Origin of the sequence: Salinicola salarius, assembly GCF_002179555.1 — a bacterium.
GTDB lineage: Bacteria > Pseudomonadota > Gammaproteobacteria > Pseudomonadales > Halomonadaceae > Salinicola > Salinicola salarius_A.
Genome location: NZ_NHOU01000004.1, coordinates 1 through 56,036, shown reverse-complemented (window position 1 = coordinate 56,036; position 56,036 = coordinate 1). Strand labels below are relative to the sequence as shown.

The 56,036-nt window shown below is 62.9% G+C and carries 54 protein-coding genes; 26 read left to right on the top strand and 28 right to left on the bottom strand.

The annotated features are described in order from the left end of the window. Positions 1-107 precede the first annotated feature (107 nt). A complete protein-coding gene (locus tag CCD76_RS04720) occupies positions 108-1,529 on the top strand; it encodes a DEAD/DEAH box helicase (RefSeq protein WP_087718389.1) in 1,422 nt (473 codons plus the stop codon). Positions 1,530-1,618: 89 nt separating this feature from the next. Here CCD76_RS04720 and CCD76_RS04715 read toward each other — a convergent pair whose 3' ends face one another. The 3 genes from CCD76_RS04715 to CCD76_RS04705 are packed head-to-tail and all read right to left on the bottom strand — an operon-like array spanning position 1,619 to position 3,709. Beyond that, positions 1,619-2,254, bottom strand: a complete 636-nt coding sequence (locus CCD76_RS04715) for a TPM domain-containing protein (RefSeq protein WP_087718388.1) — start codon at positions 2,252-2,254, stop codon at positions 1,619-1,621. 19 nt (positions 2,255-2,273) lie between these two features. Next, a complete protein-coding gene (locus CCD76_RS04710) occupies positions 2,274-3,086 on the bottom strand; it encodes a TPM domain-containing protein (RefSeq protein WP_087718387.1) in 813 nt (270 codons plus the stop codon). Beyond that, on the bottom strand, positions 3,086-3,709 hold the full coding sequence (locus tag CCD76_RS04705; protein WP_087718386.1) for a LemA family protein: 624 nt from the start codon (positions 3,707-3,709) through the stop codon (positions 3,086-3,088). The genes CCD76_RS04710 and CCD76_RS04705 overlap by 1 nt, the downstream gene beginning before the upstream one ends. Positions 3,710-3,994: 285 nt before the next feature. Here CCD76_RS04705 and CCD76_RS04700 point away from each other — a divergent pair, with 285 nt between their 5' ends. Next, a complete protein-coding gene (locus CCD76_RS04700; protein ID WP_256961109.1) occupies positions 3,995-4,816 on the top strand; it encodes a transporter substrate-binding domain-containing protein in 822 nt (273 codons plus the stop codon). Positions 4,817-4,901: 85 nt separating this feature from the next. On the opposite strand, the gene CCD76_RS04695 is transcribed toward CCD76_RS04700, so the two are convergent. The 3 genes from CCD76_RS04695 to dbpA form a co-directional block, all read right to left on the bottom strand. After that, complete coding sequence (locus CCD76_RS04695; protein WP_087718385.1) at positions 4,902-5,909, bottom strand: zinc-dependent alcohol dehydrogenase family protein; 1,008 nt, start codon at positions 5,907-5,909, stop codon at positions 4,902-4,904. 161 nt (positions 5,910-6,070) lie between these two features. Then, the gene (locus tag CCD76_RS04690) at positions 6,071-6,931 is read right to left on the bottom strand and encodes a PA4780 family RIO1-like protein kinase (RefSeq protein WP_087718384.1); all 861 of its coding nucleotides are present in this window, start codon (positions 6,929-6,931) and stop codon (positions 6,071-6,073) included. 32 nt (positions 6,932-6,963) lie between these two features. Then, on the bottom strand, positions 6,964-8,439 hold the full coding sequence (gene dbpA / locus CCD76_RS04685) for an ATP-dependent RNA helicase DbpA (protein WP_256961108.1): 1,476 nt from the start codon (positions 8,437-8,439) through the stop codon (positions 6,964-6,966). A gap of 229 nt (positions 8,440-8,668) precedes the next feature. On the opposite strand from dbpA, the gene CCD76_RS04680 reads away from it, so the two are divergent. Continuing rightward, positions 8,669-9,397 (top strand): YebC/PmpR family DNA-binding transcriptional regulator, encoded by a 729-nt coding sequence (locus CCD76_RS04680; protein ID WP_087718383.1) that lies wholly within the window; start codon positions 8,669-8,671, stop codon positions 9,395-9,397. A 110-nt stretch (positions 9,398-9,507) separates the two neighbouring features. Here the strand turns inward: CCD76_RS04680 and CCD76_RS04675 are convergent, their stop codons facing one another. Continuing rightward, the gene (locus CCD76_RS04675) at positions 9,508-10,095 is read right to left on the bottom strand and encodes a BPSL1445 family SYLF domain-containing lipoprotein (protein WP_087718382.1); all 588 of its coding nucleotides are present in this window, start codon (positions 10,093-10,095) and stop codon (positions 9,508-9,510) included. 282 nt (positions 10,096-10,377) lie between these two features. Here CCD76_RS04675 and CCD76_RS04670 point away from each other — a divergent pair, with 282 nt between their 5' ends. The 5 genes from CCD76_RS04670 to yejK all read left to right on the top strand — a co-directional run bounded on the left by CCD76_RS04670 (position 10,378) and on the right by yejK (position 14,564). Further along, positions 10,378-10,560, top strand: coding sequence for a DUF3008 family protein (locus CCD76_RS04670; protein ID WP_087718381.1), 183 nt, complete (start codon positions 10,378-10,380; stop codon positions 10,558-10,560). A 120-nt stretch (positions 10,561-10,680) separates the two neighbouring features. Next, positions 10,681-11,352: a phosphoribosyltransferase gene (locus CCD76_RS04665; protein WP_087718380.1), complete on the top strand. Its 672-nt coding sequence runs from the start codon at positions 10,681-10,683 to the stop codon at positions 11,350-11,352. A gap of 307 nt (positions 11,353-11,659) precedes the next feature. After that, positions 11,660-12,661 (top strand): ABC transporter ATP-binding protein, encoded by a 1,002-nt coding sequence (locus tag CCD76_RS04660; protein ID WP_087718379.1) that lies wholly within the window; start codon positions 11,660-11,662, stop codon positions 12,659-12,661. Next, positions 12,658-13,419 (top strand): ABC transporter permease, encoded by a 762-nt coding sequence (locus tag CCD76_RS04655; RefSeq protein WP_087718378.1) that lies wholly within the window; start codon positions 12,658-12,660, stop codon positions 13,417-13,419. The genes CCD76_RS04660 and CCD76_RS04655 overlap by 4 nt, the downstream gene beginning before the upstream one ends. A gap of 110 nt (positions 13,420-13,529) precedes the next feature. Continuing rightward, on the top strand, positions 13,530-14,564 hold the full coding sequence (yejK, locus tag CCD76_RS04650; RefSeq protein ID WP_087718377.1) for a nucleoid-associated protein YejK: 1,035 nt from the start codon (positions 13,530-13,532) through the stop codon (positions 14,562-14,564). 104 nt (positions 14,565-14,668) lie between these two features. Here yejK and CCD76_RS04645 read toward each other — a convergent pair whose 3' ends face one another. Continuing rightward, the gene (locus tag CCD76_RS04645) at positions 14,669-16,132 is read right to left on the bottom strand and encodes a catalase (RefSeq protein WP_087718376.1); all 1,464 of its coding nucleotides are present in this window, start codon (positions 16,130-16,132) and stop codon (positions 14,669-14,671) included. 567 nt (positions 16,133-16,699) lie between these two features. Here CCD76_RS04645 and CCD76_RS04640 point away from each other — a divergent pair. Both CCD76_RS04640 and CCD76_RS04635 read left to right on the top strand, forming a co-directional pair. Continuing rightward, entirely contained in the window at positions 16,700-17,752 is a 1,053-nt protein-coding gene (locus CCD76_RS04640; protein WP_087718375.1) for a cytochrome ubiquinol oxidase subunit II, read from the top strand. Then, positions 17,749-19,287, top strand: a complete 1,539-nt coding sequence (locus tag CCD76_RS04635; RefSeq protein ID WP_256961107.1) for a cbb3-type cytochrome c oxidase subunit I — start codon at positions 17,749-17,751, stop codon at positions 19,285-19,287. The genes CCD76_RS04640 and CCD76_RS04635 overlap by 4 nt, the downstream gene beginning before the upstream one ends. Before the next feature lie 8 nt (positions 19,288-19,295). On the opposite strand, the gene CCD76_RS04630 is transcribed toward CCD76_RS04635, so the two are convergent. Genes CCD76_RS04630 through CCD76_RS04620 form a run of 3 tightly spaced genes read right to left on the bottom strand, consistent with a single transcriptional unit; the run spans position 19,296 to position 22,321 of the window. Beyond that, on the bottom strand, positions 19,296-20,615 hold the full coding sequence (locus tag CCD76_RS04630; RefSeq protein ID WP_087718374.1) for an ISL3 family transposase: 1,320 nt from the start codon (positions 20,613-20,615) through the stop codon (positions 19,296-19,298). Positions 20,616-20,644: 29 nt separating this feature from the next. After that, positions 20,645-22,018, bottom strand: coding sequence for an MFS transporter (locus CCD76_RS04625; RefSeq protein WP_087718373.1), 1,374 nt, complete (start codon positions 22,016-22,018; stop codon positions 20,645-20,647). Between the two features lie 27 nt (positions 22,019-22,045). Then, complete coding sequence (locus tag CCD76_RS04620) at positions 22,046-22,321, bottom strand: metal-sensing transcriptional repressor (protein WP_087718372.1); 276 nt, start codon at positions 22,319-22,321, stop codon at positions 22,046-22,048. Between the two features lie 136 nt (positions 22,322-22,457). On the opposite strand from CCD76_RS04620, the gene CCD76_RS04615 reads away from it, so the two are divergent. The 6 genes from CCD76_RS04615 (at position 22,458) to cyoD (ending at position 26,070) form a co-directional block, all read left to right on the top strand. Continuing rightward, the gene (locus CCD76_RS04615) at positions 22,458-22,820 is read left to right on the top strand and encodes a hypothetical protein (RefSeq protein WP_087718371.1); all 363 of its coding nucleotides are present in this window, start codon (positions 22,458-22,460) and stop codon (positions 22,818-22,820) included. Between the two features lie 54 nt (positions 22,821-22,874). Then, entirely contained in the window at positions 22,875-23,609 is a 735-nt protein-coding gene (locus CCD76_RS04610; protein WP_087718370.1) for a HupE/UreJ family protein, read from the top strand. 16 nt (positions 23,610-23,625) lie between these two features. After that, on the top strand, positions 23,626-24,312 hold the full coding sequence (locus CCD76_RS04605) for a hypothetical protein (RefSeq protein ID WP_087718369.1): 687 nt from the start codon (positions 23,626-23,628) through the stop codon (positions 24,310-24,312). Between the two features lie 212 nt (positions 24,313-24,524). Then, on the top strand, positions 24,525-25,067 hold the full coding sequence (locus tag CCD76_RS04600; protein WP_087718368.1) for a hypothetical protein: 543 nt from the start codon (positions 24,525-24,527) through the stop codon (positions 25,065-25,067). After that, positions 25,064-25,726 (top strand): cytochrome c oxidase subunit 3, encoded by a 663-nt coding sequence (locus CCD76_RS04595; RefSeq protein WP_087718367.1) that lies wholly within the window; start codon positions 25,064-25,066, stop codon positions 25,724-25,726. The genes CCD76_RS04600 and CCD76_RS04595 overlap by 4 nt, the downstream gene beginning before the upstream one ends. Further along, on the top strand, positions 25,723-26,070 hold the full coding sequence (gene cyoD / locus CCD76_RS04590) for a cytochrome o ubiquinol oxidase subunit IV (RefSeq protein WP_087718366.1): 348 nt from the start codon (positions 25,723-25,725) through the stop codon (positions 26,068-26,070). Before CCD76_RS04595 ends, cyoD begins: the two co-directional genes overlap by 4 nt. 102 nt (positions 26,071-26,172) lie before the next feature. On the opposite strand, the gene CCD76_RS04585 is transcribed toward cyoD, so the two are convergent. Further along, a complete protein-coding gene (locus CCD76_RS04585) occupies positions 26,173-26,577 on the bottom strand; it encodes a transcriptional regulator (protein WP_256961106.1) in 405 nt (134 codons plus the stop codon). Between the two features lie 241 nt (positions 26,578-26,818). On the opposite strand from CCD76_RS04585, the gene CCD76_RS04580 reads away from it, so the two are divergent. Beyond that, positions 26,819-28,570: a putative bifunctional diguanylate cyclase/phosphodiesterase gene (locus CCD76_RS04580; protein ID WP_087718364.1), complete on the top strand. Its 1,752-nt coding sequence runs from the start codon at positions 26,819-26,821 to the stop codon at positions 28,568-28,570. A gap of 18 nt (positions 28,571-28,588) precedes the next feature. Here CCD76_RS04580 and CCD76_RS04575 read toward each other — a convergent pair whose 3' ends face one another. The 5 genes from CCD76_RS04575 to yghX form a co-directional block, all read right to left on the bottom strand. After that, positions 28,589-29,620 carry a putative RNA methyltransferase gene (locus CCD76_RS04575; RefSeq protein ID WP_087718363.1) on the bottom strand — a complete coding sequence of 344 codons (1,032 nt, stop codon included), beginning with the start codon at positions 29,618-29,620 and terminating at the stop codon, positions 28,589-28,591. Positions 29,621-29,702: 82 nt separating this feature from the next. Beyond that, a complete protein-coding gene (solA, locus tag CCD76_RS04570; protein WP_179208845.1) occupies positions 29,703-30,887 on the bottom strand; it encodes an N-methyl-L-tryptophan oxidase in 1,185 nt (394 codons plus the stop codon). Between the two features lie 22 nt (positions 30,888-30,909). Then, complete coding sequence (locus CCD76_RS04565) at positions 30,910-32,160, bottom strand: dicarboxylate/amino acid:cation symporter (protein ID WP_087718361.1); 1,251 nt, start codon at positions 32,158-32,160, stop codon at positions 30,910-30,912. 143 nt (positions 32,161-32,303) lie between these two features. Beyond that, positions 32,304-33,170 (bottom strand): glutathione-dependent disulfide-bond oxidoreductase, encoded by an 867-nt coding sequence (yghU, locus tag CCD76_RS04560; RefSeq protein ID WP_087718360.1) that lies wholly within the window; start codon positions 33,168-33,170, stop codon positions 32,304-32,306. 193 nt (positions 33,171-33,363) lie between these two features. Then, positions 33,364-34,248, bottom strand: coding sequence for a YghX family hydrolase (yghX, locus tag CCD76_RS04555; RefSeq protein WP_087718359.1), 885 nt, complete (start codon positions 34,246-34,248; stop codon positions 33,364-33,366). A gap of 182 nt (positions 34,249-34,430) precedes the next feature. Between yghX and CCD76_RS04550 the strand changes: the two genes are divergently transcribed. Both CCD76_RS04550 and CCD76_RS04545 read left to right on the top strand, forming a co-directional pair. Continuing rightward, on the top strand, positions 34,431-35,021 hold the full coding sequence (locus tag CCD76_RS04550) for an NADPH-dependent FMN reductase (RefSeq protein WP_087718358.1): 591 nt from the start codon (positions 34,431-34,433) through the stop codon (positions 35,019-35,021). Positions 35,022-35,466: 445 nt separating this feature from the next. Further along, the gene (locus CCD76_RS04545) at positions 35,467-36,693 is read left to right on the top strand and encodes an MFS transporter (RefSeq protein ID WP_087718357.1); all 1,227 of its coding nucleotides are present in this window, start codon (positions 35,467-35,469) and stop codon (positions 36,691-36,693) included. 7 nt (positions 36,694-36,700) lie between these two features. Here the strand turns inward: CCD76_RS04545 and CCD76_RS04540 are convergent, their stop codons facing one another. Continuing rightward, positions 36,701-37,654: a LysR family transcriptional regulator gene (locus CCD76_RS04540; protein WP_087718356.1), complete on the bottom strand. Its 954-nt coding sequence runs from the start codon at positions 37,652-37,654 to the stop codon at positions 36,701-36,703. Positions 37,655-37,765: 111 nt separating this feature from the next. Between CCD76_RS04540 and CCD76_RS04535 the strand changes: the two genes are divergently transcribed. Further along, positions 37,766-38,983 carry an MFS transporter gene (locus CCD76_RS04535; RefSeq protein WP_087718355.1) on the top strand — a complete coding sequence of 406 codons (1,218 nt, stop codon included), beginning with the start codon at positions 37,766-37,768 and terminating at the stop codon, positions 38,981-38,983. A gap of 85 nt (positions 38,984-39,068) precedes the next feature. Here the strand turns inward: CCD76_RS04535 and CCD76_RS04530 are convergent, their stop codons facing one another. Next, positions 39,069-39,809, bottom strand: coding sequence for an SDR family oxidoreductase (locus CCD76_RS04530; protein WP_087718354.1), 741 nt, complete (start codon positions 39,807-39,809; stop codon positions 39,069-39,071). 144 nt (positions 39,810-39,953) lie between these two features. Then, complete coding sequence (locus CCD76_RS04525; RefSeq protein ID WP_087718353.1) at positions 39,954-40,901, bottom strand: LysR family transcriptional regulator; 948 nt, start codon at positions 40,899-40,901, stop codon at positions 39,954-39,956. A gap of 252 nt (positions 40,902-41,153) precedes the next feature. Between CCD76_RS04525 and CCD76_RS04520 the strand changes: the two genes are divergently transcribed. Then, positions 41,154-42,653 (top strand): CoA-acylating methylmalonate-semialdehyde dehydrogenase, encoded by a 1,500-nt coding sequence (locus tag CCD76_RS04520; RefSeq protein ID WP_087718352.1) that lies wholly within the window; start codon positions 41,154-41,156, stop codon positions 42,651-42,653. Between the two features lie 15 nt (positions 42,654-42,668). Further along, on the top strand, positions 42,669-43,991 hold the full coding sequence (locus CCD76_RS04515; RefSeq protein WP_087718351.1) for an aspartate aminotransferase family protein: 1,323 nt from the start codon (positions 42,669-42,671) through the stop codon (positions 43,989-43,991). A gap of 11 nt (positions 43,992-44,002) precedes the next feature. Here the strand turns inward: CCD76_RS04515 and tmpT are convergent, their stop codons facing one another. The 3 genes from tmpT to CCD76_RS04500 form a co-directional block, all read right to left on the bottom strand. Further along, positions 44,003-44,665, bottom strand: coding sequence for a thiopurine S-methyltransferase (gene tmpT / locus CCD76_RS04510; RefSeq protein ID WP_087718350.1), 663 nt, complete (start codon positions 44,663-44,665; stop codon positions 44,003-44,005). A 242-nt stretch (positions 44,666-44,907) separates the two neighbouring features. Beyond that, positions 44,908-45,378, bottom strand: a complete 471-nt coding sequence (locus CCD76_RS04505; RefSeq protein ID WP_087718349.1) for a hypothetical protein — start codon at positions 45,376-45,378, stop codon at positions 44,908-44,910. Between the two features lie 245 nt (positions 45,379-45,623). Further along, positions 45,624-47,327 carry a mechanosensitive ion channel family protein gene (locus CCD76_RS04500; RefSeq protein WP_087718348.1) on the bottom strand — a complete coding sequence of 568 codons (1,704 nt, stop codon included), beginning with the start codon at positions 47,325-47,327 and terminating at the stop codon, positions 45,624-45,626. 463 nt (positions 47,328-47,790) lie between these two features. Between CCD76_RS04500 and CCD76_RS04495 the strand changes: the two genes are divergently transcribed. Continuing rightward, on the top strand, positions 47,791-48,225 hold the full coding sequence (locus CCD76_RS04495) for a DUF2231 domain-containing protein (protein WP_256961105.1): 435 nt from the start codon (positions 47,791-47,793) through the stop codon (positions 48,223-48,225). Then, complete coding sequence (locus CCD76_RS04490) at positions 48,222-49,715, top strand: PQQ-dependent sugar dehydrogenase (protein WP_087718347.1); 1,494 nt, start codon at positions 48,222-48,224, stop codon at positions 49,713-49,715. The genes CCD76_RS04495 and CCD76_RS04490 overlap by 4 nt, the downstream gene beginning before the upstream one ends. A gap of 256 nt (positions 49,716-49,971) precedes the next feature. Here CCD76_RS04490 and CCD76_RS04485 read toward each other — a convergent pair whose 3' ends face one another. Both CCD76_RS04485 and CCD76_RS04480 read right to left on the bottom strand, forming a co-directional pair. Continuing rightward, the gene (locus CCD76_RS04485) at positions 49,972-50,919 is read right to left on the bottom strand and encodes an NADP-dependent oxidoreductase (protein ID WP_087718346.1); all 948 of its coding nucleotides are present in this window, start codon (positions 50,917-50,919) and stop codon (positions 49,972-49,974) included. After that, positions 50,916-51,566: a hypothetical protein gene (locus CCD76_RS04480; RefSeq protein ID WP_239496081.1), complete on the bottom strand. Its 651-nt coding sequence runs from the start codon at positions 51,564-51,566 to the stop codon at positions 50,916-50,918. The genes CCD76_RS04485 and CCD76_RS04480 overlap by 4 nt, the downstream gene beginning before the upstream one ends. An 81-nt stretch (positions 51,567-51,647) precedes the next feature. Here CCD76_RS04480 and CCD76_RS04475 point away from each other — a divergent pair. Further along, positions 51,648-52,777, top strand: a protein-coding gene (locus tag CCD76_RS04475; RefSeq protein WP_087718344.1) for an IS3 family transposase whose coding sequence is annotated in 2 segments (ribosomal slippage) — positions 51,648-51,900 and positions 51,900-52,777 — 1,131 coding nt in all. Because the reading frame shifts where the segments join, the coding sequence is not laid out codon by codon here. Here the strand turns inward: CCD76_RS04475 and CCD76_RS04470 are convergent. Next, on the bottom strand, positions 52,722-53,324 hold the full coding sequence (locus CCD76_RS04470; RefSeq protein WP_179208844.1) for a cache domain-containing protein: 603 nt from the start codon (positions 53,322-53,324) through the stop codon (positions 52,722-52,724). The two genes, CCD76_RS04475 and CCD76_RS04470, sit on opposite strands and share 56 nt — an antisense overlap. A gap of 68 nt (positions 53,325-53,392) precedes the next feature. Then, a complete protein-coding gene (locus CCD76_RS04465) occupies positions 53,393-53,695 on the bottom strand; it encodes a putative quinol monooxygenase (RefSeq protein ID WP_007182542.1) in 303 nt (100 codons plus the stop codon). A gap of 66 nt (positions 53,696-53,761) precedes the next feature. Between CCD76_RS04465 and CCD76_RS04460 the strand changes: the two genes are divergently transcribed. Further along, complete coding sequence (locus CCD76_RS04460) at positions 53,762-54,775, top strand: GlxA family transcriptional regulator (protein WP_179208843.1); 1,014 nt, start codon at positions 53,762-53,764, stop codon at positions 54,773-54,775. A 346-nt stretch (positions 54,776-55,121) separates the two neighbouring features. On the opposite strand, the gene CCD76_RS04455 is transcribed toward CCD76_RS04460, so the two are convergent. Further along, on the bottom strand, positions 55,122-56,000 hold the full coding sequence (locus CCD76_RS04455) for a zinc-dependent alcohol dehydrogenase family protein (RefSeq protein WP_256961121.1): 879 nt from the start codon (positions 55,998-56,000) through the stop codon (positions 55,122-55,124). Positions 56,001-56,036 lie beyond the last annotated feature (36 nt).

Genomic DNA, 56,036 nt, shown 5'->3' with positions numbered 1-56,036 from the left:
GACGACCCTCCTATTTGCCGCCTCCAGGCGCATCAGCCAGCACTGGCATTCCCCGGTAGAGCGTAGCCGCTTCGCTTCGCCATTCGCCGCGACCTAGAGAATACCGAATGAGTTTTGCCTCACTGGGCCTTAGTGCCCCGTTGCTGAAAGCCGTTGCCGAACAGGGCTACGACACCCCTTCCCCGATTCAGTCACAGGCGATTCCCGCCGTCCTCGAGGGAAGAGACGTCATGGCAGCCGCACAGACCGGCACCGGCAAGACGGCAGGTTTTACCCTGCCGATTCTTCACCGCCTGTCTCAAGGTGAGCGCCCCCAGGGCGGCTCACAGATCCCGGTACGTGCCCTGATCCTGACCCCGACCCGTGAACTCGCCGCTCAGGTGGGCGAAAGCGTGGCGACCTACGGCAAGCACCTGCCGCTCAAGAGCGCCGTGGTCTTCGGCGGGGTCAAGATCAACCCGCAGATCGCCACCCTGCGCCAGGGCGTCGACATTCTCGTCGCCACGCCGGGCCGCCTGCTCGATCTCCATCAGCAGAAAGTGGTTCGCTTCGACAAGCTAGAAGTGCTGGTACTGGACGAAGCGGATCGCATGCTCGACATGGGCTTCATCCACGATATCCGCAAGATTCTGGCCGTGCTGCCCAAGCAGCGTCAGAACCTGCTGTTTTCGGCGACCTTCTCCAACGATATCCGCAACCTGGCCAAGGGCCTGGTCAACGATCCGGTCGAGCTGTCGGTCACGCCGCGCAACGCCGCGGCTGCGACGGTGAAGCAGTGGGTCCACCCGGTGGACAAGAGCCGCAAGCCGGCGCTACTGTCGCACCTGATCCAGACGCATCAGTGGCAGCAGGTGCTGGTCTTCACCCGCACCAAGCACGGCGCCAACCGCCTGACCAAGTATCTGGAAGGCCAGGGTATCGAGGCGGCGGCGATTCACGGCAACAAGAGCCAGAACGCGCGCACCAAGGCGCTGGCCGATTTCAAGAGCGGCAACGTCCGCGCGCTGATCGCAACCGACATTGCGGCTCGCGGACTGGACATCGACCAGCTGCCGCAGGTGGTCAATTTCGAGCTGCCCAACGTGGCGGAGGACTACGTCCACCGCATCGGCCGTACCGGCCGCGCCGGCGCCAGCGGCCAGGCCGTCTCGCTGGTGAGCCTGGACGAGAAGAAGGAACTGGCCGGCATCGAGCGTCTGATCAGCCAGCGTCTGAACAGCGAGGCGGTGGAAGGATTCGAACCGACACCCGGCGGCGGCCCCAAGGTCGACGACAACGAGGGCCGTCAGCCACGCGGTGGCCAGCGTCGCGGTAACGGTGGCGGACGCGGCAACAACGCGGGCGGACGCGGCAACGGCGGTGGTCGTGGCTCATCCTCGGGCCAGCGCAGCGGTGCCAGTGGCAATCGCGGCGAAGGCAACCGGGGCGACAGCGGCAACCGCAATGGCGACGCGCCTGCACGTCGGCGGCGGCGTTCCCAGGGTGGACAACGCCGCAGTGGCGGCGGCACGCCCAACGGCAACGTCTGAACCGCGACGCCTGACTCGGCATCAACGACAACGCCACCGTCATTGACGGTGGCGTTATCGTATTCGGGTGCCGTGCCGACGCGGGAAACCTAGTCGAGCACGACCAGCCGATTGGGCAGCTCGTTACGCTCGTGGGTCGCCGGCACATGGGTCTTCAGCAGGTCGCCACAGCTCTCGATGCAGTCGAGAAAGCCCTGCAGCGTCTCGCCGGCTTTGACGCGGGCAGTAAACGCTTCGACGATCGACTGCCAGGTGTCGTCGCTCAACTGGGCCGAGATCCCGCGATCGACGATGATCTCCACGTAGCGCTCGGCTTCCGAGACGAAGATCAGCATGCCGGTACCGGCATCGGTATGGTGCAGATTCTGCTCCAGGAACTGGCGCCTGGCCAGATTGGAAGCGCGCCAGAAGCGCACATGGCGCGGGATCAGGCGCGTGAGTATCGACGGCAACCGAAACACCACCGCCAGCACGATGAAGACCAGCCACTGCACCAGCAGCAGATACCAGGCACTGATGCCGTCCAGCCAACCCAGCCAGTTGGCGATGACGCTCAGCGCGCCCGGCACGATGAGCGCCGTCAGCCCGGCCCACAACAAGGGAATGTAGGTGTAGTCATCGGCCTGGCGTGCCAGGACAGTGACGACTTCGGCATCGGTGTCGCGCTCGATCCGCGTGATCGCGTCGCCGACCTGCCGCTGTTCGCTTTCGTTCAATAAAGACATGCTGTCGTCATCCTGTCGTCTACCAGCCACCGGAGGCACCGCCGCCGCCGAAACCGCCGCCGCCGCCACCGAAGCCCCCACCGCCGAAGCCGCCGGAACCTCCGAAACCGCCGCCCATTCCACTACCCAACGCACCGCCGAGCAGAAAACCGCCCAAACCGCCACGGCGCCGGCGCCGTTTTCCGCCACGGCCGCCACCACCGCCGCCACTACGCACGATCAGCATGACGATCATGAACAAGGCAAAGAACCAGAAGCCCGCGCCACCGATATGGCGCGAGGCTTGACGATCGGGCTGTTGCTGCGGCGCCGCTTCCGCCATGGGATCGCCACCCAGCACCTTGACCATCGCCTCGGCCCCGCGGGTGATACCGCCGGCGAAATCGCCCTCGCGAAACGCGGGCGTGATGATCTGATTGATGATCATCGAAGACTGGGCGTCGGTCAGCCGGCCCTCGAGGCCGTAGCCGACCTCGATGCGCACGGCGCGCTCGTCCACCGCCACGATCAGCAGCGCGCCGTTGTCCTCGCCCTCCTGGCCGATACCCCAGTGCCGCCCGAGCTGGTAGCCATAATCCTCGATGGCTTCACCCTGCAAATTCGGCAGAGTGACCACCACCACTTGCTCGGAGGTCGCCTCTTCGTGGGCCGCCAGCATATCGGTCAGCTGGGATTGGGTAGCGGGGTCGAGCAGTTCGGCATTGTCGACGACCCGCCCGGTGAGCTCGGGGAAATCCGGCGCCGCCTGGGCGACCAGCGCGAAGGCCAGTAGCCACAGACCAAGCATCAGCGACGCAGCGCACTTGTACGATTGTCGAACCGGCCAGCGCATCAGAACTCCACCTTGGGCGCCTGATCGGCATTCTCCGTGGTGGCTTCGAAGTTCTCCCGAATCGGCATGTCGCTGTAGAGCACGCTATGCCAGATCTTGCCGGGGAAGGTGCGGATCTCGGTGTTGTAGGCCTCGACCGCCTGAATGAAATCCCGTCGCGCCACGGCGATCCGGTTCTCGGTCCCTTCCAGTTGGGATTGCAGCGCCAGGAAGTTCTGGTTCGACTTCAGTTCCGGATAGCGCTCGGAGACCGCCATCAGCCGGCTCAGCGCACCGGTCAGCTGCCCCTGGGCCTGCTGGAACTGCTGCATCTTCTGAGGATCGTTCAGCGTATCGGCGTCAACCTGAATCGAGGTCGCCTTCGCTCGCGCTTCGACAACGGCCGTCAGCGTCTCCCGTTCCTGGCTGGCGAAGCCCTTGACGGTTTCCACCAGATTGGGGACCAGATCCGCGCGACGCTGGTACTGGTTCTCGACCTGGGACCAGGCCGATTTCACCTGTTCGTCGAGCGTCGGGATATTGTTGATACCGCAGCCGGAGAGCGAAAGCATCATTACCAGCAGCAGCATCCAGCGCCACGGTTGACGAGTCGCGGCGGACAAGGCGGTCACAGGTGTCTGCATGAAAGGTTCCCGATCAGAATTCAGAATAAGCCGTTTCGACAACTCGAGCGTGTCACGGTGGTGCGAAGACATCGAAACGACGATGACGCCAAGTTACAGGTTGGCCAGCGGCTTGGGAAGGTGAATTCCTTCGTGTTCGGTCGGCGTTGCCGTCGCTGGTCATTCACTATCGCCTGCGTCACCATGTTGATGACGGCGCCATCAACCCCGGGGTGCCGTTGTCGGTAGATCGCCAACAAGCAGAAAAGGGCCGTCGAAAGGCCCATCGACAAAGGATTTTTCCGCGTGACACAACGTTTTAACGCTCGCTTTGCCCGTCCCTTCGCGGTACTGGCCCTCGGCCTGGGTCTCGCTGGCGGTGCGCATGCCGCCACGCCGCAGCACGTTCGCATCGCTGTCGACGTGCCCTACCCGCCGTTCGAGTATCGCAACGCCGATGGCGAGCTGGCGGGCTTCGAGATCGATCTGGGCAACATCCTCTGCGAGCGTGCCAAACTCGACTGCGAGTGGGTCGTTCAGGGCTGGGACGGCATCATCCCCGGGCTACTCTCGCGTAAGTACGACGCCATCATGTCATCGATGCGCATCACGCCGGCGCGCGAACGCCAGGTGCTGTTCACCAGGCCATACGCCATGTCGCCGAAGGTCTGGGTGGCGCGGCGCGGCAGCGATATCTCTCTCGACGATCCGGCCTCGCTGAAGGGGCTTTCGGTGGGCGTGCAGCGAGGCACCACGCAGGACAGCTACATCACGCAGCAGTACGCCGACACCCTGGATATCCAGCGCTACGCCACGGCGGCGGATGTCGCGCTGGACCTGGAGTCGCAGCGCCTGGACCTGGCGTTTCTCAACTATCCGGTCGCGCTGGACTCGCTGGAGATCGGCAACGCCGACAGCCAGTTCGTTCAGGTCGGCCCGCGGATCGACCGTCCGGAGTCGATCTTCGGCAAAGGCAACGCGATTGCGGTTCGCCCCCGCGACAAGGAACTGGCCGAAGTCTTCAATCAGGCGCTGGACAGCGTCTACGCCGACGGCACGTTCGAAGACCTGATGCACCAATACTTCGATTACGACCTGCGTCCCGCCTCTCGCAAGTCAAATACCTGACGCCGCCGAGACGATAAAAAGCGCCGCCAGGGATATCCCGGCGGCGCTCTCGTTCTAGCGCTTCGTATCTCTTCCTTCTAAGCGCTTAAAACTCCAGGCAGATCTTGCCAAAGTGCTTGCCGGACTCCTGATGACGGAAGGCATCGGCAATCCGATCCAGCGAGAACGAGCAGTCGACTACCGGTTTGATCCCGGTCGTCTCGAGAGCCCGGACCATCTCGATCTGATGCCGACGGCTACCCACGATCAAACCTTGGAGCCGAGCCTGCTTCGCCATCAGCTTGGAGGTGGGAATATCCCCGCCGCGACCGGTCAACACGCCGATCAGCGAGATATGCCCGGCAATGGCCACGGCATCGATGGACTGCGGCAGCGTACCCGGGCCGCCGACTTCGATGACATGATCAACGCCGCGCCCGTGAGTCAGTTGCTGGACCTTCTTGCCCCACTCCGGCTCTTCGCGATAGTTGATCGTATGGTCGGCGCCCAGCGCCTTCAGGCGGGCAATCTTGTCCTCGGACGACGAGGTGGAGATGACCGTCGCGCCCATCGCCTTGGCAAGCTGCAGCGCAAAGATCGAGACGCCGCCGGTCCCCAGCGTCAACACGGTATCCCCCGCCTTGAGCCCGCCATCGACGACCAGCGCGCGCCAAGCCGTCAGCCCTGCCGTGGTCAGCGTGGCGGCTTCGGCATGGGTGTAACCCTCGGGGGCGTGGGTGAACCACTGGGCGGGTCGCACCACCTGCTCGCGGGCATAACCGTCGACGCCGTCGCCCGGCACCGTCTTGAAGTCGGCAACGCGTGCCGGCCCGTCGAGCCAGTGCGGGAAAAAGGTGGAGACGACACGATCGCCGGCCGCGAACTCCGTGACGCCCTTGCCCACGGCCTCGACGACACCCGCGCCATCGGCCATGGGGATTCGCCCTTCTTCGGTCGGGGATTTGCCGCTGACGACGATATAGTCATGGAAGTTGAGCGAACTGGCGTGAAGGCGAACCCGGATCTCCCCCAGGCCCGGCTCGCCGGGGCCTTCGACCTCGTGGAGCTTGAGCTGATCCAGGCCACCGGGGGATTTGAGATTGACGACTTGCATGAAACACTCCTTGAACGAAACGACCTCGATGGATCGCTTGATGGTAACGAGAGTGTAGACGCTCTCCTCCGGCAGCGATCAAGCCCTTTCGGCGACGCCGTTGCCCGTTGCCCGTTGCCCGTTGCCGGCTCGGCATTGCAGATCGCGGGTCGCGGGTCGCGTCACCAGCTCTCTTCGTCGTCGTCTCGTTCCCGCGCCTGTCGCTCCGCCGCTTCCTCGCGCGCGTCGTCGATCACCTGCATGACGTCGCTGACATCGACAAGCGTAGTATCCGGCGTGAAGCGTCCGGTCAGACGGACTTCGGGATGGAGCTCGCCGGCCTCGTAGAGCGCCCAGATCTCCTTGCCGTAGTCGGTCTTCAGCAACGCCGGGGCGAAACGGCCGAAATAGCCGCGCAGGTTGTCGACGTCGCGTACCAGCATCCAGGGCGCGTTGTTGTTGCCGGCCGCATCCACCGCCTGGGGCAGATCGATGATCACCGGCCCGTCGGCGCCGACCAGGATGTTGAACTCCGACAGGTCGCCGTGAATCAGGCCGGCGCTGAGCATCCGGACGACCTCGCCGATCAGGCGCTGGTGATAGTCGAGCGCCAGCTCCGGCGTCAGTTCGACGTCATCGAGACGCGGCGCGACGTCGCCATCGGCATCGACGATCATCTCCATCAGCAGCACGCCATCGACGAAGCCGTAGGGCGTCGGCACCCGCACGCCCGCCTCGGCGAGGCGGTAGAGCGCGTCGACTTCCGCATTCAGCCACGCCGACTCCTGCTCGCGCTGGCCATAGCGGGTCTTCTTCGACATCGCCCGCGCCCGACGGCTGTTACGTACCTTGCGGCCTTCCTGGTAGGCCACCGCCTGCTTGAAGCTGCGCTGTTTGGCCTCCTTGAACACCTTGGCGCAGCGCAGCTCCTCCCCGCAGCGAACGACGAAAACCTGGGCCTCCTTGCCACTCATCAGTTGACTGACGACCTCGTCCACCAGGCCATCCTCGACCAACGGCTGCAATCGCTTGGGTACTTTCATGCTTTCGCTATCCTCACAGGTTCCTGCTGGCCTCAGCGTCCAATTCGGCGCACCCGGCAGCTGCGCCCTTTCAATTTACCCGCGCTCAACGTCGCCAGCGCCTGCCTGGCCACCCCGCGCTCGACCGCGACGTAGGCGCTGCGATCGAGCACCTTGATCTTGCCGACCTGATCGCCATCGATGGCATCGTCGCCGTTGGTCAAGGCCCCCAGCACGTCCCCCGGGCGGATCTTCTGCTTCTTGCCGGCATCGATCTGCAGGGTCGCCATACGCGGCTGAAAGGGCTGCTGCCCGGCGCCGGCACGACCGGGCAGCGGTTCGACGGGCAGGCTCTCGCCTAGAAATTCCTCGAGGCGTTCGAGCCGATAGGCTTCCTTCTCGGTCAGCAGCGTGCAGGCAACGCCGCGTGCCCCGGCGCGTCCGGTCCGCCCGATGCGGTGCACGTGAACCTCGAGTTCACGCGCGATCTGATAGTTGAAGACCGCATCCAGGGCATCGATATCCAGCCCGCGCGCGGCCACGTCGGTGGCAACGAGAACCGACAGGCTCTTGTTGGCGAAACGAATCAGGGTCTGGTCGCGGTCGCGCTGCTCGAGATCACCGTGCAAGGCTTCCGCGCTGAACCCCGCCGACATCAGCTCGTCCGCCACGGCCTGCGTCTCGCGCCTGGTATTGCAGAACACCACGCTGGATTCCGGCCGGTAGTGCAGCAGCAACTGGCATAGCGCAGCAAGACGAGCTGGTTCGTCGGCGACCCGGTGGAAGTGCTGGCGAATGCTCTGCTCGTTGTGGGTCGAGGCCACTTCTACCTTCACCGGTTCGCGCAGCATACGCTCGGCGACCGGCCGTACGCTGTCCCCGTAGGTGGCGCTGAACAACAGCGTCTGGCGTGTCGTCGGCGTGGCCGCGACGATGGCCTCCAGCGCGGCCTGGAATCCCATGTCGAGCATGCGGTCCGCCTCGTCCAGTACCAGCACCGCGAGAGACGAGAGATCCAGCGAGCCCTTGCGCAGATGCTCCTCGATACGCCCCGGCGTTCCGACGACGACATGCGCCCCGTGCGACAGCGAGTTCAACTGCGGCCCCAGCGGCGCACCACCGCACAGCGCGAGAATCTTGACGTTGGCCAGCATTCGCGCCAGCCGGCGCAGCTCTTCGGCGACCTGGTCCGCCAACTCGCGGGTGGGGCAAAGCACCAGGGCCTGAACCTGGAAGCGTGACACATCGAGGGCCGACAGCAGCCCCAGTCCGAAGGCGGCGGTCTTGCCGGAGCCGGTCTTGCCCTGGCCGATCACGTCCCGGCCGCGCAGGATCGGCGGCAGACTGGCAGCCTGGATCGGCGTCATCGCCAGATAGCCCAGCGATTCCAGGTTATCCAGAAGCGCCGGCACCAGCGGCAGCGAAGAGAACGCCTCGGGATGTTCGGCCTTGGCGTGGCTGGTTTCGGCCTGGGCGTGGCTGGTTTCGGCCTGGGGGTGGCTGGTTTCGGGATGGTGGATCTCGGACACGGCAAGCGCTCCTGGTCGAGAAGAAGGAATCGATACAATCAACCGGCGGACGTCTCGGGTCTCACCATGTCATGTTCAGGCGCGGCAGAATACCAGAGCGCGCGGTGATTGACGCCGTCTCGTCCCCCGGGGTAGGCGATCCGGGCAAGAAAGGCCAAATAAACCTGCAACATCAGCGCAATGTTGCGTAAAATCTCGCCCGTCGTTGACAACCTGATAGGTAGTGACAATGGGTAGGGCCTTCCAGAACCGCAAGGAATCCATGGCCAAAACGGCCGATGCCAAGACCAAGGTCTACAGCAAGTATGGCCGCGAAATCTATGTCTGCGCCAAGTCCGGTGGTACCGACCCTTCCGGTAACCTGACGCTCCGAGGGCTGATCGACAAGGCCAAGAAGGATCAGGTGCCTTCGCACGTGATTGAAAAAGCCCTCGACAAGGCCAAGGGCGCCGGCGGCGAGGATTTTTCACCGGCGCGCTACGAGGGCTTCGGTCCCGGCAACTGCATGGTGATCGTCGAGTGCCTGACCGACAACCCGAATCGGACCTTCGGCGACGTGCGCGGCTGCTTCACCAAGACCAAGAGCAAGATCGGCACCCAGGGCTCGGTCAGCCATATGTTCGATCACTGCGCGATCTTCGCTTTCGCCGGCGAGGACGAGGAAGCCGTGCTCGAAGCGCTGATGGAAGCCGATGTCGATGTCACCGACATCGAAAGCGAAGAGGGCCGAATCACGGTATTCGCTCCGCATACCGAATACGCCAAGGCGAAGCAGGCGTTGATCGATACCTTCGGTGAGATCGAGTTCGAAGCCGACGAGATCCAGTTCCTGCCGCAGACCCACACGCCGCTGGAAGGCGACGACGTGGCCATGTTCGAGAAGTTCATCGACATGCTGAACGATCTCGACGACGTACAGAACGTCTATCACAACGCCGAGCTGCCCGAGAACGCCTGACGCGATCGCTTCGAGATCGGCTCGGTCATCAACGAGAAACCCACCTCGCGGTGGGTTTCTTGCGTCCGGGCCGGTGAATCCTGGAATCCGGCGTCAAGGGACGAACCGCTTCAAGGGCTGGCCTTGGAAATCTTGGCGCCGCTCAACGACACCCCGCCCTGAATACCCTGGTTGTTCATCACGAACGCGACGGCTTCCTGATTGGCGGTGTCGTTGGTGATCTGGCCGTTGGCGCCGATGTCCGCGACCGCGACGCCGGCACTGGCGCCGATGGACCAGCCGTTGTCGCTACGTACCCGATTGAGCGCTTTTTCCGTCATCAGCATGTAGATGACCGCCTGCGACTGCGCGCCGGCCTGAAAGCCGATGGAACCGCTGGTCGTGGTGTAGTAGCCCGCCTTGGCACCATCGACCAACAGCGATCCGTCACCGTGGCTGGCGCCAACGATGAAACTGGCGCCCAGCACGCCCGGAAAGACCAGCACACCTTCCGCACGGTCGGCCAACGCCCGGGAAGCCGGCACCGATCGATAGAGCCGATCAAGCGTCTGCTGTACGTCCTGATCCAGCTGCTCCCGCTGCGACATTCGACTTTCGCGATCGGCGGAAGTCGTCGTGGTGCAGGCGCCAAGCCCGCCGGCCAGCAACACACCAGCCATGATGCTCAAGGCAATTCGACGCCAGAGGATGTGCGACATGCGTGGTTCTCCTGAATGAGTCATTTCGTTGACGTTGCCGTTTCGTCGTGTGTCTTGTGAATATCGTTTGCTCTATTAGGTATAGCCCAGCCTGGCGATTTCTGCGGCTTCCTGACGTTGCGCTCGAACGGAAGGCCCTGACACCGGTTAATGGCGATTAAGGAACGCCACCATTCGTTGCCCACAAGCTTGGGCAAGGATTATCCGACGCTCTACGCTAGCGAATAGGCGGTTCGACGCCAACGAATGGTCAAAGGTGCCAACACGAAGGAGACAGCTCTCATGCCAGCCAAGTCCGAATCCCAGCAAATGGCCGCCGGTGCCGCACTCGCTGCCAAGCGTGGCGAGAAGAAGGCCAGCGAACTCAAGGGTGCATCGAAGTCGATGTACGATTCGATGGATGAAAAGGAACTCGAGAAGATGGCATCGGCCTCTCGCAAGGACAAACCCAAGCACAAATCCTGAATCTCGAACATTGCGGATAGCGAGCTTCGCGGTTCGCTTACCGAGGTGCCGCGCGGCCCGTGGTCGCACCTAGCTATGGTCGCACCAAGCCAAGGCCCTCATGGATTCAGGAGACGGCCGATGCGTCATTCTTTTACCGTCAGCCCACGCTTCGCCGATCGCCGCGATGCCGGGCGTCAATTGGCCGAGCAGTTGATCGATGCACCAAGAGCGGATCTCGTCCTGGCGCTACCGCGCGGCGGTGTCCCCGTTGCCTTCGAAATCGCCCGAACACTGGATTTGCCATTGAGCCTGATCATGGTACGCAAGATCGGGGCACCGGGCCGTCCGGAATTCGGTATCGGTGCGGTCGTGGATGGCGATCCTCCCCAGCTGTATCTCAATGCCGAACTGGTCGAGATGGCCGGTGCATCGGATGCCTATCTCGCGGACGAGAAAGCGCGTCAGTTGAAGACGATCGAAAGCCGCCGGACCCGCTACCTGGGCGACCGCCCCGCCGTCGATGTCGCCGGACGCGCGGTGATCGTCGTCGACGATGGCATCGCCACAGGAGGCACCGCCCGGGCCGCGCTGGAGGCGATGCAGAAGCAGGGCGCCAGGCATGTCACACTGGCAGTGCCGGTTGCCTCGAGAGAGGCACTGGACCAGCTTCGCGACTGGGCCGATGAGATCGTCTGCCTCTCGGCACCGATCGATTTCAGCGCCGTCGGCAGTCATTACGAGGAATTCGACCAGACCACCGACGAAGAGGTGATCGAGCTGCTGGCACAGACCAAGGCTCCCGAGTCGTGACCTCCGGACAGGCTACAGGCGCCTGAAGCTCGACCGGACACAGCATGAACCACGACGTTTCCCGATCTCGTCCCGCCGTGACCTGTTCACCCGTTTCTTTCCTCCAGTTCCTCCAGTTCCTCCAGTTCCTCCAGTTCCTCCAGTTCCTCCAGTCCTTCCAGTTCGTTCAGCCCACTCATCACATGCGACGCACCCATGCCGCCGCCCGATCCTGCGCGTTTTCTCTCCGTGGCAGATGATGACTCCAGACGAGCCCGCTTTTCGCCTACAATAACGGCCCCTAACGCCGTCACGAAGCAGGGTTTGCATGAGTCACGAGACGCCCACAGCCCCGGAACCCACGCCGCGCACCGAGACGCCCGCCGCGAGCCCGCCGCCGGTGATCGCCATCAGCGGCCTCTCCAAGCGTTACGATTCCGGCTTCTCAGCGCTGAAGCAGATCGACCTGGAGATCCAGCGCGGCGAGATCTTCGCCCTGCTCGGCCCCAATGGCGCCGGCAAGACGACCCTGATCAGCATCATCTGCGGGCTGGTCAACGCTACCGGCGGTAGCGTGACGGTCGACGGCCACGATAGCGTCACCGACTATCGTGCCGCACGGGCCAAGATCGGCCTGGTACCGCAGGAGCTGACCAGCGATGCCTTCGAGACCGTATGGAACACGGTGCGCTTCAGTCGTGGGCTGTTCGGCAAGGCGCCGGACGATGCCCACATCGAGCGCGTGCTCAAGGCGCTGTCGCTGTGGGACAAGCGCAAGAACAAGCTGATCACGCTCTCCGGCGGCATGAAGCGCCGCGTGCTGATTGCCAAGGCGTTGGCCCACGAGCCGGAAATCCTGTTCCTCGACGAGCCCACCGCCGGTGTCGATGTCGAGCTCCGGCGTGACATGTGGGAGGTGGTCAGGGAGCTTCGCAATAGCGGCGTGACCATCATCCTGACCACGCACTACATCGAGGAAGCCGAAGAGATGGCCGACCGCATCGGCGTCATCAATGGCGGCGAGATCGTGCTGGTACGGGAAAAGGCGACCCTGATGCGGCAACTCGGCAGCAAGCAGTTGACTCTGCACCTGCAGACACCGCTGGCCAGCGTTCCGCCGGCGCTGGCCCACTACCCGCTGACGCTGGCGGAGAACGGCAACGTGCTGGTCTATACCTACGACGCCAGCGAGGCCGGTGACAGCGATCACGTCAGCATCAGCGCGCTGATCAACGAGATCGAGGCCGCCGGGATCCGCTTCAAGGATCTGCATACCAAGCAAAGTTCGCTGGAAGATATCTTCGTCAACCTGGTCAGAGAGCGCCAATGAACCTGCAAGCCGTCCGCTCCATCTACTTCTTCGAAATGGCCCGCGCCGGGCGCACGCTGCTGCAGAGCCTGATCTCTCCGGTCATTTCGACATCGCTCTACTTCGTCGTTTTCGGCGCTGCCATCGGTTCGCGCATTCAGGAGGTCGAAGGCGTCAGCTACGGCGCCTTCATCGTGCCCGGCCTGATCATGCTGATGCTGCTCACGCAGAGCGTGTCGAACGCCTCGTTCGGGATCTTCTTCCCCAAGTTCACCGGCACCATCTACGAAGTGCTGTCGGCGCCGATCTCGTACTTCGAGATCGTGCTCGGCTATGTCGGCGCCGCCGCATCGAAATCCGCGATTCTCGGGCTGGTAATTCTCGGCACGGCGAACTTCTTCGTCGATCTGCATATACAGCACCCCTTCATGATGCTGCTGTTTCTCCTGCTGACCGCAATCACCTTCAGCCTGCTCGGCTTCATCATCGGCATCTGGGCGGATAGCTTCGAGAAGCTGCAGCTGGTGCCGCTGCTGATCATTACGCCGTTGACGTTTCTCGGCGGCAGTTTCTACGCCATCGACATGCTGCCGCCGTTCTGGCAGGCGGTGACGCTGGCCAACCCGGTGGTCTACCTGGTCAGCGGTTTCCGCTGGAGCTTCTACGGCATCAGCGATGTCAGCGTGGTTGCCAGCCTGGTCATGATCGGCGTGTTCCTGGCGGTCAGCCTGGGCGTGATCAGCTGGATCTTCCGCACCGGCTACCGCCTCCGTCCCTAGTTCATGGTTCATAGACCCATGGCCGATAGCCCGAAACACGCGGCAACAAGCCATCGTTTACCCTGGCGGGCTGCCCGGCGGCCCGCCCCCACCGCTTCACGAGTCACGTCATGCCGATACTGCAAGCCTGCGCCCATCGCATCGATAAACAGAGCGACGAACAACCCACCACGCTGACCTGCGGCGAGGCGATGACCGACATGGCGATCGCGGACTCGCTGCTCGCGAACTTCAATTCGAGCTTTCACGGCAAACCCAAGGCGTGGGGGCACTTTGGCGAAGCCGGCGTGGAGGGAGACGCCGAAGACAGCGAGGCGGCGCCTGTCTCCTCGTCACGTTTCGCCTTCGAGCTCGAGCGCTATCGCAGCGGGGAAATCAACTTCACCGACTTTACCCGCCAGACCACCGAAAGCCTGATGCCGTTGCTCGATGCGCATCTTTCGATCGGCGGCCACTGGTGGTTCGTGCACTCCCGTCAGGGCGAGGCGGAATATCTGACGCTGGCCATGCTCCACCAGCGTGACGGCTACGGGTTCGATGACGATCTCAACCTCATTGCCGTCCAGCAACTCAATCTCGGCCAGTTGATGCTGGCAGCCAGGATCGACCTGACCCAGTGGCAGCGCGGGCAGTCGCGCCAGTACATCACCTACGTGCAGGATCGGGGCAACAAGAAGCTGGTCGAAGCGTTCCGGGAGTGGCTGGGTTGTCAGGAAGGCGTCAATGCCGGCGCGGAGACCCGCACCCTGCTCAAGGCGTTCAGCGATTATGTCGAAAGCGAGGATCTGCCCGAAGAGGCCAGCCGGGAGAAGACCGAAACGCTGATCGAATACGCCAACAGCCAGGCCAAGCGCGGCGAGCCGATCACGCTCGACGAGCTCTCCGAGCTGGTCGACGAGCAGCAACCCAAGGCGTTCTACGACTATATCCGCAATCAGGACTACGGGCTGGCCGCCGAGATCCCGCCGGACAAGCGTACCCTGCAGCAGTTCAAGCGCTTTGCCGGCCGCGCCAGCGGCGTCTCGATCAGCTTCGACTCGCACCTGCTCGGCAACAGCATCGAATACGATGACGAGCGCGACCGCCTGATCATCAAGCAGGTCCCCGGGCAGTTGAAGGATCAGATCAAGCAGCGCAAGGGCTAAATCCAGTCAGCACGACTGTCGCCGTTCCAACGAAAAAGGCCCACCCCTTGCCGGAGTGGGCCATCTTTCTTATCGAAACCTACTGCAATATCTGCAGCGCTAGGTCACTTCCCGCGATTGGCCTTGACGCCTTCCTCGATACGACGGCCGATGGTCTCGTCGATGTTGCGCCAGTACTCGAACACGCGAGAGAGCACCGGTTCTTCGACACCGTTGGAAACGTGGCCGACGACGTTGCTGACCAGCCGGTCTCGGGCCGCGTCGTCCATCACCTTGTTGATCAGGTCGTTGGCCTGGCTGTAGTCGTCGTCCGCCGGGCGCAGCGTATAGGCCGTGCGGACGAATTCGCCATCCGCCGACCAGACCGCATCTTCCGGATAACGCGCGGGATCGGCCTTGGGCCCGCCCTTGCTGTTGGGAGCATAGACCGGATCGCTGGCATTTCGCATGCGCATCGCGCCGCCCTTGCCGTAGCTGTTGACCGGCGACTTGGGCGTGTTGACCGGGATGTGCTTGTAGTTCACCCCGAGACGCGCACGGTGTGCATCGGCATAGGAGATGGAGCGCGCCAGCAGCATCTTGTCCGGCGAGAGGCCAGTACCGGGAACCATGTTGTTGGGTTCGAAGGCGGCCTGTTCGATCTGGGTATGGAAATCTTCCGGGTTGCGATCCAGCGTCATCTTGCCGACTTCCATCAGCGGATAGTCGCTGTGCGGCCAGACCTTGGTCAGGTCGAACGGGTTGAGGCGATAGGTCTTGGCATCCTCGAACGGCATGATCTGAACCTGTAGCGTCCAGGTCGGATAGTCGCCCCGCTTGATCGCGTTGAACAGGTCACGACGATGGTAGTCGGCATCGCTGCCCGCCATCTGGTCCGCCTGCTCCTGGGTCATGCATTTGATGCCCTGGTCGGTCTTGAAGTGATACTTGACCCAGAAACGCTCGCCCTCGGCGTTGACCCACATGTAGGTATGGCTGGAGTAGCCATTCATGTGGCGCCAGCTGGCTGGCACGCCACGGTCACCCATCAGCCAGGTCACCTGGTGGGCCGTTTCCGGCGCCATGGTCCAGAAGTCCCACTGCATGTCGTGATCGCGCAGACCGTTGTCGGCACGGCGCTTCTGGGAGTGGATGAAGTGCTGGAACTTCATCGGATCGCGAACGAAGAAGACGGGGGTATTGTTACCCACCATGTCGAAGTTGCCTTCTTCGGTATAGAACTTGAGCGCGAAGCCTCGCGGATCGCGCCAGGTATCCGGGCTACCGGATTCACCCGCAACGGTGGAGAAGCGCGCGACCATCTCGGTCTTCTTGCCCGGCTGCAGAAACTTCGCCTTGGTATACCGGCTGATGTCATGCGTCACTTCGAAATGGCCGAAAGCGCCACCGCCCTTGGCGTGCGGCTGACGATCCGGAATCATTTCACGGTTGAATGCCGCCATCTGCTCCATCAGATAGTGATCGTGAAGCACGATCGGGCCATCAGGGCCGACGGAAAGCGCATTCTCTTCGCTCGCTACCGGAATACCGGCTTCTGTCGTCGTCGGTTTGCGAATGTCGCTAGTCACGGTGATCTCTCCCTAATTCTACGATGCGAGGCGCTGTCGCCCCGGCATACCAAACCACGCGGCGATCCTCGGCGTGGTTGTCGCGATAAGTCTCTCGCCCTGCTGAGCCAATAGCTCATACGCCAGGTTCGCGACGCGATCGCCTCAATACCGTCCGTCCCGACCACCCTGCCCCACTTTCACTGCCCGGCGTGGATGACATGGCGGCCCGATACGAACGCAATCCAATTTATAGAGGGAACGCAGGCAGTGTCCAACCGGGGAAAACCGACTTCAGGGTCACGGAGCCGCAAGGGCCGGGGGGCGGTGAGTACTCGGTTACCGGAAAAAAGAGGCGCAACCGGCCTCAGCAGGGGCTGCGCGATAGTCATTTGCTCTGGGTGACACAGAGTCTTGATAGTCAGTATCAATGTTTGTCATGGACAAATTTCATGACTTGCGGCCATTGTTGGCTTATCGAACAACATCGATCAATGGCGTCAGTGATGATCGTTTCTATACTGATGGATTACGCTATCGGTCAGTGGCCGATGCGTTTCGAAACATGGACGTTTCTTCGAGGTCATCGTGTCCCACTCGCTTCAAGCCATTCGTACGGCGTTGCGCTGCCGTGCGCTCCTTGCTGCATCGTTAGCCGCGCTTCTCGGGGGATGCAGCCAGGGCTCGATCTCGTTTCTCGACCCGCAAGGTCCGATCGCCCAGGCTCAGCGCGATCATTTCTGGTTCGTAGTGTTGATGACGCTGATCGTGGTGGCGCCGGTGATCCTGCAGACACCATTCATCGTCTGGCGCTATCGCTATGGCGGCAAGGGCACCTATCGGCCGCACTGGGACCGGTCTCGTTGGCTCGATATCGCCATGTGGGGCATCCCCGTTGCCGTGGTCATCGTACTTGCCGTCGTACTCTGGCGGGAAACCCACCAGCTCGATCCCTACCGCCCGCTCGAGTCCGACAGGCAGCCACTGCAGGTTCAGGTCGTGGGCTTCGACTGGAAGTGGCTTTTCATCTACCCCGAGCAAGGCATTGCCAGCATGGGCCAGCTGGTATTGCCGGAAGATCGTCCCGTCGCGTTCCAGCTGACCTCGGCCACCGTGCTGCAGACCTTCTTCATTCCAGCGCTCGGCAGCCAGATCGACGTCATGAATCGCATGGTCACGAAGCTTCATCTTCAAGCCGACAACACGGGACGCTTCCAGGGCAAGAACATGCAGTACAACGGCAGTGGCTTTCATCGTCAGCGCTTCATGACCCAAGTCGTCGATGATGCGCAATTCGATGACTTCGTAGCTCATGCTCGACGCGATGGCTATCGACTCGATCGACAACGCTTCACCCAGCTGAACGAAAAAAGCGATGCCACCGATTTCGCTGCCATGCTGGGAATCAAGAACTATCAGCATAGCGATCTCATGGCATTTTCCCCCATTCCGTCGCAACTCTTCGATGCCATCGCCCACCACGCACCGATCGACTGGACGTCACTGACGCCATCGCCACCCCAGAATCGCAAAGCCATGGACGAACGGATGTCACCCTCGAACCCTATCCCCGTGCCCCCTGATGCCGAGGAAAACACTCACGATGAAGCTGAAGACAACGGCGGGGAGAAGGCAACGTGAGCGATATCTGGAACGTTGTCTTCGGTCGCCTGGGCTGGGATGCCCTGCCCTTCTGGGAGGCCGTTCGCGATCCGACGACCTTCAATATCATCAACGGCATCATTGCCGGCGGCGCCGCTGGAATGGTCGTGCTGGGCGCGCTCGGCGTCGTGATCCTGGTGACCTGGCTGGGCAAGTGGAAATATCTGTGGTCGGAGTGGCTGACCAGCCCGGATCACAAGAAAATCGGGATCATGTTCATCATCATCGCCATGGTCATGCTCTCCCGCGCGATAATCGAAGCGGTATTCATGCGCGCGCAGCAGGCAGTCGGGCTGGACGGGGGCTTTCTGTCGCCCGAACATTTCGGCGAGTTTTTCACCACCCACGGCACGATCATGATCTTCTTCATGGCGATGCCATTCCTTACCGGCATCATCAATTACGTCATGCCGCTGCAGATCGGTGCCCGCGATCTGTCGTTTCCGGTCATGAATCAGATCAGCCTTGGCCTTACCGCAGCGGGCGCAGCGATCGTGATGATTTCACTGGTGTTGGCGCCATTTTCCACCGGCGGCTGGAGTGGCTATCCTCCCTACACGGAACTGTCCTACAGCCCTGATGCCGGCGTCGATTACTGGATTTGGGCGGTGACGCTATCCACGCTCTCCTCGACGTTGACCGGCATCAATTTCGCGGTGACGATCTATAAAAAGCGCGCGCCCGGCATGAAGCTATTCCGTATGCCGCTGTTTACCTGGACCGCGCTGAGCACCGCCATCCTGATGATCTTCGGCATGCCGCCACTGACCGTCGCCACCGCCCTGCTGGCACTGGATCGCTATCTCGACTTTCACATGTTCACCAGCGATCTGGGTGGCAACATGATGAACTACATCAACCTTTTCTGGGCCTTCGGTCATCCCGAAGTCTATATTCTGATTCTGACGCCTTTCGGTATCTATTCTGAGGTGTTTTCGACTTTTTCAGGGAAACGACTCTACGGCTACACCCTGCTCGTGATCGCGACCATATGCATCGCCTTTCTCTCGTTTACCGTCTGGCTCCATCACTTCTTCACCATGGGTCAGAGCGCCGCGATCAATGCCGTCTTCGGCATCGCGACGATGCTGATCGGCATCCCGACCGGGGTAAAGGTGTACGACTGGATGCTGACCATGTATCGCGGACGAGTCAGACTATCGGCTCCCATGATCTACGCCGTCGGCTTCATCATGCTGTTCGTGATCGGCGGCCTGACCGGGATCATCCTCGCCACGCCGAGCGTCGATTATCAAGTGCACAACTCGCTGTTCCTGGTCGCCCACTTTCACAACATGCTGATCCCGGGCTTGCTGTTCGGCATGCTCTCGGCGACCAATTTCTGGTTCCCCAAGGCGTTCGGCTTCCGCCTGGAAGAGCGCTGGGGGCGGCGCGCCGCCTACGCCTGGATCGTAGGTTTCATGCTGGCATTCTTTCCTCTATATGCGCTCGGCCTGCTGGGCATGCCACGACGCTCGCTGACGTTTTTCGGGGTATCCGGATTAACTGGTTGAAGTGACCATCAAGTCCCTCCGAACCCTCCACCCCTCCAGAAGGTTGATAGATCGACACCGAAGTTCTTCTCGGGCTCGGGGAGTCCCCTGTCGTAGGTCATGGTGGCCTTGCCCTGGAATGGGGACTCCTTGGTCTGTGGCGACTTCTTCTTGTGTTTGGTGGTGTAGAGCATGCGGGCCCGCATCACCTCGAACGAGTAGCCCCGACCATCGCGGTTCTTGTCTTTAGCCAGCCGGTTGATCGACTCCGTGAAGGCGTTGGTGATCGGGATGTCGGTCTCGAAGTAGGTCAGCATCTCCTCACCCCATCTGCTGACGGCGCTGACAAGATCCTTCCAGACCTCCTTCTGCCCTTGGGGAATGTCGTCAATCCAGGCAGCCAGCGCCTTCTCGGCGTCACACCGGTTGGTGCAGTCCCAGATGCGGTAGAACCGCTCCTTGTGTTCGTAGGCTGCCAGGAGCTGAGGGAAGGCCCCCGTCCATGTCTCCATGATGAGACGTTCGCGGTCTGAGACGTCGTGAGCCCGCTTCAGGAGGATCTTTCGATCCCCCTTGAGGGTCCGTCGCTGGTTGGCCGTCAGCTCCTTTCTGAGGCCCTTGCGAATCTTCTCCAGGGCCTCATTGGCCATCCGCACGACATGGAACTTATCGACCACGATACGGGCCTGTGGCAGCACCGCCTGGACAGCACGGTGGTAGGGCTTCCACATGTCCATGCTGACAATCTCGACCTCGTTGCGGTCGGTCATGCTCATGAGGCGCTTTGTCACCGCCGCCTGCTGGCGACCCGGCAGCAGGTCCAACAGAGTGCGCTCCTCCAGATTGGTAAGGATGCAGCGGTAGCGACGGTTCAGGTACAGCTCATCAATCCCCAACCAGCGGGGCGTTTCGAAGCGGTGCCAGGCCGCAAGAAACTCGGCCTTCTTCTTGAAGATCTCGCGGACGGTCTTCTCGTCAAGGCCCATGGTATTGGCCACATAGGCGTAGGGATGGTTGAAGGCTTCCTTCTCAACGTAACTGTAAAGCCTCTGCGTCATGCGATGATCGTCCACCATCTCGGGAAGCTCTGGGCGGAATGTCTTCCCGCATGCTCGGCACGAATAGCGACGGCGGACCACCCAGAGGGTGACTCGCTTGCCGTGAATGGGCATATCTCGGTAAGCCATATCGCGCTTGCCGAACCTGACGAATTCTCCCACTACGCCGCACTCCTCGCAGGCCACAGGGACCGGAGCTTCGACCTGAAAGTGGAGATCATGCTCTTCCCTCTTTGTGCCCAGGATGCGGTATTCCGGTAAGTGAAGGATGTTGTCAGGCAGAATGGTCATGCAAACGTTCCTTGTGGCTCTTTGTCATGTCACGACGGCCATCTCGTGTGATGGCCGTCGATCACGAACTCGTGCCGATGCCGACCACCGGGATGGTAGTGAGGATGGCGATGGGGCTCCGGCCCCTCCCAGCCCTCATGCTCATGCTGGTGATGCTCGTCGTGGTAGTGCAGATGGGTATGCGCCACGGGGTCGTGGCTATGCTCGAGGATCAGCGGGTCCCGTGCCGGCCAGATACGGGTCGCGAGCGCCGTCGACAGCAACGCAATCGTCCCCAGCAGGGCGAAGGTCTCGATCAGTCCCACCTCGGCCCCGACCCAGCCGGCCAGCGGATAGGCCACCAGCCAACAGCAATGCGACAGCGAGAACTGCGCGGCGAACAGCGCCGGACGGTCCTCGGCGTGGCATGACTGCTTGAGCAGGCGCCCGGTGGGCGTCATGACCAGCGAAGCGCCGGCGCCCAGCAGGAACCACAGCCCCATCAGGCCGGCGAAGCCGGGCGCGAGCAGGCCGAGAAATAGGCTCACCGTCATCAGCGCGGCGCCCGCGAGCATGATCGGGCGTTCCCGCACGCGCTCCAGCACCTTAGGCAGCAGCAGGGCCACCAGCATCGAACCGCCCCCCACCGCCGCGAAGGCCATGGCCACCGCCTGCTCGCCCAGGTCCAGGGTGGAGCGGACATAGACCACGGTATTGACGATCTGCATGGCCCCGGCAGCCGACACCACCATATTCAAGGCCAGCAGCCCGCGCAGCCGGGGCGTTTTCAGGTAAATCCTCATGCCATGGGAGACCTTACGCCACACGCTCGGCGCCTCGTCCTTCGCCGCCTGGGGCGACGGCAACACCACTGAGACGACCAGACCGGCTGAGACCAAGAAGGCTAGGCCGTTGAGCAGGAACAGCACATCGAAGCTCATCACCATCAGCAGCGCCGCGGCCGCCATGGGGCTGAGCAGGTTCTCGAGGTCATAGGCGAGCCGCGACAGCGACAGCGCCCGGGTGTACTGCCCCTCGTCCTCGAGGAGATCCGGGATCGTCGCCTGGAAGACCGGGGTAAAGCCCGCCGAGGCGGCGTTGAGCAGGAAGATCAGCACATAGATCTGCCAGACCTCGGTGACAAAGGGCAACGCGCAGACCACAGATGCTCGCAGCAGGTCCAGGCCGACCAGCAGCACGCGGCGCGGCAGACGCGAGGCATAGGCCCCGGCCACCGGCGCGATTCCTACATAGGCTACCATCTTGATCGCCAGTGCCGTGCCCAGAACGACACCCGCCTGTCCCGCCGCCAGGTCATGGGCCAGCAGCGCCAGGGCGACCGTCGTCAGCCCGGTGCCGGCGAGGGCGGTGACCTGGGCCAGGAACAGGTGGCGGTAGCGACGGTGACTCAGCACCTCGAGCATGCGGCTCTCCTTACGACGTGGATACAGTTACAGGTAGCGAACAATCGCTTTGAAGTCGTCGACGTGGGCGCTCTGCGCCGGGTCCTGGGGGGCGATCGCTTCGTCCAGACAGTGGTCGATATGATCCTGAATGAGGGTCCGCTTGGCCTGCTGGATCGCCTTCTCCACGGCGTGAAGCTGCTGGGCCAACTCCAGGCAAGGGCGCCCGTCCTCGATCATCCGGGTCACGCTCTCCAAGTGCCCGCCCGCACGCTTCAGGCGCTTGATAATGTCGGGATGCGACTGGTGGGTGTGCGATGTCATGGTCCGTTCCTTGTTGGTATTCCTATCCCCCTGGGGGGGATGTTAAGCTCCCGGGCGCTGTCGTGCCAATGCCCCATGGGGAAACGGCCCGATAGCGCCTAACTCCCGGTTTTCCGCTCTGGTGCTGATCTGCCCTATGCTCAATCGCCTGTACCATCGCCTCGGTCACCTGATCCTGCTGCTGCTGATCGCGCAGGGGCTGGTCATGTCCGGCATCGGCGAGATACGCGCGCATGGGCCGGTCGACTCGGCAGCGGTCGAGCACTCGTTTCAGGGAGAACTCCAGGCAGTGCATGGCCATGCGCATGTGTCGACCGACCACCAGCCGCTGCCGCATGACAGCGGTAGCCACTTCCACGAGACGGCGGGTCGGGTCACGGACGGGATCGTCGTGGCGCCCCTGATCCCCAGCACCATCCGGAGGCAGCAGCGGGATGGCCGCCCGCTTCGCCGTGCCTTTCGGCTCGAGCGTCCTCCACGGCCGGTCATCGCGGCATGACCGGGGTCGCCCGCCGGGCGATCGTGATTCAATACCTAAACCGTGGAGAGTTTCATGTTTCCCTCATCGATAAGGGGCGTGTGCGGCGTGCCTGACAAGGCCCGACACTACGCCCTGACCCTGTTCGCCCTGCTGGTATTGCTCCTAGGAGCCAGCGGTGATGCCCTGGCCCATGCCGTCGCGGAAGGCGACAAGGGCTATATCCAGGAGATCTACGGCATCCACCTGGTATCGTTCATCTACCTCGGCGCCAAGCACATGGTGACGGGGTACGACCACATCCTGTTCCTGCTAGGGGTGATCTTCTTCCTCTACCGGATGCAGCACATCGCCATTTACGTCAGCCTCTTCGCCCTGGGGCACTCCACGACGATGCTGCTCGGGGTGTACTTCAACATCGGCATCAACAGCTACCTGATCGATGCCATCATCGGGCTGTCTGTCGTCTACAAGGCGCTGGACAATCTCGGCGCCTACCAGCGCTGGTTCGGCTTCCAGCCCAACACCAAGGCGGCGACGCTGGTCTTCGGCTTCTTCCACGGCTTCGGCCTCTCGACCAAGATCATCGAGTACGAGATCTCGCCGAACGGCCTGGTCCCCAACCTGCTGGCGTTCAACATCGGCGTGGAGATCGGCCAGCTGCTGGCCCTGGGGGCCATCCTCATCGTGATGGGATTCTGGCGGCGCACCGCCGGCTTCCTGCGCCATGCCTACACCGCCAATGTCGCCATGATGTGTGCCGGCTTCGTGCTGATCGGCTATCAGCTCACCGGCCTGTTCACCGCCTGATTTCAAGGAGTCCGAGATGTACAACACCGATATGCCTAACCGCGCCGAACTGCCCTCTACCGGGAAACTGATCCGCTCGACCCTGCTGGCCGCCGTGGCCGCCACCGTGCTGCTGGTCACCGTGGTCCTGCCGGCGGAATACGCCATCGATCCCACCGGCGCGGGACGCCTCTTAGGGCTGACCGACATGGGGGAGATCAAGCAACAGCTGGCCGAGGAGGCCGAACTCGACCGGGCGAATGCCGCGGCAGCGCCCCAGCCAGAGGTGCCGGCCGCGACCACGCCGGAGCCCGAGGCCCAGGAGATCGTTGCCGAGACCAGCGCTGAGCCGACTGACACTGCGCCCGCCGCCGCTGAGGCAGAGGCCCCGGCACCCGAGCCGGCCCCCCGCTGGCGTGATGAGGTGAGCTTTACCCTGACGCCGGGCGAAGGGACGGAATACAAGCTGACCATGGAGGAAGGCGCCGTGGCACGTTTTGCCTGGGAGTCGGAGGGCGGCCCGGTCAACTTCGACACCCATGGTGATGGCAACGGCAATTCAATCAGCTACGAGCAGGGGCGCGGCGTGCCTCAGGATGAGGGTGACTTGGAGGCGGCCTTCACCGGAAATCACGGCTGGTTCTTTCGCAACCGCAACGACAATGATGTGACCGTCGTGCTGCGCCTCGACGGTGACTACGGCGAGCTGAAGCGTATGCTTTGATCGCCAAAGCAATCTCAGTCCCCTGGCCCTCACGGAGGGCCAGGGTCTCTATACCAGCCCGGCCCTTCACCATCCCTATCAACCAAGAAATCCGTTGAGGACTAGAGCAAGTACCTTTTTGCGATAGCCAAATATCAACCAGATATTCCGGATACCCGTTTTTCGAACCGGCCTATCTGCCCTGGACCATCGCCGCCGGCTGCGGCGCCCTCGTGATCCTGTTCGCCATGCTGTGCCTGCTGATCCAGCTCTGGGTGAGCGTACGCGACCGCCATCACAACGACGTGTTCGTCGGCGATCCGTGGGATGGACGTAGCCTCGAATGGGCAACCAGTTCACCACCGCCGGAATACAACTTCCCGGTCATCCCCGAGGTGTTCAGCCGTGACGCCTTCATGGCCGAGAAAGAGCAGGGCAAGGCTTACCAGGTACCGGACGAATTCCCCGACATCGAAATGCCCGCCAACAGCGCCATGGGCGTGATCATCGCGGTGACCGGTACGGCGATGGCGTTTGGTCTGACCTGGTACATGTGGTGGCTGGTGATTCTCTCGGCGATGGTCACACTGGTCGCCATCATTGCACGCGGCTACGTGCGCAAGACCACGCGCACCATACCTGGCGACGAAGTCCGCCGCACGCACCTGGCCTGGATCGAATGCGTGCGCCGAACGACGCCGGTCGACCGTTCGAAAGAGCAGACGAGGGAAAACCGGGGGCTGCCCGTGCCACCCGTGGAAGGAGCCGTTCAATGACGACGACCACGAAGATACACCCCGGCCACACCGATCAGGCGAGACCCCGTGCGCACCATCCCGGCCTCAATCTCGGGCCAGCCCATCAAGAGAGCGAGGATACCCGCGAAGAGATGGTGTTCGGATTCTGGGTGTTCATGATGAGCGACCTGATCGTCTTCGGCCTGCTCTTCGCAACCTACGTCACCATGCTCGGCGGTACTGCCGGAGGCCCCGGCCCCAGTGACTTGTTCGAACTCAAGAGCGCCTTCATCGAAACGATGCTGTTATTGATCAGCAGCTTCACGTTCGGCATGGCATCGTTGGCGCTGAAATATCGCAGCGACCGGAAGGTCCTCGTCGCCTGGCTACTGGTGACGCTACTGCTGGGGCTCGGGTTTCTCGCCCATGAACTCTACGACTTCCACAAGATGTTCACCGAAGGCGGCGTGCCCAGCCGAAGCGGCTTTCTCTCGGCGTTCTTTTCGCTGGTGCCCTTGCATGGCCTTCACGTCATCGGGGCCTGTATCTGGTTGATTGCCCTGCTCGGCCAGATTGCCGTGCATAGGCTCGACCCACCCACCAAGACCGGCCTGATGCGGCTGGCCATTCTCTGGCACTTTCTGGACGTGGTCTGGATCGGCATCTTTTCGCTGGTGTATCTGGGAGGCATCGTATGAGCTATCGCCAACTTTCCGAGCAGGAAGCGCGTGAGAAATCCGGCGAGTTGCGCAGCTATCTCTGGGGGTTCGGGCTGGCACTGATCCTGACGCTGATTCCGTTCGGCCTGGCGGCCTATACGCAGATGGCAGCGGGAACGCTCTATCTCGTCATTGCCGGCTGCGCCGTGATCCAGATCGTGGTGCACTTCCGCTTCTTCCTGCACATTACGCTGGCCAGGAACAAGCGTGAGGATCTGCAGTTGATCCTGTTTACCGTCCTGATCCTGGCCATCATGGTTGGCGGTACGCTGTGGATTCTCTTCAATCTCTACTATCGGATGATGCCCGACATGTTGCCCTGATCCGATGGATCGATCGTGGTCAGGTCGCCCGCGGCGACGATCGATCCCGGCCCGGCTTCCCGTAGCGCCTCGGGCACGAAAGGCGCCAGCCATTGATGGGTATCAGCTCGACTCCTGTGAATCGCCGGGCTGCAGATCGTTTGCCCTGGCGAACGCCAGAATCACTTGTCGCAAGACCTGACGCTGCTCCTCGGGCAGATCACGGTAGATCCGCAGCACCTCGTCTTCCTCCCCATTGACGGGTACGACCCAGGTCGCCTGCATGGGGGCGCAAACCTGCGAAGCCTGTTCACCGTAACGCAAGACCTGGGGCTCGATGCTCAACCATCTCGCCAACACTTGCAGTTTGTCCTGCGAGGGTATCGAATCGCCCCGCAACCACCGACGTACCGCCTGGAAGGTGATTGGAGACCCCCAGTAGCGCAAGTTGAACTCACGCTCCAGTACCGAAGGGCGAGGTTCATACCCAGCGGCGGTAAGCGCCGTCTTGAGGCGCAACGCGAACATGCTTTTTTCATCCATGTATTGAATTTGAACTATTTGTTCAATTTACGTTGAACCATAGTTCAAATTTGTATTGAATTATTAATTCAACCCCCTATCGAATTTTGGAGTCGATAGTAGCCGTTGGGCCGCAGTCTCACTAGAAAACGCTCGTTGAATGCCACAGGGATGGGCGAGGTAGAAGGCTTTGATGAGGTGCCACGCCGTGAACCTGGATTGCTACGAAACATGGCGCCAAGACGTCATGGACCAAACAAGACAAATCGATACATTAACCGAGCAGCGTCTCGACCGGGTACGCTGGATCGCCAGGCAGCACTACAAGGTGACGGATGCCTGGTTCACCCTGGTGGGTAGCGATCGGCAATGGTGCAGGAACAGCGGAGGGTCGGTATCGACCGACATTCCGGATGCCCTGTCTTTCACCCATCACACCCTGCGTCACAACGAACTCTTCGTCATCGAGGATGCATTGCGTCATCCCGAGTTCGCCAACCACCCCCAGGTCGTCGGATCGCCCCATTGGCGTTTCTTTGCCGGCGTGCCCATACGCGACATCGAAGGCGGCAGCATCGGTACGCTGTGTCTCGTGCACACCTCGCCGATTCCGAGCGGGACGCTGAATTTCGAGATGCTCCATGTGCTTGCCCACCAGATCGAGGATGAGATTGGCCGTCATCTGCTGATCCAACGTCCGCCCGGGCTAAAGCTCGACCAGCTCGACGCCCTGACCGGTCTGCCTGATCGGGGTCTGCTCCAGAGGCTGATGAGAGAAGAGCTGGCGCTTGCCAGACAATCCCAGGGCAATCTTTCGGTCTGTCTGATCAACCTGGATGGATTCAACAGCATCAACGAGTCGCATGATACCGCTGCCGGGGACGCCGTGCTCAAGGTCATTGCCGATCGTCTGCGCGATGCCGTACGTCGCAAGGATGTGGTGACGTATCTGGGAGGAGACGAATTCGCCATCATTCTGCGCGACGTGCTGCAGCCGGCGATCTGCCGACGCATCCTCGATCAGATCCGCACTCCCATCCAGACAGAAGAACACGTCCACAGCCTTACCGCCAGCATGGGCATCACCTGCTATCCCGACGACGAAGCGGATGCGGACGCGCTCCTGCATCACGCCTACCAGGCCATGTACTCGGCCAAGGAAGCGGGCAAGAACGGGTACTGCTATTTCGATCCCAAACTCCATCACTCTCGTCGCGAGCGCCTGGCGATCGCCCGTGATGTCCGCCTGGCGCTGTCACAGCAACAGCTGGAACTCTTCTATCAACCGGCGATCGACTACCACCTCGACACGGTAACGGGATTCGAAGGATTGCTACGCTGGCGCCTGCCCTCGGGCAAGATTCTGCCGCCGGGCCGCTTTCTCCCGCAGATAGAGCACACCTGGCTCGACATCGAGATAGGCAAGTATGTCATCGACAAGGCAGTGACGGCTATCGAAGAGATCATGCGGCGTGGCCTGCCCTACTCGGTCAGCGTCAACGTCAATCCATCCAGCTTTCTCGACAGCGGCTTTGTCGATCACTTGCACCGCGCCCTTGCACACCACGACCGAAGCCTGGTGGAACGGCTCACGCTGGAGATACTGGAAAGCGCCTCGCCGCAGGAAGACATGGAAGCCATTGCCGACAATATTCAGGCTTGCCTCCAGCTCGGTCTGCAGCTGTCGCTGGACGATTTCGGTACGGGTCAGTCGTCGCTGAGTTATCTACGCACTTTCCCCACCCAGAAGATCAAGATCGACCGCTCCTTCGTGATGGGGATGCTCGACAACCCCGAGGACGAGGCCATTGTCGCGGCGATTATCGGCCTGTCGAAGAGCTTCAATCGACAGTCCATCGCGGAAGGGGTAGAGAACGATTCGATCGAGGCGCATCTCAAGGACCTCGGCTGCGACATCGGGCAAGGCTTCCATTACAGCCCCGCCCTACCTTTCGAAGAAGCCCTTCAGTGGGCGGAAAATTACCAACATCAACAGTGATCCTCTTCCGACAGTCAGTCAGGTCTGCGCCGAGCCGATTCCCGTCGGCGTGGTCTCCTGGCCCCCAGCCCTCCGCGCGAACCGTGTCAAGCGCACATCAATGGTCACGGTGAGCGCTTCCAGCGCCTCCGCCCTGGCCCGGCCTTCGGCACTGGCGCGGTAGAGATGCGGCGTCATCGCCAGCAGGTCGGCAATGGCCTGCGACTCCTCCAGCGCCAATGAATAACGGATCGTCTCCACGTCTTGCCGGATCAGTCCATCGGGCACCGCTGCCGATCGCTCGCGCTCCGGTTTCAGGCTGGGATAGATGATCTCGCGCAACTCGCGAAGATGGTCCGGTCCGGCGTCGGCCTGGATCAATACCCCGCCCGGCCTGAGCACACGAACGAATTCCGGATAGACGGGAAAGCCGAACAGACACAGCACGCAGGCCAGCGACCCCTCCTGTACCGGCAGATTGGCGTTGCTGCCCACCACCCAACTGGCACGCTCTTCCCGTCCATGGGTCGAAACTTGTCGACCGGCTGCGCTTTCCCGCGTCGCGGTGCCCTGGTCCTGCCTCGTAGCAGATAGCACCGCCCGCTCTTGCTTGGCGGCGCCCTTGTCCTGCTTGGCAGCAGATAATACCGCCCGCTCTTGCTTGGCGGCGCTCAGCACCGCCCACTTGGAGATATCCAGGCCCAACAGCGACAAGGCGGCATCGGGGGCGCTCGCCGCCGCCAGCTGACGCAGGTAATAACCTTCGCCGCAGCCGGCATCCAGGCAGCGGAACGCGTCGCCGGTGGGTTGTTCCGCCAGGGCAAGACGCGATACCGCCTCGGCGATGGGCTGGTAATGGCCCGCATTCAGGAAGCGCTGGCGTGCCGCCACCATCGCCTTGCTGTCTCCCGGATCGCGGGAACGCTTGTGCTGGACGGGCAGCAGGTGGGTATAGCCCTGCCGCGCGATATCGAAACTGTGACCGGCCGCGCAGCGCCACGTCTGGCCTTGGCGATGCATCGGGTCCCCGTCCAGCGGACAGGCCAGCGCGGAAAAAGGAATGAAGGACATGGTGCCACCACTTGCTCGTGAAGCCCGCCAGTGTACGCGAAATCCATCGTCGCTCGAGGCCTCGGCGCTCCGGAACGAACGACTACGACAGCGAACCCTGGTTGTCGCGCCCCGATAGTCTGCTCATCCCGAACCCTGCCAGTTCCGGCGCAGCGCGACCGCTCGTCAGCCATCGGCCCAGCGACTCCCCCATGGCGCTGGCAAACTTGAAACCGTGGCCGGAGAAACCGCCGGCAACGATCAGGCCGGGGAGCGGTTCATCGATCAGAAAGTGCTCGTCCGGGGTGCGGATATACTGGCAGACAGCGCCATGGCGCAGCGCACCAACGCCCGGCAGATAGCGGTCGATCACCTGCTGGAGCTCGGCGATATCCTCCGGATGTTCGCCAAACGGCGCCATCGTTTCGCCCGGCGCGAGGATCTGGCCGCTATCGTGTCGGCCGATCTTGAACCCGGCGCCATCGATGTCCGGGAAGCCGTAATAGATGCCTAGCTCGTCGTCGGTGAGGCTGAAGCCGGGGAAGCGCTCCGACACATAGCGGTCGTCGGCCTCGAACCAGGCGAACGTCTTGCGCACGCGAGTCAGCGGCAGCTCGATGCCGAGTTCGGCCAATAGCGGCGCCACGTGCTGCCCCGCGGAAACCAACAACCGGTCGGCGCTGAATCGCCGACCGTCATCGCAGGTCGCCGCATAACCGCCCTGCTCCAGAGGCTCCAGGCGCACGACACGAGCGCCTGACGTCAGCGTCACGTTGGCACTCCGTTCGACTCGCTGCCGCCAGCACTCGATGATCCGCTCGACCCGCAGCACTCCGGCGCGGGATTCGAAGCCGCCGCGCATCGAGGCATCGAGCCGCCATCCCGGCCAGCGCTCGGATGCCGCCGAGCCGTCCAAGCCCTCCAGCGGCAGATCATACTGCCGCGCACTCGCCTCGACCTGCTGGATGAACGGCGCCGAAGCCGGGCCGAGATTGAGCACTCCGGTGGGCAGAAACAACGATTCGCCCGTCTCTCGCTCGAGCTCGCGCCAGCGTTCCAGCGCGCGCAGGGCCAGCGAGACATAGCCGCTGCCCTCGCCATAGGCCAGCCGAATCAACCGGGTTTCGCCGTGATGCGCGCCCTGATCGTGGGGCGGGCGGTGGGCGTCGAGCACCCGCACCGCGGGCTGGCCGTTGGCACCGGAAGAGGCCACCAGATAATCCGCCGCCACCAGTCCCATGCTGCCGCCGCCGATGATCAGAAGATCCGTGTGTGTCTCAGAATGCATTCGAAAATTCCTGGGATCGATATCAGGCCGTCGAGGCTTCAGTGGGTTGCGCATCCGCCTGCTTGTCCTCGCTCCGGGCAATGATGGCGGTGCCGGTCAGATCGCCGGTCACGTTGAGCGCGGTACAGCCCATGCCGACCAGCGCATCGATCGAGGTCAACAGTGCCACGGTCTCGATCGGCAACCCGACCTGAGCGAAGACCGTCGCGATCATCACGATACCCGCGCCGGGCACCCCCGCCGTACCGATAGAGGTCAGCGTGCCGATCAGCACGATCTCGACCATGGTCATGAAGTCCAGCGGGATGCCGACCACGTTGGCGGCAAAGACAGCCGAGATCGCGATTCGGATCGCCGCGCCGTCCATGTTGATCGTCGCGCCGAGCGGCAGGCTGAAGCCGTAAAGACTCTGCGGAATGCCCAGCCGCTGTGCCGCATTCAGGGTCAGCGGCAGGGTACCGGTGCTGCTCTGGGTCGCGAAGGCCGTGGCCATCGGCGTGCGCGCCTCACGGAAGAACGCCCCCAGACGCACGCCGAACGCCTTCATCAATACGCAATAGAGCACCAGATGCATGGCCAGCGCGAGATAAAGCACGATCACCATGGTGCCCAACGACAGGATGGTATCCTTGCCCTGCCTGGCCACCGTACCGGCCACGATGGCGAACACCCCGATGGGCACGTACTGGAGCACGCCTGCCATCACCTTCATGGTCACCGCATTCAAGCCTTCGATGACGCCGTAGAGCTTCTCGCCCAGCTCGCCCTGCCCCTCGCTGTGACGCATCTTCAGCAGCGCGATGCCGAACACGAAAGCGGTAAAGATGATCCCCAGCAGATTGGGCTCGGCGAGCGCGCCGACGATATTGTCCGGCACGATGCTCAACAGCACGCTGACCAGCCCCGGGTTTTCCGGCACGTCGATACTGGCGCCGTCGTCCAGCGTCATGCCGCTGCCCGGCGAGAACAGCGACGCCACCGCCAGCCCGACCACGATCGCCATGGCCGAGGTCGCCACGTAATAACCAAACACCTTGCCACCGATGCGCCCCATACGGCCGAAATCGGCCTGATTGATGCCCACGATCAAGGTAAACAGCACGATCGGCACGATCAGGAACTGCAGCAATCGCAGCAGCAGATCGCCGAACGGCGCCAGCCAGCTCGCGACCGTCTCACCGCCGATCAACCCGACCACCACGCCCAGCACCAGCGCGATGGTCACGCGCAGGATCAGGGAAGCGTCGAGGTAGCCTCGAAATAGCGTTTTCATGGAGATGCCCTATCGAAAACAGTAGGCGGAATGGCTCTGTCGGATCTTCTCTTCATGACCAAAGATAAAGCTCATGACCAAAGCTAAAGCCTAACGCAAAAAGCCCGGCACGTAGCCGGGCTCTGGGCGGCAGATGCGCGATATCAGCCGCCGATCTTGTCCTGCGTTCGTGTTTCGAAGTCGCTGGCGTCGTGGCGTTCGTGAAGCTGGGTTTCCGGCTCGCCGAAGGTGCGGTTGACCATGCGGCCACGCTGCACGGCCGGGCGGGCGTCGATCTCCCTGGCCCAGCGCTGGACGTTCTCGTAGCTTTCCACGTCCAGGAACTCCGCGGCCTCGTACAGCCGGCCCAGCGCCAGCTGGCCGTACCAGGACCAGGTGGCGATATCGGCGATAGTGTACTCGTCACCCGCCAGATAGCGCGATTCAGCCAGCCGGCGGTCGAGCACGTCGAGCTGACGCTTGGCTTCCATGGTGAAGCGATCGATGGCGTATTCGATCTTCTCCGGCGCATACGCATAGAAGTGGCCGAAGCCGCCACCCAGATACGGTGCGCTGCCCATCTGCCAGAACAGCCAGTTCATGGTCTCGACCCGCTTGGCCGGATCGGTCGGCAGGAAGGCCCCGAACTTCTCGGCCAGGTGCAGCAGGATCGAGCCGGACTCGAACACGCGAACCGGCTTGTCGCCGCTGTAATCCATCAGCGCCGGAATCTTGGAATTCGGGTTGACCTCGACGAAGCCGCTGCCGAACTGATCGCCGTCGCCGATATTGATCAGCCAGGCGTCGTACTCGGCATCCTTGCCCAGCGCCAGCAGCTCCTCGAACATGACCCCGGCCTTGACCCCGTTGGGCGTGGCCAGCGAGTAGAGCTGGAACGGATGCTTGCCGACCGGCAGCGCCTTGTCGTGGGTCGGCCCGGCGACCGGACGGTTGATGCTGGCGAACTTGCCGCCGCTTTCTTTGTTGGGCGTCCAGACTTTCGGCGGCACGTACTCGTTTTGCTGACTCATGAAATGTCCTCTCGATGAAGACTCGACCCCGCATGACCAAAAAGCGCATGGCGAGTCGTAAGGGTTACCAAGGAAGGTAGCCTGTTAAGGATTATCTTGCGACCCCTCGGGCGAAAACCAACCCCGCCGCTGCCTCTATCGGGTTCCCGTTGACGTCATGCCCGGCGCGAGACGAGCGCCAGCAACGGTCGTCTCAGGCCAGATAGCGGCGGAACCACTCGATCGTTCGGGACCAGGCGAGCTCGGCGGCCTGTTCGTCGTAGCGCGGCGTCGAGTCGTTATGAAAGCCGTGATTGACGCCGGGATAGATGTAAGCCTCGTAGACCTTGTCGTTGGCTTTCAGCGCTGCCTCGTAGGCGGACCAACCCTCGTTGATGCGCGTGTCGAGCTCGGCGTAGTGGATCAGCAGCGGCGCCTGGATTCGGGCCACGTCTTCGGGGGCGGGCTGACGACCGTAGAACGGCACGGCCGCGCCCAGCTCCGGATATGCCACGGCGGCGGCATTGGCAACGCCGCCGCCATAGCAGAAGCCGGTGATGCCGACCTTGCCGGTGGTGGCATCGTGCGCCATCAGAAACTCGATCGCCGCGAAGAAGTCGTTCATCAGCTTCTCGGGGTCGACCTGCTGCTGCAGTTCGCGCCCCTGGTCGTCGTTGCCGGGATAGCCACCGACGGAACTCAAGCCATCGGGCGCCAGCGCGACGAATCCCGCCTTGGCGACGCGGCGGGCAACATCCTCGATGTACGGGTTGAGACCACGGTTCTCGTGCGCGACCACCACGCCGGGAACGGGGCCATCCACGCCCGTGGGGCGCACCAGATACCCACGCACCTCGCCGTGGCCGTTGGGGGAGGGATAGATGACGTATTCGGGCAGAATGTCGGGGTCGGTGAACGGCACCTGCTCCGCCAGCGCATAATTCGGGCTCAACGCGGCGAGCATGGAGAGCGCCGCGGCGCCACCGACGATCTGGGCGGCACGGTCGAGGAAATCACGCCGCGTGATGCGGCCATGCGCGTAGTAGTCGTAGAGCTCGAGCAGTTGCGGCGGGAAGTCTTTCGCGGTGAGACGGCTCATCGGTTCGATCTCCGGTCGTTCCCCGGCACCGAATGGCGGGGCTCGACCTAATCTGGCACAGATTCGTGACGGCTCACAGTTTCCCGGCAGTCCCCGCCCGCCGTGCTCGTGGCAGCTTTCCCGTCGTGGCGCTAACCTGACCGAGACGACAATCCCGACTCGCTGCTTTCACGGAGCTTCCCATGACCGATCGCATCCTGGTGTTCTACGGTTCCTACCGATCCGACCGTGCCGGTATCCGCCTGGCCGACTATGCGGTGCGTACGCTCGCTGTCCGTGGTGTCGACGCCGAACTGATCGATGCCAGGGCGATCGATCTTCCCATGCTGGACCGCATGTACAAGGAGTATCCCGAGGGCGAGGCGCCGGAGGCGATGGAAGCCCTGGCCGGCAAGATTCTCGACGCCGACGGTTTCGTCTTCGTCACCGGCGAATACAACTGGGGCATGCAGCCGGGACTCAAGAACCTGACCGATCACTTCCTGGAAGAGTGGTTCTGGCGGCCGGCCGGGATCGTCAGCTACTCGGCCGGCCGCCTCGGTGGCGCCCATGCCAACATGGCCTGGCGCGGCACGCTGGCCGAGATGGGCATGGTGGTGATCTCCAGCACGGTCGCCGTCGGGCAGATCGGCAAGACGCTGGATGAAAGCGGCACGCCCCTCGGCGATGCCGGCGCTTCCTTCGAGCGTGCTTTCGACCGGTTTGCCGACGACCTGGCCTGGTGGACCGAGGCGGGCAAACGTCAGCGCACGCATCGCGCACCGCCCTTCTAGAGCCCGTCATTCTAGCGTCCGCTCTGCTGGATCTAGAGCCCCCTGCCCCACCGACGCGCTACACTAGGTGCTGTCTGAAAAGTCGACGAACGAAGGCCAGGCAAGGCAAAAATCGGCGAAAGCGGACCGGGCTGGCGCTCCAGCCGATTTTTAACGCCGCATGGGCGAGCGCAGTACTTTTCAGACAGTGCCTAGAGGGCTGCACTCGCCCGTGGCAACGGGCGACGCCGACCAGGGATCCCGGCCGGCTTCGGCTTCATGGACAAGGAACCTTCGAACTTCGCATGACGACGACTTTTCCCACAACACCTGTCTCCACAACGACGGTTTCTACAGCAATTGTTTCCGCAACGGTCATCTCCAAAACGACCGTCTCCTCAATGACCGTCTCCACAACGACCTTGCCCACGATAGTCGTGCCCTGCCGCGGGCCGGCCCGCGCGCCATGAGCGATACCCGCCTCTTCCGCTCGCTGCGGCTCTACAACTATCGGGTCTGGGCTATCGGCGCGCTGGTCTCCAATATCGGCACCTGGATGCAGCGCGTCGCCCAGGACTGGCTGGTGTTGACCATTCTCACCGACCACAACGCCAGCGCCGTGGGCATCACCATGGCGCTGCAGTTCGGCCCGCAACTGTTGCTGTTGCCGTTTACCGGCTACGCGGCGGATCGCTTCGACCGCCGCCGGCTGATCATGCTGACCCAGGCGCTGCTGGGCCTGCTGGCGCTGGGGCTCGGCCTGGTCACGGTGACCGGCGTGGTGACGCTGTGGCAGGTCTATGCGTTCGCGCTCGGTCTCGGCTGCGTGACCGCCTTCGACGGCCCTGCCCGCCAGGTATTCGTCAACGATCTGGTCGGCGAGCGCTATCTCGCCAACGCGGTCGCCCTCAACTCGACCTCGTTCAACAGCGCACGGATGATCGGCCCGGCGGTGGCCGGCGTGCTGATCGCCGCGATCGGCACCGGCTGGGTCTTCCTCGTCAACGCGGCCTCCTTCGCGGCGGTGCTCGGTTCGCTGTTCCTGCTGCGGACCGATCAGCTCTACACGTCGCTCAAGTCGGGCCGGCGCGCCGGCGGCCTGCTGGAAGGCTTTCGTTACGTGTGGAGACGCCCCGACCTGAAAGCGATGATGGTCATGCTGTTTCTGATTGGCACCTTCGGTTTCAACTTCCCGATCTATATCTCCACCATGTCGGTCACCATCTTCCACGGCGGCGCCGACCAGTACGGCCTTCTGACCTCGGCACTGGCGATCGGCTCGGTCGGCGGCGCGCTCCTGGCTGCCCGTCGCGAACGACCCACCCTGCCGCTGCTGGCGATGTCGACGCTCGCCTTCGGCGTCTTCTGCATGCTGGCCGGCGTCGCGCCCCATGTCATCGTGTTCGCCGCGATGCTGACGATGACCGGGTTCTCGGCGCTGACCTTCAACACGGCGTCCAACGCGCTGATGCAGTTGACCACCGATCCCGCCATGCGCGGCCGCGTGATGGCGCTGCGGATGGCGGTGATCATGGGGGGCACGCCGCTCGGCGCCCCGATCGTCGGCTGGCTGGCCGACCATGCGGGGCCGCGCTGGGCGATGATGGTGGCCGCCGCCTCCGGCCTGATCGCGGCGGCCGTGGCCGCGCGGCTGATACTGCACGAAAGGCGGCGTCAGGCATCCCCTGGCTAGCGGCGCCTCATCGGGAGGCAGGCGTGCTCTCCCGGCGCATCGTCATGCCGGACATGCCGGGGGCCTGCTCGCGCATCAGCTCGATGAAGCGACGCAGACGCGGCGGGTAGTCGTCGGCGTAGGGATACACCAGATAGACCGGCAGCGGCGACGCATACCAGCTCGGCACCAGCTGGATCAGCCGCCCCTCTTCCAGATCGTCGGCAACCCGCCAGGCCGAGACGATGGCGGCGCCGAAGCCGGAAACCGCGAGCCGGCGGATGGCCGCCAGGTTGTCGGTGCTCACCCGCGGGGCAATGGCGAAGTGCTGCTCGCGACCGTCGACGGCGTGTGTCAGCGAGACGCGATCGCGGTAGAAGGTGCGCAGCGCCAGCCAGGGTAGCGAAGCCACGGCATCGATATCGTCGATCTCGATCCCGGCCACCACTTCCGGCGCGGCCACCACGATACGCGGCACCTCCGCTACGGGCACGGCGACGACCGCCGGGTCCTCTACCTTGCCGACACGAATCACGCAGTCGATGCCTTCGGCAATGAAGTCCGGATAGCGATCGTGCAGCAGCCACTCGACGCTGACCTCCGGGCAGTCTCGAAGGTAGGATTCGAGCAGTTCCAGCAGCTGCTCCTGGCCGAAGGCATGCGGCACCAGCACGCGCAGCCTGCCACGCGGCGTCTCGGTCAATCCCTGGAGATCCTGGGCCATCGAGTCCCAGCGCTCGCAAACGCCCTGGGCATGGCGAAAGCAGCGCTCGCCGTCATCGGTCAGGCTGAGACGATGGGTCGAGCGTTGCACCAGCCGCAGCCCCAGCATGCTCTCCAGCGCCTTGAGCCGCCGGCTGACGGTGGGCTGGCTCACATCCAGGCGCTGGGCGGCGGCGGACAGGCTGCCGGTTTCGACGATACGCATGAAGGTCTGCAACAGTTCGAGGCGATCGGCGGAGCCGAAGCGGGCGTCATCCATGGCGTGTCATTCATCCTGTGCATAGGCGTTGTGCGAAGCACGCTACTACACGCGATGGTCATACACCATCAGAATGCACGGCATCTCAAACCCCGCATTCAGGAACTTGTCATGAACAGTGCCTCCTCAAGCGCGACGGCGCCACCCGCGCTACCCCGCCGGCTGATACTACTGCTGGCGACCAGCGCCGGGCTCAGCGTCGCCTCGCTCTACTATGTGCAGCCGCTGCTCGGCATTCTGGCGGCGGATATCGACATCGATGCCCGCACGGCCGGCCTGATCCCGACGCTGACCCAGCTCGGCTACGCCCTGGGCATTCTGCTGCTGATCCCGCTGGGCGACCGGGTGGATCGCCGCCGCCTGATCGTGATCAAGGCCATTCTGCTGGCCCTGGCACTGCTGGCGACCGCGCTGGCACCGTCGATCACCACCCTGCTGGTCGCGAGCCTCGCCGTCGGCCTGACCGCGACCATCGCGCAGGACATCGTGCCCGCCGCCGCCGTGCTGGCCGCCGATCGCGAGCGCGGCAAGGTCGTCGGCACCGTCATGACCGGCCTGCTGCTGGGCATTCTGCTGTCGCGTGTCGTCAGCGGCCTGGTCGCCGAAGCGTTCGGCTGGCGCGCCATGTTCTTCATTGCCATGGGGCTGATCGTGCTCATCAGCGTAGCGTTGTGGCGCGGACTGCCCCGGTTCGAACCGACCTCCCGGCTCAGCTATCGCGCCCTGCTGGCGACGCTGTACCACCTGTGGCGCGATCAGCCGGAACTGCGCCGCGCCGCCACGGCGCAGGCGCTGCTCTCGGTCGCTTTCAGTGCGTTCTGGTCGACACTCTCGATTCATCTGCTCGAGAGCTACCAGCTCGGTAGCGCGGTCTCCGGCGCGTTCGGACTGGCTGGCGCCGCCGGTGCGCTCGCTGCGCCGCTTGCCGGGCGCATGGCCGATCGACGCGGCCCGCATCAGGTCACGCGGATCGGCAGCGCGATCGTGGTGCTCTCCTTCCTGGCGATGGCGGCCGAATCCTGGCTTTCCCCACCGATGGCACTGGGGCTAATCGTGATCGGCGCGCTGGGGTTCGATTTCGGCATACAGGCCACGCTCGTCTCCCACCAGACCTTGATCTACGGGCTCGATCCCGCCGCCCGCAGCCGTCTCAACGCGGTGATGTTCACGCTGATCTTCATCGGCATGGCGGCGGGTTCCGCACTGGGAAGTCTGCTGCTCGGTGCGTGGGGCTGGCCGGGCGTGATCGCGCTGGCAACGGTATCGGCGCTGGGCGCGTTCCTGATCCGCCTGCTCGACCGGACGCCGACGCTGGCTGCGCAGCGCTGACGCTCACAACGCGGCAGCAGGCCACTGGGCGCCATCGGCTTCGTACCGGCGGCGGCTCGGCATCTCCTTCTCCGGGGATCAGGCGTCACACCATGCCGCCGTTGGCGCGCAGGATCTGGCCATTGATCCAGCGGCCCTGCGGCCCGGCCAGAAACGAGACGACGCCGGCGATTTCTTCCGGTTGACCCAGGCGTTCGAACGGCGCCAGGTTGGCGATCGACTGGATCTGCTCCTCGCTCTTGCCCTCGAAGAAAAGCTCGGTGCCCACCGGCCCCGGCGCCACGGCGTTGACGGCGATATCGCGGCCGCGAAGCTCGTTGGCCAGCACTTTCACCAGCCCTTCGACACCCGCCTTGCTGGCGATATAGGCGCCATACCCCGGGAAAGACTTGCCCAGCACCGAGGAGGACAATGCGATGATGCGACCGCCTTCGCCCAGGGTCTCGGCGGCTTTCGCCATCACCAGCCAGCTGCCGCGCAGGTTGATCTCGAGCGTCCGATCGAGAATCGCGACGTTGTCGCTGGTCATCTTCGCCATCTGCATCATGCCGGCGTTGTTGACCACGACATCGAGCCGGCCAAACGTCGCCAGCGTCTGCTCGAACAGGCGCACCACGGCGTCGCCATCGGCGATATCGGCCTGGACCGCCAGGGCGCGGCCGCCCTTGGCTTCGATATCCGCCACGACCTCCTCGGCCAGTGCCGTGTTGCCGGCGTAGTTGACCACCACGGCAAAGCCGTCGGCGGCCAGTTGCAGGGCGATGGCGCGGCCGATGCCGCGAGAGGCGCCGGTAACCAGCGCGACTTTCTGTTCAGTACTCGTCATGGGTTGACTCCTTGTCTAATTCGATGGATCGGCAGGTGCGAAGCGAGTGCCCGGCGAGCAATGCCTTGTCGTCGCCTCCACCAGGCCAGCGAGAGGCAGTATTGGCATTTCCTTGAGCTGAACGAATCAACTGTAGCGTGAACCTCAGCCGGACGCCGGTCCGGCGCGGCGCCATTCGTCCATCAGGTCATCCAGCTCCTCGAAGAAGCTTTCCAGCACCAGGTTGGGCGGGCGGCCCTTGCGGGTGATCAGGCAGTAGCTCGTCTCGTAGCCGAAAACGTCGGGACAGAGCTGCTTCATCTCGCCCTGCTCTACCCAGCGTTGGGCGAAATGGGTCGGCAGGAAGCCGATGTAGCTGCCCGTCAGCACCAGGAAGGCGACGCCTTCCCGATCGGTGGCCGACGCCATCGGCTTGAGGCTTTCGTACGCCTTCCGGATCTCCGGCGTCTGGGCGTAGGACGGCACGACGGCGTCGTATTCGGCGATTCGATCGGGCGCGGTGGGTCGATCCCGGAACAGGGGATGCCGGCTGCTGCAGTAGAGTGCTGACTGCTCTTCGTAGAGCGGCACGTAATCGAGGCCGGAGATCGCTTTGAGCCTGGGCACGGCGCCGGTGTGCAGGCTGCCTTCGAGAACCGCCATCTCGATATCGCCGGGAGGCGCCATGCGGATGTTGATGTGCACCTTGTCGCCCCTCGCCTTGAGGGCTCTCAACGCCTCCGTGATGTGCATGTTGGGCATGGTGACGAGGTTGTCGGTGATGCCGATGTTGAGCTCGCCGGTCAATTGGGAGTGCAGCCCGTTGACGCGGGTGCGGAAGTCCTCCACCGCCGCCAGCAACTGCATGGTGGCGTCGAAGACCGCCTGCCCCTCGCTGGTCAGCCGAAAGCCGCTGCGGCCTCGCTGGCAGAGCCGCATGGAGAGCCGCGCCTCCAGGTCGCTCATCGCCATGCTGATGGCGGCCCGGCTGATGTTGAGATCGACCTCCGCCGAGGAGAAGCCGCCGCATTCGACCACCTTGCGGAAAATGCGCAGCAGCCGCAGATCGACGTCTCCCAGCTGCCCCATCAGCGTTATCTTGCGTTGATTCATCAAGGCCCTCGCCCTCGTCACTGCCCGCTGCTTACCACTCAGCCCACGCCGCCGGAAACGGCCGATAAAGTTAAGCATTCGCTTTAGTGAAATTAAGCATACCGGGATTGTTTGACGCTATCCCCCTGGCTCACTCTTGGGCAAAGGCCGGCCGGGTCATCGCTCGGCGTCGCGCCGTTTCCGAGATTTCCATCGTCGATTGACGAACAAGAGTTTCCATCGTCGATTGACGAACAAGAGGATCGATTTCCCATGTCCGAGCAACTGACTCACTTCGTCGACGGCAAGCGTGCCGCACTGGACTCGACGCGCACCAGTCCGATTTTCAACCCGTCCACCGGCCAGCAGTCCGGCGAGGTTCTGCTGGCATCGAAAGCCGATGCCGAGCGGGTCATCGCCTCGTCGCAGGCCGCGTTCGAGCAGTGGTCGGCGTTCTCCCCGCTCAAGCGCGCCCGGGTGCTGTTCAAGTACAAGTCGCTGCTGGAAACCCATGCCGACGAACTGGCCCGGCTGATTGCGCAGGAGCACGGCAAGGTGCTCTCGGACGCCAGGGGCGAGCTGACCCGCGGCCTCGAGGTGGTCGAATTCGCGTGCGGCATGCCGCATCTGCAGAAAGGCGAGCACTCGCTCAATGTCGGCCCCGGCATCGATTCGTATTCGATGATGCAGCCGCTGGGCGTGTGCGTCGGCATCACGCCGTTCAACTTCCCCGCCATGGTGCCGCTGTGGATGTTTCCGATCGCCATCGCGGCGGGTAACACCTTCGTGCTCAAGCCCTCGGAAAAGGACCCGTCTTCCACCCTGCGCATCGCGGAGCTGTTCAGCGAAGCCGGCCTGCCCGACGGCGTGCTCAACGTCGTCAACGGCGACAAGGAAGCCGTCGATACGCTGCTGACCGACCCGCGGGTCCAGGCCGTCAGTTTCGTGGGTTCCACGCCCATCGCCGAGTACGTCTACGCCACCGCCTCGGCCCACGGCAAGCGGGTACAGGCGCTCGGCGGGGCCAAGAACCACATGGTGATCATGCCGGATGCGGATCTCGATCAGGCTGCGGACGCCCTGATGGGCGCAGCCTACGGCAGCGCCGGCGAACGCTGCATGGCGATCTCGGTCGCCATGCCGGTGGGCGAAAAGACGGCGGAGGCGCTGCGCGAGAAGATTCTCTCCCGACTGGACGAGCTGCGGGTGGGCGAAAGCATCACCGATGGCCCGGATCACGACATGGGGCCGCTGGTCTCCCGCCAGCATCTGGAGAAGGTCAGCGGCTACATCGAACAGGGCGTCAAGGAAGGCGCCGAACTGGTGCGGGACGGCCGTCGTCTCGATCACGGCACGGACGGCTTCTTCATCGGCGGCACCCTGTTCGACCACGTCAAGCCCGGCATGCGCATCTACGACGAGGAGATCTTCGGCCCGGTGCTCGTCATCGCCCGCGCCGAGAGCTTCGATGCCGCGGTGAAGATGGTCAACGATCACGAGTTCGGCAACGGCACCGCCATCTTCACCCGGGACGGCGACAGCGCCCGCCAGTATTGCGAGCGGATTCAGGTCGGCATGGTCGGCGTCAACGTGCCGATCCCGGTGCCCATGGCGTTCCACAGTTTCGGCGGCTGGAAGCGCTCGCTGTTCGGCGCGCTGCATGTCCACGGCGCGGACGGCGTGCGCTTCTATACCCGCATGAAGACCGTCACCGCCCGCTGGCCATCCGGGCTGCGCGAGGCCACCAATCAGTACGCCATGCCCACTCTCTGATACGGCGATCCGATCATGACCAACCGCGACACTTCACGAACCGGAACGGTGAACAACGACCACGTCAGGGCGCTGGACCGCGCCGGCGTCTTCCACTCCTGGTCCGCCCAGGGTGCGCTCCAGCCGATGGTGTTCAAGGGTGGCGAGGGGTGCCGCCTGTGGGACTACGACGGCCGCGACTATCTCGACTTCTCGAGCCAGCTGGTCAATACCAACATCGGCCACCAGCATCCCCGCGTGATCGAGGCGATCAAGGCCCAGGCCGACGAGCTCGCCACCATCGCCCCTGCTCATGCCAACCTGGCCCGGGGCCGCGCCGCCCGGAAGATTCTCGACCTGGCTCCGGCCGGATTCAGCAAGGTGTTCTTCACCAACGCCGGCGCCGATGCCAACGAGAACGCCATCCGCATGGCACGCGCCGTGACCGGCCGGGAGAAGATCCTCTCCGCCTACCGCTCCTACCACGGCGGCACGGGGTCGGCGATCGCCGCGACCGGCGATTTTCGCCGCGTTCCCAACGAGTTCTCTCGCGGCCACGTCCGGTTCTTCAACCCCTTTCTCTACCGCAGCGAGTTCTGGGCCGGTAACGAAGAGGAGGAATGCCAGCGTGCGCTGCACCATCTCCGGCGCGTCATCGAGTGCGAAGGACCGGCGAGCATCGCCGGCCTGCTGCTGGAAACTATCCCCGGCACTGCGGGCGTTCTGGTGCCGCCGCGAGGATATCTCAAGGGCGTCCGCGCGCTGGCCGACGAGTTCGGCATCGTGCTGATTCTGGACGAAGTGATGGCAGGCTTCGGCCGCACCGGCAAATGGCTGGCGCTGGAGCATTTCGGCGTGGTGCCGGATCTGATCACCTTCGCCAAGGGCGTCAACTCGGGATACGTCCCGGCTGGCGGCGTGATCATCAACGAGCGTATCGCCAGCCACTTCGACGAGGAGATGTTCTACGGCGGGCTGACCTACTCCGGGCATCCGCTGGCGATGGCCGCGATCTGCGCCACGCTCGAGGTGATGGAACAGGAAGACGTGGTGGGCAACGCGGCCAGTATCGGCGAATCCGTGCTGACGCCGGGGCTGGAGCGGCTTCGGGACAAGCACGACATCATCGGTGAAGTGCGTGGCCTGGGCGTCTTTCACGCCATCGAACTCGTCGAGAGCAGGCAGAGCCGCGCCCCACTGCCGGCCGCCGAAGTCGCCCGGCTCAAGCAGGCGATGATCGACCGGGGGCTGCTGCCGTTCGTGGTCGCCAACCGCATTCATGTGGTGCCGCCGTGCATCATCAGCCCGAGCGAAGCCCGGCAGGGGCTCGAGATCATCGACGAGGCGCTGGCGGGATGAACACCGGCAGTCTAGCCGGCCGGTTCTGGCAACAGTTTCCACGCCACCTCGACGAACCGGGTCACGCCGGCGTCGCGGAAGTTGAGCGACGACTGAAGCACGTCCTTTCTCGATAGCGTTTCGAGCGTGTAGCGAGTGGCGTAGTGCTGCTCGATTTCGGCGGGCAGCACGGGAAACGGCGGGCCGTCCTTCTCGGCGGGGTCGTATTCGAAGGTGATCAACAGCTGCGGCGCGGCGCCGGCCAGCGCCAGAATCTGCTCGGCATAGCCGGGGCGCATGGCGGACGGCAACGCCACCAGCGCGGCTCGATCGTAGATCATGTCGACCGGGCCCAGTTCGGCGGCGGTCAATGCGAAGATATCGCCCTGAAAGACGGTCAGCCCCGCATGCTGCCAACGCTGGCCACCGCGCCACTCATCGATCGACGGTTCGACGCCGAGCGACTCGAACAGCTGCGCCACCGCGATCTCGCTCAACTCCGCCCCGACGACGCGATGGCCTTGCTCGAGCAGCCAGCCGATATCCAGCGTCTTGCCGCACAGCGGCAGAAAGATGCGTGCGTTGGCCGCCAGCCCGAACCCCGCCAGGTTGCGCTTGAGAATGGGGTGTACAAAGGCGAGATGAAAGCCGAGCTGGTCGTTCTCCCATCGCGCCTGCCAGAATTCGTGTTTCATGCCGTCATCCTCATCGCTCTAAACTATCGCCGCTCGAATCTATCTTCACTCGATCTATCTTCACTCGAATGCATCGCCGCTCGAATTCATCGCCTGGGCTCGTTTCGTTTGCCCCAGTGTTCTTGCACCGTCTGCTCTTGCTCTCTTGTGCCGCTTGCGTCCTCGTGCCGTTCGTCCTCGTGCTTCGTTGCCCTGGCGGCGCCGCAGATTCGACGTCACCAGCGCCGCATCCGCTCGAAGGCTTACTTCTTCTCTTCTTCGTCGGAACCGAACTTCGCCAGCGCGATCTGCATCCCCTGCACCAGGCAGTAGGTCACCCCTGCCAGAAAGGGCGCCATAACCCAGGGCAGCCATCCTCCCAGCATGCTGGCCGCGAACACGACGCCGAGACCGGCGCCCACCGAGAGGAAATCGGTGGCCGTCCCGACCAGCACCACGTAGGAGCGCTCGGAGTCGTCCGGCCCCTCCGCCTTGAGCAGGGTAACCAGCACGTTCAACAGCGATATGCCGGCAACCGCCGACAGGGCGAAGCCGACCAGTTCGAGCGAAGACGGCTTGCCGGCCGCCCCCGAGACGATGCCGTAGCTCACGGTGATCAGGATCGAGAAGCCAAAGGCCTGCGCATTGTCGCGCACCGAAATGCCCAGCCCATGTAGATAGATCTGCAGCCCCGATATCTCCTTATTGCCGCCGCGCTTTCCAGAGTTGCTCATGGCCGATACTCATGTGAGAGAGGCTTTATGTGAGAGAAACTGTAGGTAAGAGACGCTGTGAGGGAGCCGGGTCACCGGGGAAACCGATGACCGGCCTCTTATCTTAAGCCTCCCATCTTAAGCCTCCCATCTCGAGGCGTCGAAACGAGGCCAATCCCTGTCGACGAAAGACGTCGTGATCGAACGAAACCGTCAACGAACGAAACCCTCAACGAGCTGAACCGACAGCGAACGAACCCCGCCGTTTACTGGGACATTTCGCCGTCGTCTCCTGTCGCGTGGCCCCGGGCAATATCCCGGTGACTGATCACCACCACCTCCCTCGGCCACCATTCCGGGTGGTTGTCGCGAATGAACGTCAGCAGTTTTTCTCTGACACTCACTTCGGCGGCCCACCCCGAGAGCGGGTCGACCGTCATCAGGTAGCAGGTCACGGTCTGCGCCGGGCCGGTCTGGTCGGTCACGGCACAGAGCAGTTTGTGATGCTCGATGACGTTATCCTCCGCCTTGGCAAACTCGAGGAACTTCTCCCGCAACAGCGGGACATCCGCGCTCAGGTGTAGCGTGAGCACCACGCTCCGATACTCCTTGGTACTCTTGGAGGAAAGATTTTCGAAGGCTTTCGACGCGAAATAGGTGACCGGGACGATAAGGCGCCGCTCGTTCCAGAGTCGCAGCCGAATATGGGTATAGAAGATGCCTTCGACGTAGCACCACTGCCCTTCGAACATCACCAGATCGCCGACCCGTATCGGCTTCGCCAGCGACAGCTGGAACGACGACAGGATGTTGCCCAGCACGGCCTGCCCCGCCACGCCCACCAGCACCGCCAGCACGCTCGCCGATGCCAGAATCGACAGCCCCAGCGTCTCGAACAGCTGGATCTGTCCCAGCACGTAGATCGTGACCGCCGTCACCATGATCAGGATGATGATCCGACGCACCGCGTAGAGCGTGGTCAGCAGCTTGCGGTCGTCCTTGGGCTTGGAGTCGTCGATCTGCCCGGCGAGACGCCGCGTCATCTTCAGCATCATGGTATCGACCAGGCGCAGCGCGACGGCGCCGGTCCCCCAGGCCAGGATGGCGATCAGAACGACTCGCAGCGTCGTGGTCGCGACCGCCGAGAAGGAGACGACGTAATCGAGCAGCGCCTGGGTCAACAGCGACATGACGATGAGCGCCACCGGGCCGCGAATCTGGGTGGCGAAGATGCTCGGCGAGCCGGAAGGCAGCCAGCGGGTCATGACCTCGATCAGCCGATAGACCCCCTTGCCGATCAACCCCACCACCAGCAGCACCAGCGGAATGGCGATCCACTCCCAGACCCGCAACAGGCCGAAGGGCATCTTTAGGCTATCGGGAATGTGGCGCTCGAAAGCCGCCGGACCGTACTCCTCGTAGAGTGCCGGAATCGCGGCCACGCTCTCCGGCATGATCAGCCAGATCGGCTCCGCTTCCCCGACCCGATATCGCCCGAGGCGAATATCGTAGGCATCTCCGTCGGCCTCGAGGGAGGCCAGCTCGATGTCCCGGCGCGGCTCACCGGCGTAGGGCGACTTCCCGGTAGGGTCTTCGACGACGGCGTCCTGCCGGCCGGAGAGACGGGAAATGCGGATCGATTCGCCGCGCTGGAAAATCTCCGAAAGCTGACGGGCCAGCTCGGCACCCCGCTCGCGCTGTTCCGCCGGGGTCAGATCGGCGAGATTGAGGATATGCGCCGCCGCCTCGAAGTCGCCCCGGTCGGTCATGTCCCGAAACGTTCGCATCGACTCCCGCGGCGTCCTGAGAGCGACGGATTCCGGCGCCTCGCCAAGCCCGGTGTTCAACGAATCCAGGGGATACCAATCCTGCTCGCCACTTTCTTCCTGCGCCTGCGCCAGACACAGGCTGGAAACCAGCCCAATCGTTGCGGCCAGCAGCCACCGCCGCCATGCGTCCATTCTTTTCATCCGTGCTTCACCGGTCCAGTGGATCGTCCTTGTATACCATCCGGGGGATCATGCCGCCTCTGCCGGAGTGCGTCTTTCATCCGAATCAAGCGTCTATCATTCGAATCAAGACAACTCGTGCGAATCAAGACAGCAGACGGATATCGGAGTCGGCTATCCGGCCGAGGTTCCCTTACCCTCCCGCCGTCATGACACGGCAAGCGCCGTTTGTGGCCACTGGATGGGGGGACGACTTCGCCCTCTCATCATAGTCCGGCGGAGCGACGGCGGCCGCTGAAAGCCAGCGGCGTCATCGTTTGGGTGAAGACGCGCCACGTCGTCTAGACTCCAGCCACGGGGACAGCATGTCCACATCGGGATGACGCTCTCGTTACCGGAAGACTTTCCCGTTGCCAAGGAGATTCGCCCGATCGAGGACGATGCTGGAGCGAACCTCACGACTCAACCGCAAAAGGAGCTTGCCGTGTCTGCCACCGCCACTGCCGAACGACCGATCCGGAGCGGGCCGAACCCGCTTCATGGAATGTTGCTTGCCGGCGCCTTTCCGCTCTTCCTGGGTGCCGCGTTGAGCGATTACGCCTACTCCACGACCTTCAACATCCAGTGGACCCATTTTTCCTCCTGGCTGATTGCCGGCGGCCTCGTGTTCAGCGGCTTCGCCCTGATCTGCGCGCTCATCGGCATATTCCGCCCTGCAGGTAGCCGCGGATTGTCCATCTTCTACTTCTTGCTGCTGCTCGTGACCTGGATCCTGGGTTTCATCAACGCGTTGATTCACGCCAGGGACGCCTGGGCCGCGATGCCCATGGGCTTTACGCTTTCGATCGTCGTTGCCGTACTCGCCTTCGCCGCGATCTGGATCGGATTCACCAGCCGCAAGACCGGAGGTCAGTCATGACATTGACTCGCATGCGCTACGCCGCGCCACTCTCGCTGCTCCTGCTCGCCGGTGGTGCCACCGCCGCCGAAGAGAACCCGCAGTACGGCCCCAATCCCGATCTGCCGGAGCCGCAGCGCGGCCTGCTGCCCAACATGGCCGTGCCCGAGCAGGCACCGTGGGGCGACCTGAAGCCCACGGTCCCCGACGGCTACACGATCACCGCCATCGCCACCGACCTGAAAGTGCCGCGCCAGACGCTGGTGCTGCCCAACGGCGACATCCTGGTGGCGGAAGGCAAGGGTGGCGGCAACGCCCCGAAGTCGCGGCCGAAGGATTTCATCGCCGGCATCATCAAGTCGAAAGGCACCACCTCGGTCCAGGGCGGCAATCGGCTCACCCTGCTGCGCGATGGCGACGGTGACGGCACGTTCGAAGAGCAGACGGTGTTCGCCGAGAACCTCAACGCCCCCTATGGCCTCGCCCTGGTGGACGACGAGCTCTACGTCGCCAACCAGGATTCGCTCGTCCGCTTCGACTATCAGGAAGGCCAGACCGAAGCCAGCGGCCCGCCGGAACTGGTCACGCCGCTGCCCGCGGAGATCAATCACCACTGGACCAAAGCACTCACTGCCAGCGCGGATGGCGACTATCTCTACGTCGGGATTGGCTCCAACAGCAACATCACCGAGCGCGGCATGGCGGCGGAAGTGGATCGTGCGGAGATTTGGGAGGTCGATGCCGAGACCGGCGCACATCGCGCCTACGCCACCGGCGTGCGCAACCCCACCGCGCTGACCATCCAGCCGGAGACGGACCAGCTCTGGGCCGTGGTGAACGAACGCGACGAACTGGGGCCGAACCTGGTGCCCGACTACCTCACCTCGATTCAGGAAGGCGGCTTCTATGGCTGGCCGTACAGCTACTGGGGCCAGCACGTCGACCCGCGGGTGAAGCCGGAGAACCCCGAGCGAGTGGAATCGGCGATCTCCCCCGACTACAGCCTCGGCTCGCACCGCGCGCCGCTCGGCGTCGACTTCTCCAACGAGGCCGTGGGCGGCGAGTTCACCAATGGCGTCTTCGTCGGCGAGCACGGCAGTTGGAACCGTTCGGACCTCGCCGGCTACAAGGTCGTCTTCGTTCCGTTCGAGAACGGCCAGCCCACCGGCGATCCGGTCGACTTCGTGTCCGGCTTCCTGACCGACGACGGCAAGACTCGCGGCCGCCCTGTCGGCGTCACCGTCGCCCCGGATGGCTCGGTGATCGTCGCCGACGACATGACCAATGCGGTCTGGCGGGTGACGCGGGATGACGCAGATTCGTCGCAGGCCATGAGCGACGATCCATCCCCGACCTCAACGGGCGATGCTGCTTCGCCTGAAGGCGAATCCGCGATGTCTGGCGATGAATCCGCCACAGCCGAGGACGGCGCTGCCACATCGGACGACGCCGCCGCCACTTCCGGCGACGAGCCAACCGCAACCGAGGGCGAGACCAACACCTCTCCCTGAACATGGTCGGCACGGCATAGCGTCATGCAACGATGGCGCCACGCAATGCCCCGATGGATTTCTCCATCGGGGCATTTTTTTCATCACTCGCGGACGCTAGTTCAAAAGAATAGCCCGATGTTGGCCCGTTGCCTCGAACGCAGCGTAAAACCAGGGTGTCTATCCCAAAGGCCCTAGCCAGAGCGCCTGTCCAGAGGGGCTATTCCAGAGGGGCTATCCAAAAAGGTCTATTCAGAGATTCTATCCGCCGCAGCGTTCATTCGACAGTGAGTACGATCTTGCCCTGGACATGGCCCTGGGCGGCACGTTCGTGGGCCTTGCGAGCGTCGGCAAGCGAGTAGGTGCTGTCCACGACGACGCGGATCGACCCGTCGTCGAGCAAACGCCCCGCTTCCTTCAACTGGGCTCCGCTCGAGCGGACCTGGGTTGCCGAGACCGTGACGCCCAGCGTCATGGCTTCCTCGGCGCCGTCGAAACCCAGCGGGTAGATCGGGAACAAGGCGCCGCCGCGCTTCAGCGTGCGCAGGAAACGACCGGTGGTCGGGCCGCCAAGGGTGTCGATGACGAGATCGATGTCGTGAGCGACATCTTCGGGTGGCGTGCTGGCGTAATCGATGAATTCGTCAGCCCCGAGTTCACGCAACAATGACTCATGCCTGCCAGAGGCCACGGCGATGACGTGCGCGCCCTTCAACTTCGCGATCTGCACCGCAAAGTGCCCTACCCCGCCTGCAGCCCCGTTGATGAGCACCGTCTTGCCTTCGAGCGGCACCGGCTGATGCCGGTTCGCTTGAAGCGGATTGGATTCATCGTGACCCAGTTCGACCATGAACTGCCACGCGGTGAGCAGCGACATCGGCGCACCGGCGGCCTGCACGTGATCGATGCCGGCCGGCTTGAGCGCGACTTCCGACACCGGCACGCTGACGTATTCGGCATAGGCCCTGCTTCCCCCGAACATGCCGTCGGGAAAGCGAACCATTGAATACACCTCATCACCAACGGAGAGGTTCTTGATATCGTCGGCGACCGCCGCGACGACGCCCGAAACATCCGTTCCCAGAATGAGCGGGAAATCCACCTGCGGCTGCCATTCGGGCGGCAGCGACTTGTAGCCCTCGCGCAGATACCAGTCGGGCGGATTGAGGCCGACCGCGTGAACGCGAACGAGTACTTCGCCCGCCTGTAAGCCGCCGATAATCATTGATGGAATCGCACCAGAATATCTTTCACCGACTCCACTCTGGAATCCGTCATGATCGAACTTCTGAGCGATAAGATATGGGCGTTCACATGAGCCCGGTAGGACGCGTGATCGCCGATGACGGCATGAGGAATCCAGAAGGCTTCGATGATATCGAAGCGCTCATCGAAGATGACTGCAACCAGCACATCGAAGTCATTCGATGCATAGTTTCGGATCGCGCTTAGCTGCCATGTCTTGTCACCTGGCGTGACGCGTCGCCCTTTTATTTGAACTCGCAGCTCATCATCAATCCCAGCTTTTCTGACTCCATCGTATCCCGCTTTCGAATTCGTCTGGAGTTCGAGCCGGAAGGCACGGGCCACCAGCCATTCCGTATAATCGCCCAAGGGATTGTTATTCGTCCTGACGATATTTCTCGTCCTGAGCTCATCCGTTGCCGATGCCAGCAACTGTAGAAGCTCTTTAACCGTCAGGTTCATTAACTCCATTGCACGACCTTTATCAACCAGCACAAACGGCGGGATTAAACGTTGGCATTCGAATTCTTTACAGCCGGTGACTTTATCACCGGCCTGGAGATTAAGGCGCTGCTGATTTGGCTCATCTCTTCGAGCCAAAGGCCGGCCCAGTCTTCCGGATGACATGCACGTGAAGCCCCCCAGTGACCTGCCACGGGATTTTTCCTCCATCGTCAACTAGAGTCCGACCTAACCAGAGGACGGACCATGAAACGCGCGAGATTCACCGAAGAACAGATCATCGGCATCCTGGCCGAGCACGAGGCAGGGGCGAAGTGTGCTGACCTGTGCCGCAAGCACGGCATGTCGGAGGGCACCTTCTACAACTGGAAAGCTAGGTTCGGTGGCATGACCGTGTCGGAAGCCAAACGGCTGAAAACGCTCGAGGACGAGAATGCCAGGCTGAAGAAGCTACTCGCCGAGCAGATGCTCGACCTATCGGCGATGAAGGAACTGGTCTCAAAAAAGTGGTGACGCCCGCCGAGAAGCGTGACGCCGTCTCGCATCTGAAGCGATTGCTCGGGTTCTCCGAGCGCCGGGCCTGTCGGTTGGTCGGAGCGGATCGCAGGATGGTCCGCTACGTTCCTCGCCGCGTCTCGGATACGGCACTGCGTGATCGGTTGCGGGAGCTGGCCAACGAGCGTCGTCGGTTCGGCTATCGGCGCCTCTTCGTCCTGCTGCGTCGCGAGGGCGAACTCTCCGGCATCAATCGTATCTATCGGCTCTACCGTGAGGAAGGATTGACGGTGCGCAAGCGAAAAGCTCGGCGCAAGGCGATCGGTACCCGAGCGCCCATTCTGGTCGAAGCGCGCGCCAATGCGAGATGGTCACTGGACTTCGTTCATGATCAGCTGGTGTGCGGACAACGCTTCCGGGTTCTCAACATCGTCGATGACGTCACACGGGAATGCCTTGCCGCGATCCCCGACACCTCGATATCGGGGCGACGCGTGGCGCGGGAATTGACGGCATTGATCGAGCGGAGAGGCAAGCCCGACATGATCGTCTCGGACAACGGCACGGAGCTGACATCGAATGCGATCCTGCGCTGGTGCGCCGAGCACCGGATCGCGTGGCACTACATCGCACCGGGCAAGCCCATGCAGAATGGCTTCGTGGAAAGCTTCAATGGTCGGATGCGCGATGAGCTTCTCAACGAAACCCTGTTCCATAACCTGGCTCAGGCAAGAGTCGTTATCTCAGCCTGGGCTGATGACTACAACACCGAGCGACCGCACTCGGCGCTGAGCTATAAAACGCCAGCCGCCTATGCGCGGGCACTCAAAGGCGTGCCCATTGGCACGAAGACTGATCGGACTCCAATAGCCGTTGGATGAAAGTTCGGTGGCAGGTCAACCAGGAGAGCCCGGAATCGGGAGGCATCGGCACCGGCGCAACGCTGCTCAAATACCCCTCGTCCACTGACCATGTCGCTTCATTGGCGGTATTCCGGGGCAAGGTCTGCTGCTGCCCGGCAAGTCGTTCGGGATACAGGATCAGCCCGTCTTGATCTACGATCAGCACCTGCATGTCGGGACTCGTGCTGGCCCGCCACACGGCAGATTCGACTATCGCAGTCACCCAGCTCCAGTGGGCATGCGCGCCCAGCACACCGATGACCTCGCCCTCGTCATTGGTGATCGGCGCGGCAAAATCAATGAAGCGCAGGGGCTCGCCGTTGGCATTGGGCGGCAGCAATTTGGCCAGCAGCAGAGCTTCATGAGGATCCCCCGTGTAGGGGCCGCGCAATCCGGCCTGAAACCAGGGGCGGGCTTCGACCGACTGACCAAGCAATGAGCCATTGACGGCCTGGCGCACCCGGCCGTCAGTATCGGCAACGCCCATCCAGGCATATTCGGCGCGGGACCGACTGCGCAGCTCCATCGACCGCAATATGCCGGAATCGTCCAGATCGCCCCGCACCAAAAGAGGATTGAGTCAAGGCCGGGTTGTCATGCAGGCAGTTTGGCTGCAAGCAGTTCGACCTTCTCGATATTGGGCGGAGAACTGAGCAAGGTCGCGGCGTTGGCCATCAAGGCCGCGGCGATCTGGCCGTTCAGATGTGCCTGGCGACCTGCCTCATCGGCAAAGGCATCGAACACACCGAACGTCGAAGGGCCAAACTTCAATGCGAACCAGGCAGTGGTGCCGGACTCTGCGTTGGCGAGTGGCAGTGCGCTGGCCAGGAAGTCGGCAAGCGCAGCCTCCTGGCCGGGTTTGGCTTCGAGGCGAACAAACAGGGCGAGCTTGGTCATGCTGTAATCCTTGGGGTAAATGGAAAAGTGGGTGAAGGGATCGACGAGACAGCAGCCTAAGTCTTCATGATAGACATCTCTATAGGCAATAATGACAACATTGATATCATTGTTGCCATGAAAATCCACATCCTTGTTTGTGATGGCGTGTTTGATCTGGGGCTTGCGGCCCTGACTGACACCCTTGGCTTGGCCAACGCAATGGCGGGCTCGCTGCCACAGGCTCCCGCGCCCATCGAGATCACGCTGGTGGCCGTGCGGCGTCGCATCCGGACTGCGCAAGGCTTGACGGTCCCCGTGGTCACTGCGCGTGGTGTGCCAGAACCAGACGTCGTGCTCGTGCCCGCGTTTGGTGACAAGATGCCTGACACGCTCTCGGCTCGGCTCACACGCCCCGACGTGCCCGATGCGGTCGCCGCGCTACAGCTGTGGTCCACCGCTGGCGCGCACCTTGGTGCCGCCTGCTCCGGTAGTTTCTTACTTGCAGAGAGTGGCCTGCTTGATGGGCATCGTGCGACGACGTCATGGTGGCTGGGGCCGATGTTTCGGCAGCGCTATCCGAACGTCACGTTGGACGAGTCACGCATGATCGTGAACTCGACACGCTTCACTACCGCGGGTGCCGCTTTGGCCCACGTTGACTTGGCCTTGCACATCATCCGGGGGCGCAGTCCGGCGCTGGCGGCCCTGGTGGCACGCTATCTGCTGGTCGAGGCACGCAGTTCGCAAGCCGAGTTCGTGATTCCCGACCACCTTGCGCATGCCGACCCAATGGTGGAGCGCTTCGAGAGCTGGGCCAGACGTCGGCTCGCGCAGGGGTTCTCGCTGGCGGAGGCGGCCAGCGCCGCGGGCACAAGCGAGCGCACCTTGGCGCGGCGGCTGCAAAGCGTTTTGGGCAAGACACCACTGTCGTATTTCCAGGACCTGCGCGTGGAGCATGCCGTCCATCTCTTGCGCACCGGAAACGCCAGCGTCGACCAGGTCGCCACACAGGTCGGGTATTCGGATGGGGCGACCCTGCGGGCCCTGCTGCGCCGCAAGCTGGGCCGGGGTGTCAGGGAGTTGCGACGCGGCGGATGACCAGAGGCGTTTGGTATATGTACGGCTGGAGACCGCCGCGAAACTGACGCCGGCCAAAAGGCGCATTTGGACAAACTGACAAAACTACTGCCCGCCACGGCGCGCAAGCTCCAGTTTGACCCTGGACAAAGTTTTGCTGGCAATGCCGTAGTTGAGCAAATCAATGATTGAGCAACGCTGTGCCCTGACGATGCGGCGGCTCACCGTCCCCGCGCTAGCTGACAGAGCAATTCTGCCGACAGCATGGGGGAGCAGCTACTTTTTCAACAGAGTCGGCCAATAGCGGTCATCAGGGCTGGCTTGAGTCGGGGCCGAAGGATTACGCTCTCAGCCCCATAATTGCTGGTCAGACAGTTACCACGATCTTGCCGATCTGCTGATTGGCTTCAAGGAAACGATGGGCATCCTGGATGTCGCTAAGTGCGAATGTCTTTGCGATGATCGGGCGCAACGCGCCGGACTTCAACCCTTGCAGAATAAAAGCCTTCGCTCTCTCCAGGGCTTCAGGGTCGGCCACAATCTCTGCGTAGAGATAACCCTTCAAAGTCAGGCTTTTGCCCAGCACGGTAAACAGTGGAAATGGTGTCGGTTCAGAGCTGAGTGCGCCGTACACCAGCAAAATTCCGCCCCGCGCCATGCTCTGCGTGAGAGGTTCGAAGGACGGCCCGCCTACAGGATCAAATACAACGCGAGCGCCTTGACCGGCAGTTATCGTCATAACACGCTCGACGATATCCTCTTCATCGCTGACGATGACATGCGCAGCGCCTGCATCAAGCAGGGCTTGCTTCTTCGCGTGAGTTCGAGTGATCGCAATCGATGTGGCGCCGACCATTCGAGCTATTTGGAAGGCGGCCAAGCCAACACTGCTTGACGCGGCGGTAACGATGACAAAATCGCCCTGCCGTAGCTTCGCCTGTTCAATCAATGCTCCCCAGGCGGTGACGTACTGCATCCAAGACGCCGCAGCCTCTTCAAAGGACAAGTTCTCAGGGCTCTTTACCACCAGGTGGGCTGGTACATTGGCCAACTCGCCGTAGGTGCCCCAGCGAGCAATATCCAAAGGTGGGATCAGAGCGACCGAGTCACCAATAGTGATCTCGGTTACGTCGCTCCCAACTGCCGTTACGATGCCTGCGGCCTCGTAGCCTAAGCGGCTGGGGAACTCCGCTTCTTGTAGGTATGCGTGATTGCGGAACATCACTTCGGCTCGGTTCAAGCCAATAGCTTTAACCCCGGCTTATTCATGAGGCCGGCCCGA

What these genes read in the sequence shown, in the direction of transcription:
- CCD76_RS04720 (WP_087718389.1), top strand. Translation starts at nt 108, where the DNA reads ATGAGTTTTGCCTCACTGGGCCTTAGTGCCCCGTTGCTGAAAGCCGTT.
- CCD76_RS04715 (WP_087718388.1), bottom strand. Translation starts at nt 2,254, where the DNA reads ATGTCTTTATTGAACGAAAGCGAACAGCGGCAGGTCGGCGACGCGATC.
- CCD76_RS04710 (WP_087718387.1), bottom strand. Translation starts at nt 3,086, where the DNA reads ATGCGCTGGCCGGTTCGACAATCGTACAAGTGCGCTGCGTCGCTGATG.
- CCD76_RS04705 (WP_087718386.1), bottom strand. Translation starts at nt 3,709, where the DNA reads ATGCAGACACCTGTGACCGCCTTGTCCGCCGCGACTCGTCAACCGTGG.
- CCD76_RS04695 (WP_087718385.1), bottom strand. Translation starts at nt 5,909, where the DNA reads ATGCAAGTCGTCAATCTCAAATCCCCCGGTGGCCTGGATCAGCTCAAG.
- CCD76_RS04690 (WP_087718384.1), bottom strand. Translation starts at nt 6,931, where the DNA reads ATGAAAGTACCCAAGCGATTGCAGCCGTTGGTCGAGGATGGCCTGGTG.
- CCD76_RS04680 (WP_087718383.1), top strand. Translation starts at nt 8,669, where the DNA reads ATGGGTAGGGCCTTCCAGAACCGCAAGGAATCCATGGCCAAAACGGCC.
- CCD76_RS04675 (WP_087718382.1), bottom strand. Translation starts at nt 10,095, where the DNA reads ATGTCGCACATCCTCTGGCGTCGAATTGCCTTGAGCATCATGGCTGGT.
- CCD76_RS04670 (WP_087718381.1), top strand. Translation starts at nt 10,378, where the DNA reads ATGCCAGCCAAGTCCGAATCCCAGCAAATGGCCGCCGGTGCCGCACTC.
- CCD76_RS04665 (WP_087718380.1), top strand. Translation starts at nt 10,681, where the DNA reads ATGCGTCATTCTTTTACCGTCAGCCCACGCTTCGCCGATCGCCGCGAT.
- CCD76_RS04660 (WP_087718379.1), top strand. Translation starts at nt 11,660, where the DNA reads ATGAGTCACGAGACGCCCACAGCCCCGGAACCCACGCCGCGCACCGAG.
- CCD76_RS04655 (WP_087718378.1), top strand. Translation starts at nt 12,658, where the DNA reads ATGAACCTGCAAGCCGTCCGCTCCATCTACTTCTTCGAAATGGCCCGC.
- yejK (WP_087718377.1), top strand. Translation starts at nt 13,530, where the DNA reads ATGCCGATACTGCAAGCCTGCGCCCATCGCATCGATAAACAGAGCGAC.
- CCD76_RS04630 (WP_087718374.1), bottom strand. Translation starts at nt 20,615, where the DNA reads ATGACCATTCTGCCTGACAACATCCTTCACTTACCGGAATACCGCATC.
- CCD76_RS04625 (WP_087718373.1), bottom strand. Translation starts at nt 22,018, where the DNA reads ATGCTCGAGGTGCTGAGTCACCGTCGCTACCGCCACCTGTTCCTGGCC.
- CCD76_RS04620 (WP_087718372.1), bottom strand. Translation starts at nt 22,321, where the DNA reads ATGACATCGCACACCCACCAGTCGCATCCCGACATTATCAAGCGCCTG.
- CCD76_RS04615 (WP_087718371.1), top strand. Translation starts at nt 22,458, where the DNA reads ATGCTCAATCGCCTGTACCATCGCCTCGGTCACCTGATCCTGCTGCTG.
- CCD76_RS04610 (WP_087718370.1), top strand. Translation starts at nt 22,875, where the DNA reads ATGTTTCCCTCATCGATAAGGGGCGTGTGCGGCGTGCCTGACAAGGCC.
- CCD76_RS04605 (WP_087718369.1), top strand. Translation starts at nt 23,626, where the DNA reads ATGTACAACACCGATATGCCTAACCGCGCCGAACTGCCCTCTACCGGG.
- CCD76_RS04595 (WP_087718367.1), top strand. Translation starts at nt 25,064, where the DNA reads ATGACGACGACCACGAAGATACACCCCGGCCACACCGATCAGGCGAGA.
- cyoD (WP_087718366.1), top strand. Translation starts at nt 25,723, where the DNA reads ATGAGCTATCGCCAACTTTCCGAGCAGGAAGCGCGTGAGAAATCCGGC.
- CCD76_RS04585 (WP_256961106.1), bottom strand. Translation starts at nt 26,577, where the DNA reads ATGTTCGCGTTGCGCCTCAAGACGGCGCTTACCGCCGCTGGGTATGAA.
- CCD76_RS04580 (WP_087718364.1), top strand. Translation starts at nt 26,819, where the DNA reads ATGGACCAAACAAGACAAATCGATACATTAACCGAGCAGCGTCTCGAC.
- CCD76_RS04575 (WP_087718363.1), bottom strand. Translation starts at nt 29,620, where the DNA reads ATGTCCTTCATTCCTTTTTCCGCGCTGGCCTGTCCGCTGGACGGGGAC.
- solA (WP_179208845.1), bottom strand. Translation starts at nt 30,887, where the DNA reads ATGCATTCTGAGACACACACGGATCTTCTGATCATCGGCGGCGGCAGC.
- CCD76_RS04565 (WP_087718361.1), bottom strand. Translation starts at nt 32,160, where the DNA reads ATGAAAACGCTATTTCGAGGCTACCTCGACGCTTCCCTGATCCTGCGC.
- yghU (WP_087718360.1), bottom strand. Translation starts at nt 33,170, where the DNA reads ATGAGTCAGCAAAACGAGTACGTGCCGCCGAAAGTCTGGACGCCCAAC.
- yghX (WP_087718359.1), bottom strand. Translation starts at nt 34,248, where the DNA reads ATGAGCCGTCTCACCGCGAAAGACTTCCCGCCGCAACTGCTCGAGCTC.
- CCD76_RS04550 (WP_087718358.1), top strand. Translation starts at nt 34,431, where the DNA reads ATGACCGATCGCATCCTGGTGTTCTACGGTTCCTACCGATCCGACCGT.
- CCD76_RS04545 (WP_087718357.1), top strand. Translation starts at nt 35,467, where the DNA reads ATGAGCGATACCCGCCTCTTCCGCTCGCTGCGGCTCTACAACTATCGG.
- CCD76_RS04540 (WP_087718356.1), bottom strand. Translation starts at nt 37,654, where the DNA reads ATGGATGACGCCCGCTTCGGCTCCGCCGATCGCCTCGAACTGTTGCAG.
- CCD76_RS04535 (WP_087718355.1), top strand. Translation starts at nt 37,766, where the DNA reads ATGAACAGTGCCTCCTCAAGCGCGACGGCGCCACCCGCGCTACCCCGC.
- CCD76_RS04530 (WP_087718354.1), bottom strand. Translation starts at nt 39,809, where the DNA reads ATGACGAGTACTGAACAGAAAGTCGCGCTGGTTACCGGCGCCTCTCGC.
- CCD76_RS04525 (WP_087718353.1), bottom strand. Translation starts at nt 40,901, where the DNA reads ATGAATCAACGCAAGATAACGCTGATGGGGCAGCTGGGAGACGTCGAT.
- CCD76_RS04520 (WP_087718352.1), top strand. Translation starts at nt 41,154, where the DNA reads ATGTCCGAGCAACTGACTCACTTCGTCGACGGCAAGCGTGCCGCACTG.
- CCD76_RS04515 (WP_087718351.1), top strand. Translation starts at nt 42,669, where the DNA reads ATGACCAACCGCGACACTTCACGAACCGGAACGGTGAACAACGACCAC.
- tmpT (WP_087718350.1), bottom strand. Translation starts at nt 44,665, where the DNA reads ATGAAACACGAATTCTGGCAGGCGCGATGGGAGAACGACCAGCTCGGC.
- CCD76_RS04505 (WP_087718349.1), bottom strand. Translation starts at nt 45,378, where the DNA reads ATGAGCAACTCTGGAAAGCGCGGCGGCAATAAGGAGATATCGGGGCTG.
- CCD76_RS04500 (WP_087718348.1), bottom strand. Translation starts at nt 47,327, where the DNA reads ATGAAAAGAATGGACGCATGGCGGCGGTGGCTGCTGGCCGCAACGATT.
- CCD76_RS04490 (WP_087718347.1), top strand. Translation starts at nt 48,222, where the DNA reads ATGACATTGACTCGCATGCGCTACGCCGCGCCACTCTCGCTGCTCCTG.
- CCD76_RS04485 (WP_087718346.1), bottom strand. Translation starts at nt 50,919, where the DNA reads ATGATTATCGGCGGCTTACAGGCGGGCGAAGTACTCGTTCGCGTTCAC.
- CCD76_RS04480 (WP_239496081.1), bottom strand. Translation starts at nt 51,566, where the DNA reads ATGTCATCCGGAAGACTGGGCCGGCCTTTGGCTCGAAGAGATGAGCCA.
- CCD76_RS04470 (WP_179208844.1), bottom strand. Translation starts at nt 53,324, where the DNA reads ATGGAGCTGCGCAGTCGGTCCCGCGCCGAATATGCCTGGATGGGCGTT.
- CCD76_RS04465 (WP_007182542.1), bottom strand. Translation starts at nt 53,695, where the DNA reads ATGACCAAGCTCGCCCTGTTTGTTCGCCTCGAAGCCAAACCCGGCCAG.
- CCD76_RS04460 (WP_179208843.1), top strand. Translation starts at nt 53,762, where the DNA reads ATGATAGACATCTCTATAGGCAATAATGACAACATTGATATCATTGTT.